The following is a 57671-nucleotide window of genomic DNA, read 5'->3' as shown; positions in this document are numbered from 1 at the left end:
AGCCAGCGCTCGCTGAACGCCTGCTCGGAGAGCGTTTGCAGCAGCGTGTTTTGCGCGTCAGGCAGGAGCTTGTTCTCTTCCAGCAGCGATAGCATCAGCGCGTTATCGCGAAGCGCACTGCCGTAATCCGCCAGCCAGCGCCGCTGATCCTCACGTTTGGTGGTGAGCGAAAGCTGGATAGCCTGTTCGCTGCGCGGTGCATCCCCCATCGCTTTCAGCGCAATACCTAGCTGCATTAGCGGCAGGCCGGAACCCGCCTGAGCACGACGCTCCCACAGTTCACGCAGCGCGCCAAGCGGCGCTTTTTGCTGCCGTGCCAGCACCAGACCTGCATAGGCCTGAATCGCGAAGCGGCTTGCCGCGTTATCGTCGGTATAACGTACGTTCATCAGCCCCGGCTCCTGCAAATAGCGCAGCATACGGTTATTGCCTTTGTTAATCGCCTCTGCCGGTACGCTATAGCCCTGCTCACCCGCGCGCACCAGGAAGTCCATCGCGTAGGCGGTCAGCCAGTACTCTTCCGGGCCGTCTTTATCCCACAGCGCGAAGCCGCCGTTATCTTTCTGCATTTGCAGCAGACGCGAAATCCCGATATCCACCGCCGCGCGACGTTTGTCGTCGCTATCACCGACAATGCCCAACGTTTTAAGCTGCGCGGCGTTGGTATAAAGCTGCGGGAAGAGGCCGCTGGCGGTCTGCTCCAGGCAGCCGTACGGATAGGCCTTCAGTTCGCGAATATAGCGGGCCAGATTCAGCGGTGGTTTACCGCTTAACAGCAGCTGCCCCTGTAGCGTAGCCGGTGAGAAGTTCAGGTGCTGGTTTTCCGGAACGTTCCAGCTTTCACCCGGTTGTAGCACCGCGCCGCTATTGACGGTTTGTGCCGGATAGGCCGGACGCACGCCGATTTTCCACTGTTTGTGGAAGTCGGCCAGAGTTTCACCCGGTAGCGTCATCCCCGTCACCGTGACATTGACTTCACCATCACCGTAGCCTTCGCCAGCGCTAACTGGGACAAAAAGCGTATGGCGTACACCAGGCTCCAGCGTAACCGGCTCCGGCTGTGCGCCTTTCAGCTGTAGCAGGCCGCTGGCCGCTAATTGAACGTTGAGCGTCTGCGGTTTGTCCGTCAGGTTGGTTACGTCCAGCGTCAGTCGCGCGCTGTCACCACCGGCCATAAAGCGCGGCGTATTCAGCTCAACCACCACCGGCGCGGCGACTACCACTTTAGACTCAGCGCTGCCAAAATCTTCCGCCGTCCAGGCCTGCGCCATCACGCGAAGCTCGCCGTTAAAATCACCAATCGGCATCGTAATGGTGCCTTCGCCGTTTTCATCAAGCGTGACGGGCTGTGCCTGCTGGGCAATAATCGTGACGTGGTTAACCGGCGGTTTACCGCCGCGGTTAAGTTCATCACCATCGCCGCCAAAGCGCAGGCTCGCCAATCGCCCCTGGCCTTCAATCACCTGCCCGTAGATGTCATAGATATCCGCGCCGTAACGTTTCTGGCCGAAGAACGCCTGCCACGGGTCGGGGGTGGTGTAGTCGGTAATGTTCAGCACGCCGCTATCCACGGCGGAAAGCAGCACGTTCACCTGCTTCGGCGTATCGCCCTCTTTGCGGTTCACCTTCACCTTGACGGTCAGCGGCTGGTTTGGCCGCATTTTTTGCGGACTTTCAAGCGTCACACCCAGCCGACGCTGTTCATCGCCAAGCGGTAGATGCAGCACGCCCACCGCCCGTTTCGGCGTGGCGGAGCGGGATTTATCACCCGGGCGCACCACCAGCGCACTGAGGTAAAGATCGTGACGGTTCCAGCTCTTATCCACCGGAATGGAAAGATCCAGCCCTTCCGCCGGAACGTTGATTTCTTGCCACCACAGCGGGCCGTCGCTGGACTCCACCATGGCATAGCCTTTCCCCGCCGCCGGGGCCGCGACGTGCAGTTTAATGGTATCGCCAGGTCGGTAGTTCGGTTTGTCCAGCTTCAGGGTGACGCTGTCCGGACGCGCCGCACCGCTGCCGTCGCTGTTGTCCTGCCAGCTATAACCGGCCCAGAAGCGCACGCTGGTCACCGCGTCGTCAGGCGCTTTAACCTCTAACCGATAAGCGCCCCACTCTACCGGGAAGCTGACCTTGCCGGTTTCATCGGCTTTCAGGCTCAGCGATTCTTCGCCCTCGACCAGATCTTTTTGATCAAAACGGGACTGCCAGCCGTCGCTTTCCGACCAGTTCCAGTAGTAGTCGCGGCGTTCGCGGATTAGCCGAACCTGAAGGTCAGAAACGGCCTTTTTTTCACCCTGCGCATTGGTGTAAACGATATCAAACGACGCCTGGCTGTTTTCATCGACGATCGGTTGATTCACCGTGGTGTCGGTGCGGTAGTCATAGACCGCCTTGCTGGCGAACTGCGGACGAATACCCGGCAGTTCAGGCGCGGGCCAGATGGCCTGAGTGGCACGACGGGTTACCGGGCGACCGCCGGACTCCAGCAAACTTGCCTGCAGGATGACCTGCAGCGGCGAGTGCGTTTCCTGCCACTGGCTGGCGGTGGTGACCTCACCACGACCTTTGCCGTCCAGCGTCAGGTTCATTTCATCGAGGCTGCGGGAGGTATTTTCTTCAGCAATATCACCAAACTGGAAACCCGGTAGCGTGGCCACGGCCTCGCGTAGCGGACGTAAAAAGAGCTTACCCTGCAGGCTGTTACCGCTGGCTGGCGCGCCGTAAAGATAGTAACCCACCACGTCAAACTTCACGTCGTCACCCGGTGCTAGCGGTGTGGACTGCGGCGTCAGGTTCAGCGCCATGCGTTCGGGCATAAAATCTTCAACGTGGAAATCCCACTCGCGCAGTTGGTTATCGCCAGTGTTAGCGCGAATATGCCACATGCCGGTTGCCGCGCTAGCGTCCAGCGGGTAGGTAAACTGATACAGGCCGTTGACCGGCTGGCTCACCACGCTACGAATGACTTGCCCGTCCGGTTTCACCACCTCCAGCTTCACCGGCTGTTCTGGCAGCGGCTTGCCGTCACCGTCGCGCAGCAAACCGTTGAGGATCACCGTTTCACCGGGACGATAAAGATCTCGAGGGCCAAACATAAAGAACTGTTTGCTGTAGCCCGGGTCCCCCGCAATATCGAACTCGGCCAGATCCAGCGCCGGAAGTTTCAGGTCGAGTAAAGTGGTTTGCCCCTCTTTTCGTGCCAGCAGCAGCGCGGCGTCTTTATCGGTTTTGAGGGTGGCATGGCCCTGGCTATCGCTGTTGGCCTGAGCCAGCGTTTGCCCTTTGTCGTTAAGCAGCGTCAGCTCAACCGCCGACTGGGCAGCGCCGTTCTCGAGGCTCTGAGTGAAGACATCCAGCTGATTGTGGTAGCGGTGCAGCGATACGCCAACATCGCTTAAGGTAAAGAGCGTAGCGGCATTGCTGTAGCTGTATTGTCCGGCCGGATTCATCACCGCAATATAAACGCCAGACTGCTGCAGCGGCGCGATATCTTTCAGCGGCAGCAGCAATTTCTCCCGCGTGTTGCGCGCCGGGTTCAGGTCAAAACGTCCGGTATAGACGAGGTCCGCCATTTTCAGCAGTTCATCAGATTCCCAATTGCTGAGCGAACTGCGGTACTCCCACTGGCTGACAAACGCCGCCAGCGACTCCGGCTTCACGCGGAAGAAGTTAACGTCGACGTGTGGCACGTTGAGCACCATCACCGGCAGCCCTTCAACCACTTTACCGGGCAGCAGAGAGCCACGGCTGGCAAAACCAACGCTTGGCGCAATATCTCGGGTGGTCAGCGTTTTTTCAACGCTGGTACCGAAGGTCGCTTTATTCAGCGCCGCCAGTTCAGGGTCGACGGTCACAATAAGGTCGCGCTTAGGCTCAAGATGGCGTAGGCGCAACTCTTTCAGGTTGGGTGCTAGCTCCCAGGCGCCGTCAACCTTGCCGCTTTTCTTATCCACAACGTGGACGGTTTTGCTGAAATCCTGATCGGGGTTAAGCGCAATAGAGAAGGTCAACACCAGCGTGGCGGCACCATCGAGCTGCACTTCAGAGGCATCAAGTAGCGTAAGCGCTTTACCCTGGCTTTGTTGAGCCAGCTTTTCCAACTGTGCAGCATCTGGTTTGGCGGGCGCGGCTTTCTGCGATGCGGAAGCGGCGGGTTTGGCATCCGGCGCTTTCTTGCTATCGTCACATCCGACAAGAAGCGTGGCGGTCAGCATAGCAAGCACGGCTAAACGGAACGGTTTCATCCTTAGAACCTCTGACGTTAAGTCTCTATTTCGTTAATTGACATAGTATTATGCGCAAACGTGACTTTTACCAATAGAACGGTCATTTCCGGACATCCTTTTCAGATTCCCTATCGCCTCAATCACAACCAGGGCGTAGTTAACTTGTCAGCCTAAGGGAAAACGTCGACAATTCCTTTACGTTTGCAAATGGAGGCACCTCATGACCACCTCTTTCTTTGTCGCCGCCGATTGGCTGGCTGAGCACATTAACGACCCGGCAGTTCAAATCATTGATGCCCGGATGGCACCTCCAGGGCAGGAGCACCGGGATATGGCGGGCGAATACCGCGCGGGTCATCTGCCTGGCGCGCTGTTCTTTGATATCGAAGCGCTTTCCGACCATACCACTTCATTGCCGCACATGATGCCGCGTCCTGAAGCCTTCGCTGTTGCCATGCGCGAACTGGGCGTCAACAGCGATAAGCATCTGGTGGTCTATGACGAAGGTAACCTGTTCTCCGCGCCGCGCGCGTGGTGGATGCTGAAAACCTTCGGCGTGGAAAACGTTTCTATTCTGGCAGGCGGCCTCGCGGGTTGGCAGCGCGATGAACTGCTGCTCGAAAAAGGCGATGTTGATGCCGGTGAAGGCGAATTTGAGGTTAAGTTTAACGCCGAGGCCGTTGTACGTCTGACCGATGTGCTGCTGGCAAGCCATGAGCGCTCGGTGCAGATTGTCGATGCACGTCCAGCCGGTCGTTTTAATGCTGAAGTGGATGAACCGCGTCCCGGTCTGCGCCGCGGCCATATTCCCGGTGCGCTGAACGTGCCATGGAACGAGCTTACCTTTAACGGTGAACTGAAAACCACGGACGAGCTGGAAGCGATTTTTGCCCGTCAGGGCGTTGATCTTAGCCAGCCGATTATCACCAGCTGTGGTTCCGGCGTGACGGCGGCGGTAGTGCTGCTGGCGCTGAAAACGCTGGATGCAAAAGAGGTGGTGCTGTATGACGGCGCCTGGAGCGAATGGGGCGCGCGCGACGATTTGCCGATTGAGCCTCAGGTGTAAAGCCATCCCGGGGTCGGCGTAAACGCCTCGCCCGGGCTACAATGGTAGGCCGGATAACGCGTTTACGCCGCCATCCGGCCTGGTTTCAAATGATTCGGTTCTGCTTAAAATCACGCAGGAAGCTGCCCCAGCGTTTTTCATAGAACGGCGTGATATGGGCGAGCATAAAGTGGCTGATGCCCTTCTCGCCTTCTACTACCTGACAGATATCAATCGGCTCGTCACCCGGTAGAGTGTCGGTCGCCACGCTGCCAGCGGCGTGAATAATCTCTTCGATATCCCCTTCCGCTTCAATACCGATCAGCAGATTCGGCTGCTCGTCCGCACGCTCTTTAATGGAACAGATAAACGCACGTTTCACCGTTTTCAGGGTTTTAAACAGCGTAGTCAGCGACTCCACCATCTGAGCCGGTGGCTCTGCCACTTCAGAGAGCAGCAGCGCGCTGCCGCCTTCGAGCACTTCCTGCGTGCTGAGCGGATTACCCTCTTCGCCGATCAGGTGACTGATTTCACGCGGAGTAAACTCTTTGCCGGTCGGCAGCTTTGCGTTCAGGAACAGCGTCTCACCGAGGGTCATTTCAAACAACGTACGTACCGGCATGACCACGAAGGCCTGCTCGGTAGTCACCGCCTCTTTCAGAGCTTCCAGCGAGGTGAAAAACGGGATGACGGAGGTGCCATCGTCTTTTTCCCAGTGTTGTAATTCTAAGGCGCTGTCGTCAACAACCTGCTGGTCGTCAGCCGCGCTGCCGGGAACCCAGACGGTGGATTCCAGCAAGGTGCGGAAAAAGGCCGGACGATGAGCGGGTTCGGTCGCCGCTTGTTCCAGCAGCGTTTCGAGTTCGTTTTTGCTTTCAGACATAAGGCCACAAATTCAATGGTTACTGTAGGGCGGGCAAGCGAAGCGCCCCCGCCAGTATTTTGCCGGATGGCGCTACGCTTATCCGGCCTACGCGGTCAACAGATTCGCGATAGTCCGCACGCCCAGCCCGGTTGCACCCGCCGACCACTGCTCAACGGCCGCTTTACGGTAGGTGGCGGAACAGTCGATGTGCAGCCAACCTTCGTGATAGTTCTCTACGAAGTGGGACAGGAAGCCCGCCGCGGTGCTTGCGCCCGCCGGGTAGGCCGCGCTGCCGGTGTTGTTCAGCTCAGCAAAGTTAGACGGCAGCTGGTTGCGGTGGAACTCCGCCAGCGGCAGACGCCAGAAGGCTTCATTTTCCGCACTGGCGCTCGCCAGCAGGCGGTTAGCCAGCTTGTCGTCAAAGCTGAACAGCGCGTGGTAATCGTTGCCCAGCGCGGTTTTGGCCGCCCCGGTCAGGGTTGCCGCATCGATGATAAGCTCAGGCTTCTGCGCGCTAGCGTCAATCAGGCCGTCGGCCAGCACCAGGCGACCTTCCGCATCCGTGTTCATCACTTCCACATTTTTACCGTTACGGTAGTGGATGATATCGCCAAGCTTGAAGGCATTACCGCTGATCAGGTTGTCCGCGCAGCACAGGTACAGTTTTACGCGCTTGTTCAGGCCACGAGTAATCGCCAGCGCCAGCGCGCCGGTCACCGTCGCCGCACCGCCCATGTCGGACTTCATGGAGTCCATGAACGCACTCTGTTTGATGCTGTAGCCGCCGGAGTCGAAGGTAATCCCTTTACCGACCAGGCAAGCGTAAACCGGTGCTTCTTTATCGCCCGTTGGGTTGTAGTCCAGCGCCAGCAGCACCGGTGGACGTTCGGAACCACGACCCACGGTGTGCAGGCCAGCGTAACCCTGCTCACGCAGATCTTCGCCTTTGGTGATGCGATAAGAGACGTTGTCGCACGCCACACCGCACAGCAGGTCAACCGCACGCTGCGCCAGCTGTTCCGGCCCCAGTTCTTCCGCCGGGGCGTTGATAGTGTCGCGAACCCAATCAATGTAGATAAGACGGTTGTCCAGTTCCTGGCGCTGTGCGTCGTCCAGTTCAGGCCATTCAACCTGACGGGTGCCTTTTGGCCCTTTGTAGCCCGCCCAGAAAGCCCACGCCAGATCAACATTCCAGCCTTCGCCAGCCAGCGCAACATGCTTGATGCCCATGCCGTCGATCTTACGCGCCGCGCGCTGGATAAGACCCGCATCGTCGCGGCCGGTCAGGTGCAGGACAATACCTTCATCATTAATGCTATAGGCCGCTTTTTCACCCCAGCGCGCATCGGCTGGCTGAGTAGAAAGGGTAATTTTCATGGCTTCTGTCATTTTTTTATCCTTATTAGCAAACGGGCCGCCGAATGGCAGCCCGTTATGTGACTTAGTCTGCTTCATCCAACCAGACTAGCAGAATTGCCTCAAGAACTTTTTCATTTGATGCCTGAGGATCGTCATCAAAATCTTCGAGGTCGCAAATCCACTGGTGCATGTCGGTAAAGCGCACCGTTTTCGGATCGGTATCCGGGTAAGCATCGTATAGCGCTTCGCCGATTTCGCGGCTGTCAGTCCACTTAAGTCCCATACTATCCTCTTAGTGCTCGCGCGCGTGGTTAATTGTGTAACGCGGAATTTCGACCACCAGGTCTTCATCCGTTACGCGGGCCTGGCAGCTCAGGCGGCTATCTGGTTCCAGCCCCCAGGCTTTATCCAGCATATCGTCTTCGTCTTCGGTGCTTTCTGGCAGCGAGTCGAAGCCTTCACGCACGATGCAGTGGCAGGTGGTGCAGGCACAGGATTTTTCGCAGGCGTGTTCAATCTCGATACCGCTACGCAGCGCAGCATCCAGAATAGTTTCACCGGTCTCAGCTTCCACAACGATGCCATCCGGACACAGGTCCTGATGTGGCAAAAAAACAATCTTTGGCATATTAAACCTCGTCCACGGATTGGCCTTTCAGCGCGACACGGACGGATTGGTCCATGCGGCGAGCGGCGAATTCCTGGGTTTGTTTGTCAACGTTTTTAATGGCTTGTTCTATGGCGTCAGTGTCATTGCCCTCGGCAACCGCGCTCAGCACGGCGGCAGCCTCGTCAATTTCCTGACGCTCTGCGGCGCTTAACAGCGCGGCATCAGCGGCCAGCGCGCTGTGCAGGCTTTCCAGCACGCGAGCGGCTTCCACTTTCTGCTCTGCCAGCATACGTGCTTTCACGTCCTGCTCGGCATAGCTCATGGAATCCTGAATCATGGTGGCGATTTCGCCATCGGTCAGACCGTAGGACGGCTTCACCTGAATAGACGACTCAACGCCGGTGGATTTTTCCATGGCGGTGACGCTCAGCAGGCCGTCGGCGTCCACCTGGAAGGTCACGCGAATGTGCGCACCGCCAGCCGGTAGCGCCGGGATACCGCGCAGCGCAAAGCGCGCCAGTGAACGGCAGTCCTGCACCAGTTCGCGTTCGCCCTGCATCACGTGGATGGACATCGCGGTCTGGCCGTCTTTAAAGGTGGTGAACTCCTGCGCTCGTGCCACCGGAATGGTAGTGTTACGCGGGATAACCTTCTCAACCAGGCCACCCATGGTTTCGAGGCCGAGAGAGAGCGGGATCACGTCGAGCAGCAGCATTTCGCTGTCCGGCTTGTTGCCGACCAGAATATCAGCCTGAACAGCGGCGCCAATGGCGACCACTTTATCCGGGTCGATAGCGGTCAGCGGCGTGCGGCCAAAGAATTCACCTACGCGCTCACGAACCAGCGGTACGCGGGTAGAACCACCGACCATGACCACTTCCAGCACCTCTTCGGCTTCCACGCCCGCATCTTTCAGCGCGCGGCGGCAGGCCAGCAGCGTGCGCTTCACCAGCGCGGAAATCAGGTCGTTAAACTGTTCGCGGGTCACTTCACCTTTCCAGCCTGCAACCTCAACGGTCACGCGGTCGGCATCGCTCAGGGCGATTTTGGCGGCGATGGCGGCGTCAAGCAGCTCGCGCTGTACGCGGTTGTCGCTGCGATCGGCAATGCCCGCCTGTTCGCGGATATGGTCGGCCAGCAGGTGGTCGAAGTCGTCGCCGCCCAGCGCGGAATCACCGCCGGTGGCCAGCACCTCAAACACGCCGCGGCTCAGGCGCAGAATAGAGATATCGAAGGTGCCGCCGCCCAAATCGTAGACGGCAATCACCCCTTCCTGACCGGAGTCGAGGCCGTAGGCAATCGCCGCGGCGGTCGGTTCGTTCAGCAGACGCAGCACGTGCAGGCCCGCCAGACGCGCGGCGTCTTTGGTGCCCTGACGCTGTGCATCGTCGAAGTAAGCGGGAACGGTAATCACCACGCCATCAAGCTCGCCTTCAAGCGTTTCGGTGGCACGAGCCGCCAGCGCTTTGAGGATATCGGCCGAGACGCGGATCGGGTTCAGTACACCGGCCTTGGTCACCAGCATCGGCAGGCCGTTTTCGCTTGCCTGGAACTGGTACGGCAGGTGTGGGTAACGCGCCTGGATATCCGCCAGCGAGCGGCCCATCATGCGTTTGACGGAGCTAATGGTGTTGGCAGGATCCAGCGCGGCGTTGGTGCGTGCATCGTAGCCGACCACGTGGCCCTGCTCCTGATAGTGCACAACGGAAGGCAGCAGGTGATGCCCCTGATTGTCGGCCAGCGTTTCTGCCTGACCGCTACGCACGGTAGCCACCAGGGAATTGGTGGTGCCTAAGTCAATACCCACCGCCAGACGACGCTGGTGCGGTGCGGCGCTCAGACCCGGCTCACTAATTTGTAATAAGGCCATGTTAAGCTTCCAGAATCAAAAATCGAGCAGCTTTTCTTCGAGTAATTCAGCGCTGCTTTGGAGTTTATCGAGAAAACGCAGTTTGCGTACGGTATCCGCCGCCGCGTCCCACGTCTGCGAATCAAGTTCGGCCACCATCTGCTGCTGACGTTGGCTGTACATCGATTTGATACGCTTGAGAAGCCCTTCCAGACGGTCAGTGTCTTTCGCCTGTTCAATTTCGTCGAGCTCTTCGCGCAGTTCCAGCTGTTCCATCAGGAACGCGGTGTCGCGCACGGTGTGCTGTTCGGAGGCAAGATCAAAGCCGTGAAGGGAGAGCAGATATTCAGCACGCGTCAGCGGATGACGCAGCGTTTGCCATGCCTGGTTGATGTTCGCAGAACGCTGAACCGCCGCGAGCTGTTCAGCGTCGCTGCCGCTAGCAAAACGGTCAGGGTGGTTCTGACGCTGCAGGTCCTGGAAGCGTGCCGCGAGGGCCTGAGTGTCTACGTGATAATCGGCTGGCAATCCAAAGAGAGTGAAGTAATCCATGACGATCTCAGGGTTAACTATTTAAAACAAACCCCACGCACAGCCGTAAAACTATGGTGGGGTTGGCAGGACTCAAAATCAGACGTTAAAGCTTTCGCCGCAACCGCACTCGTCTTTGACGTTCGGGTTAGTAAATTTAAACCCTTCGTTCAGACCTTCTTTCACGAAGTCGAGCTGCGTGCCGTCAAGAAATTGCAGGCTCTTACCGTCGATGACAACCTTCACGCCTTTGTCTTCGAAAACGGTATCTTCTGCCGCCGGCTCGTCAACAAATTCCAGTACATAGGCCATACCTGAACAACCGGACGTTCTCACGCCAAGACGCAGACCAAACCCTTTACCGCGGTTTGACAAGAAGGTATTGACTCGCGCTGCTGCACTGTCGCTTAAGGTAATCGACATAAAAACCTCAACTCTTAATTATTTTGCTTCACGTTTGCTTTTGTAATCCGCAATGGCGGCTTTAATCGCGTCTTCTGCCAGGATAGAACAGTGAATTTTCACTGGTGGCAGTTCAAGCTCGTCTGCGATATCGGTATTTTTAATGGCCTGTGCTTCGTCCAGGGATTTCCCCTTCACCCACTCGGTCACGAGGGAGCTGGAAGCAATGGCGGAACCGCAGCCGTAGGTCTTGAAACGCGCGTCTTCAATGATACCTTCATTGTTGACTTTAATCTGCAACTTCATCACGTCGCCGCAGGCCGGAGCACCGACCATGCCGCTGCCGACGCTCTCGTCGCTGTTGTCGAAAGAACCTACGTTACGTGGGTTCTCGTAGTGATCGATTACTTTTTCGCTGTAAGCCATGATGAATTCTCCTTATCGGTACCGATTAATGATGCGACCATTCAATGCTGTTCAGATCCACGCCCTGCTTGAACATTTCCCACAGTGGAGAAAGGTCGCGCAGACGGCCAATGGAGTTGCGAACCAGATTGATGGTGTAGTCAATCTCTTCTTCGGTAGTGAAACGACCTAAAGAGAAACGAATGGAGCTATGCGCCAGCTCATCGGTCATGCCCAGTGCGCGCAGCACGTAGGATGGCTCAAGGCTTGCGGAAGTACAGGCAGAACCGGAGGAAACCGCCAGGTCTTTCAGCGCCATAATCAGGGATTCACCTTCAACGTAGTTAAAGCTCACGTTGAGGATGTTTGGAGCGCCCTGCTCAAGATCGCCGTTCAGGTAGACTTCTTCCATATCCTTCACGCCGTTCCACAGGCGGTTACGCAGACCGCGCAGACGGGCCATTTCGGTCTCCATCTCTTCTTTCGCGATACGGTAAGCTTCGCCCATGCCGACGATCTGGTGAACAGGCAGAGTACCGGAACGCATGCCGCGCTCGTGACCGCCGCCGTGCATCTGCGCTTCGATACGGATACGTGGTTTACGACGAACGTACAGCGCGCCGATACCTTTTGGACCGTAGATTTTGTGACCGGAGAAGGACATCAGGTCAACTTTCAGCTGGCTCAGGTCGATAGGCAGTTTGCCCACGCTCTGAGTGGCATCCACGTGATAGATAATGCCGCGCGCACGGCACATTTCGCCGATGGTCGCGATATCCTGCACCACGCCGATTTCGTTGTTCACGTGCATGATGGAGACGAGGATGGTGTCGTCACGCATAGCGGCTTCGAGCTCTTTGAGATCGATAATGCCGTTGCGCTGTGGCGCCAGATAGGTGATTTCGAAACCTTCGCGCTCGAGCTGACGACAGGTGTCCAGCACGGCTTTATGCTCGGTTTTGCTGGTGATGATGTGCTTGCCTTTTTTCTGATAAAAGTTGGCTGCACCTTTAATCGCCAGGTTGTCGGATTCAGTCGCACCGGAGGTGAAGACGATTTCACGCGGGTCTGCACCCACGAGGTCGGCAATCTGGTTACGGGCGATATCTACCGCCTCTTCAGCCTGCCAGCCGAAACGGTGTGAACGAGAGGCCGGGTTACCAAAGGTCCCGTCCAGGGTCAGAAACTGCATCATTTTCTCGGCAACACGCGGGTCCACCGGCGTGGTTGCGGAGTAGTCGAGATAAATCGGTAATTTCATTGCTCTTTAACTCCGTACATCACTCAATGCAAGGAGTCAGGCAACCGGCTGGATGTACGACCGTGTTGACGGGACGCTGTCCCGGCCTGACTCTGAAATCTCATTTTTATCTATAACCAGCCCTGCTACGTGCGCCCGATAAGGCACACGGCAGAGCAGGTGGATTATGCACGTAACTTAACGTCGATTGCGTCTTGTACGCGGGTATTGCGGGAGGTGTCGTGCGAATGTTGGCGACCAGACACATCCAGAACTTCCTGGTTATTGACCAGTTCACCGAGGGTGATGTTGTTCAGGAAGCCAGTCAGACGGTCGCTCAGATCGCGCCAGAGTGCGTGGGTCAAACATTTATCGCCGCCCTGGCAACCACCTTTCCCCTGACAGCGGGTTGCGTCAACGGACTCGTCCACTGCGCTAATCACTTCACCCACTGCGATGTGGTTTGCTTCTTTACCCAGCAGATAACCACCGCCAGGTCCGCGTACGCTGGATACTAAGCCATTTTTACGCAGACGGGAGAACAGCTGCTCCAGATAGGAGAGTGAAATTCCCTGACGTTCAGAAATATCAGCCAACGGCACCGGGCCCGCTTCGGAGTTGAGTGCAACGTCCAGCATCGCGGTTACGGCATAACGCCCTTTAGATGTCAGTCTCATGTCTTACTTAACCTCAAACTCGCCCCTGCCCGGGGTTTTTAATAATATTGTGGGTATTGCATAGCAGGGCCAAGTCTGACATTCCTGACTAAAACAGTCAACTATTTACTTGAGTAATTTAGTCAGGTATTTGGCGTTCCGTGCGGTATTGATTTACCGGATGGCGCTTCGCTTATCCGGCCTACGGGCCGCACGATTTGTAGGCCAATAAGCGAAGCGCCATCCGGCATTAACGCGGTTACTTGCCTTTATTCTGCTGCTCGATAGACGCCAGAATCCCACGCAGGATGTTCAGCTCCTGGCTTTCCGGGCGCGCGCGGGTAAACAGACGACGTAAACGGCTCATCACCTGCCCCGGATGGTTTTCACGAATGAAACCGGTAGAGAGCAGCGTCTGCTCCAGGTGACCGTAGAAACGTTCAAGATCGTCCACCAGCGGGTACGGCGTCTCTTCGTGCTCAACCTTCGGTTCATTGCTTTCCTGCGTCGCCAGCCAGGCCATGCGCACTTCATAAGCAATAACCTGCACGGCCATCGCCAGGTTCAGCGAGCTGTATTCCGGGTTAGCGGCAATCGCGACGTGGTAATGACATTTCTGCAGTTCATCGTTGGTCAGGCCAACGCGCTCACGACCGAACACCAGCGCGACCGGCGCATGTTCACCTTCTGAGACGCTTTTCAGACCGCACTCGCGCGGGTCGAGCATCGGCCACGGCAGCGTACGGGAACGCGCGCTGGTGCCAACCACCAGGCTACAACCGGCCAGCGCTTCATCGAGGGTATCGACGATCTGCGCGTTGCCAATGACATCGCTGGCACCGGCGGCCAGAGCGATGGCCTGGGAGTCCGGTTTCACCAGCGGGTTGACCAGCCACAGGTTGGTTAACCCCATGGTTTTCATAGCGCGGGCGACGGAGCCCATATTGCCGGTGTGAGAGGTTTCGACCAGCACGATTCGGATATTTTGCAGCATTGTCATTCTTCGTCTAAAGATTATTCGACCATATTACCATAAACCTGAGACAGAATCCGAATTCGCTGCTATGATATGCGCCGTTTTCCCCGTTCTTTAACATCCAGTGAGAGTAACCTGATGCATCCGATGCTGAACATCGCCGTGCGCGCAGCGCGCAAGGCGGGTAACCTGATTGCCAAAAACTACGAAACACCAGAAGCTGTTGAAGCGAGCCAGAAAGGCAGCAACGATTTCGTGACTAACGTTGATAAAGCCGCTGAAGCGATGATTATCGACACCATTCGCAAATCTTACCCGCAACACACCATCATCACCGAAGAAAGCGGTGAACATGTTGGCGAAGATCTGGATGTTCAATGGGTTATCGATCCACTGGATGGCACCACCAACTTTATCAAACGTCTTCCACACTTCTCCGTTTCCATCGCCGTACGCATCAAAGGCCGTACTGAAGTGGCTGTGGTTTACGATCCAATGCGCAACGAACTGTTCACCGCGACTCGCGGTCAGGGCGCACAGCTTAACGGTTACCGTCTGCGTGGCAGCACTGCCCGCGACCTGGATGGCACCATCATCGCGACCGGTTTCCCGTTCAAAGTGAAACAGCACGCCCCTGCCTACATGAACATCCTCGGCAAAATGTTTACCGAATGCGCGGACTTCCGTCGCTCCGGTTCCGCTGCGCTGGATCTGGCCTACGTTGCCGCTGCGCGTGTTGACGGTTTCTTCGAAATCGGCCTGAAGCCATGGGACTTCGCCGCTGGCGAACTGATCGCTCGTGAGTCTGGTTCCATCGTTTGTGACTTCACCGGTGGCCACAACTACATGATGACCGGCAACATCGTTGCTGGTAACCCACGCATCGTGAAAGCCATGCTGGCGAACATGCGTGACGAGCTGAGCGAAGCGCTGAAGCGCTAAGTCCGGACATTGCGTCATTAAGAAGAAGCCCCGTTGTGGGCTTCTTTTTTTTACCCCTCCCCTGCCCCAGAATTATCGCGCTTCCCGTTACTGCCAAATCCGTCGTCTATACTTAACCTTTTGTTAGCCAAAAGGAGAATGAGAATGACAATTCACAAGCATGGTTCAGCGCACTGGTCAGGCGATATCAAACGCGGAAAAGGGACGGTTTCTACCGAAAGCGGCGTTCTTAACCAACAACCTTACGGCTTTAATACTCGCTTTGAAGGCGCAAAAGGCACCAACCCGGAAGAGCTGATTGGCGCCGCACACGCAGCCTGTTTTTCGATGGCGTTATCACTGATGCTGGGCGAAGCGGGTTATACCGCTGATACCATTGATACCACGGCAGACGTCTCGCTGGACAAAACCGATAGCGGATTTGCCATTACCAAAATCGCCCTGCAAAGTAAGGTGAGAGTGCCCGGTATCGATCCGAGACAGTTTGATGGCATCATCCAGAAAGCCAAAGCGGGCTGCCCGGTTTCCCAGGTGTTGAAGGCTGAAATCACGCTGAATTATACGTTGAACTAACGTTAAAGCTGGCCGAATCCCCTCGTGAAAGCATGCTGGTCACCTTATTGACCAGCATTTCAGCTTTAGAACGGCCTTAACCCTCTACCGACCGGCACTGCGCTCACCCACATGACCACAGCCGCAGCCACCAGAATCACCCCACCTGCCAGCGCTAGCGTCGTCCAGCCTACCTGCCGCCAGAGTACCGGCGTGCGATTGCCGCTGAGTTTCACCGCAAGGGTGCGAAAAGCGTGAACCAGCAGCGCCAGAGAAGAGATGGTGATAGATGTACCCGCCGCCATCGCCAGCGCGGAGGCAACGCCCCAGCCGAACACGCCAATCACTTTACTAAACAGCAGCACCATAATGGCCCCGGAGCAGGGACGCATTCCCATCGACAGCACGATCACCAGCCTGGCACGCCAGTCTTCATCGCGCTCAAGCTGTTTCGGGTCTGGCATATGTTGATGACCGCATCCGCAGTGTTGGTCATGAACGTGGTGCGGCGTAAACGCGGTAAACTTCGGCTTGCGCAGGAGTGCGCGCAGCTTTTTTAGCGCCCGCCAGCACAATAAGAGTCCGAGTACGCCCACGAGCGCATAGCTGCCCTTCTCTAGCCAAAAGCTGCTGAGATGCAGCTGCCTCGCCGGAAGCTGCAACAGCGTCAGGACCACCACCACCAGCCCTATTGCCACCAGCCCCTGTAATAAAGAAGCGGCGAGCGTGAGGCCAATACTGGATTTTAATTTTGAAGGATGGGTTGCCAGCCACGTCGTGATTACCACCTTTCCGTGTCCCGGCCCCAGCGCGTGCAGCACGCCGTAGACAAAGCTAAACAACAGTAGCGCCCCACCCGCCTGAGTCGGATTCTCCGCCACCGCTTTTAATAGGCCACTCATCTGCTGGTTAACATCGCGCTGCCAGATAACGCTTTTTATCATGACCTGCGGCCAGGCGAGCCAAAGCCACAGCAGGCCGAAGGCGGCGACGATGAAGAACAACAGCAGCGGCCAGAGTGGAAGCCAGCGGCGCGACGTACGGCGGTTAAAGGAGATTACTGACATGCGATAGTCACCTTCTGAGCAAACTGTTTTCCAAGGTCCATGTCCTCCGGCGGTGCATCCGCTTTGTCGAGCGACTGCGCGTAGGAGAGCATGTCTTCGTTCGGTTTTGGCGTATGAACGCTGACCTTGCATGCCCCTTTGAAATCAGGGCCGAACGCGACGTCACCGTCCTTTTCATAGCTCATATCGACATAGTACGTTGGGTCAAAAGTGGAAAAGGTATAGGTCTGTCCCGCCAGCGGCTGCGGCGTTGCCAGCGGTAGCGTAAAGGTCAGCACCGCCTGATGCCCCTGACGAGCCAGGCCGTAAGCGGTTGGCAGATTCTCGAACTTCACCTTTTTTCCGTCGTGCCAGAACTCGGTAAAATAGTGCTGTCCCAGCACGTTTGCCATCACTTCCGCCGCCAGTTTTTTCCAGACCTCATCGCCCGGTTTCGCCTTCCCCGCGTCATAGAGCAAATCCGCCGAGGTGAGCTCATCCATCACCCAGCGCATTTTCATGCCGGTCAGCTTGCCATCGGCCACCACCAGTTGGTTGGTGATGGTAATAAAACTATGCGGATGCGCGCCGGCGTTTGCCGATAAAAGCGTAAGAAACGTCAGAACCGCGCATTGTTTCACTCTCTTCATCCGTTCCTCAGTGAAAAATTCTGTGACCGTCACCTGCATTCCTTAGCTAAAGCTCATTAGCTACCGTTATCTTTTGTCTATTCTTAAGCTCATAACCTGCTGCTGGATCCCAACAGATGATGACCGTACTCGAACCGCCATCTGTGCTTTCCAGTCCGCAGCGCCGCTGCCAGGCGCTGCTGATGCTCTATCTCCCTGGTCATTCCATCACGGCGGAATACATTGGCATGGTGAATAATGTCGATGTTTCCACCGCCCGGCAAGATGTCATTGAAGCCGGAGAGGAGGTTGAGCGTTACCATCGTCTGGCGATCGCCACTCAGGCGGATGGCTGCTATCGGATTGAAGGCACCACTCTCGACCTGCGCCTGTGCTTGCTGCACTGGCTTCGCCGCGCATTGCGTTTATGCCCCCAATTTGTTACCCAACATTTTACACCGGCACTTAAAACGCAGCTCAAACGGCTGAAAATTCCTCGTACGCTGTACGATGAAACCAACCTGCAGGCGCTGGTAAACCGCTGTGCCCGCAACCTGCAGCGCGAATTCGAATGTCGCGACGGGCAGTTCCTGCGTCTGTATCTGCAATACTGTCTGCTACAGCACCATCAGGGAGAAAGCCCACGCTTTACTCCGCTACAAAGCGCCTGGACACAGTCGACCGTTGAATACCAGATGGCGGCGGATATTGTCCATCACTGGCAGCGACGCGTTATGCAGACGCCGAATCATAACGAGCAGCACTTCCTCGCGTTGCTGTTTATGCTGCTGAAGGTGCCCAACCCTCTGTTTGATGGGCGTGAGCAGGATAAACAGCTGCATCTGGCAATTGCCAGGCTGGTCGATCGTTTTCAACATGAAGCGCACTGCCATTTCACCGATGAGCGCGGTCTGCACGATCAACTCTACGTGCATCTGTCGCAGGCGCTGAACCGCTGCGTGTTTGAGATCGGTATCGATCATCATCTCCCCGAAGAGATCCACCGCCTCTACCCGCGCTTAATTCGTACCACCCGCGCTGCGCTAAGTGATTTTGAAACCCGCTATAGCCTGAATTTTAGCGACGATGAAGCGGCGCTGATTGCGGTAATTTTTGGAGCAGGACTGATGCAGGAAAGCGATCTACAGGAAAAACAGGTGGTACTGCTGACCGGAAATAACCCGGTGCTTGAGCAAGAAATAGAACAGCAGCTTCGCGAACTGACGCTGCTGCCGCTGACCGTGAAATACCTGGCGGTTAATACGTTCCAGAAAGAAGGCGCGCCGAAAAACAGCACGCTGGTTATCTCGCCTTACGCGATTGCCCTGCCCTTGTTTTCGCCGCCGCTGATCCACGCCGAGCAACCGCTCAGCGAGCACCAGCAGCAGCATATCTGCAAGATTCTGGAGACCTAGCGGGCGACGGTTTTTGGTCGCAGCACCAGTGCCGGTAGTGCCACCAGCGCCATCACCCAGAACAGCCCCTGATGGAGATGCTGATAAAGGAAACCGGAGAACATGGTCATCACCGCAATACTGCCGCCCATCGCCACCGCCGAGTAGACCGCCTGCAGGCGAATGACTTCGCTTCCCTGGCGGGCGGCAATATAGCGCATCGCCGCCAGATGACAGACGGTGAAGGTGCCACAATGCAGGATCTGAATCAGAATCAGCCACGGCAGGCTCGTGGTCCAGCCCATCAGCCCCCAGCGGATAACGCCGCAAACCGCCGACAGCAGCAGCAGATCCCGCGCGCTAAAGCGGCGGAAAACTTTTTTGCTCAGCGCAAAAGTGACCACTTCGGCGACCACGCCCAACGACCACAGATAGCCGATGGCCGATGCCGAATATCCTGCCCCTTCCCAGAAGATGGCGCTGAAACCGTAATAGGCCGCGTGAGCCCCCTGAAGCAGACTGACGCAGGCGAGAAAGCGCCAGTTTTGCGTGATTAAGGAGCGCCAGGCTGGCCAACCAACGCTCTCCTGATGGCGAGTTTCGCCGAGCGGCATCACCGAAGGCTTCAGCAGCATCCCCAACAGCATCGACGCGACGCCAAGGCTCAGCATCAACAAAATCACGTGATAATCGAACAGGCTGACCAGCTTACCGGTGAGCGCAGAGCCAATCACAAAGGCAATCGAGCCCCACAGTCGCACCCGGCCATAGTCCATGGTTATCTGTTTTTGCCAGGTATTCGCCAGCGCATCGGTCAATGGCACCAGCGGCGAGAAGAACAGGTTGAAGCCGATCATCACCACCATCAGCCAGGCGACCTGCGTTCCCGCCCAGAACGCGGCGGCGAACAGCAGCGTCATCAGCGCCAGAATGCGCAGTACGCTGATTAAGCGCGAAGGATCGCTCACGCGCGGCGCAATCAGCAGGCTTCCCAGAAAACGGGCAACCAGCCCCGCGCCAAGCAGCAGACCGATGGTTTCGGGCGATAGCCCTGCGCCTTTGAGCCAGACGCTCCAGAAAGGAAGAAAAATACCGTAGCTAAAAAAGTAGGTGAAGTAACTGAGCGCCAGCCAGCGCGTGGAGTGCAAAACCATGGTTCCTCCCGTTGTGGAGCGCATAGTCTAATGACTGAACCCACATACTGGAGAGAACTAACGCGCACGCTTAGCAAAAAATTGTGACTGCTATCACCTTACTGTCTATCCCCTTACACGCAAACGATGGCATAGCGTCGACAACTATGCCTCCGCCAAAGCAAGCGGTCTCTGCGCCAGTGCGATAAAATCGCGCAGCGCCGGTTTCAGGTCACCTTTTTTCCATGCCATCAGCAGCGCCAGCGTCGGTGTATCGCCCTTTATTGGCCGAAAAACCACCTGCCCGGTATTAAAATTATTCATATAACCGGGTATCAAAGTGACCCCAAGCCCCATGCCAACCAGGTTCATCGTCACCAGAATATTCGTCGCCACCTGCACGATATTCGGCTGGCTGTTCTGTTGCTCAAACCAGGCCTTCACCACCGCAGACAGTTCGCCGGAGTAATCAGGATCGGTGGTCACAAAATCGACGCCGTGAAGCTGTTGCGCTGAAATGCAGTTCTCACTAGCTAGCGGATGGCCTGCTGGCAACACCACCACCAGCGGCTCATGGAAGAGTTCTATGGATTCAATATCCTGACCGTGAATCGGGTGGCGCATCAACCCAACGTCAAGCTCACCGCTGCGCAGCTTATCTTCCTGCTGAGTGGTGATAAGGCTGGCGAGTTCAATATGCGTATCCGGTTGGCGCAGGCGCAGCATCGGCAACACTTTTGGCAGCAAATTGACTTCAGCGGAGGGGACGAAGCCAATCGTCAGACGCTCGTTATTCAACGCCGCCTTGCGGGCACGAAGCTTGGCCTGGTCCGCGCTATCGAGGATGGAAAGCGCATCCTGCAAGAAACATTCACCGGCAGCAGTCAACGTCACCTTACGCTTATCACGTTCCAGCAGCGATACCCCCACACACTGCTCCAGATCGCGAATCTGGCTGCTCAACGAAGGTTGAGAAGTATGCAGTTTTTCCGCCGCACGAGTGAAGTTCAACGCCTGCGCCACCGCGACGAAGTAGCGTAGGTGTCTCAATTCCATGCATTCCTCCTTGTTATCGATAAAACGTCTCAGCTGGTAGAAATTATCTATTTCACATACCGATAACCCACAAGCAACATAAGAATGACACAAAAAAGAAAAGGTCAATACCTCTTACCCCGCAGGATTAAAAAATATGACCATAAAAACTACGCCCGATGTTTACCGTCTCATTGACACTCAAAATGGCCGCGTCATGCCTCGTATTTACAGCGACCCTGAAATCTACCAGCTTGAACTGGAAAGAATTTTTGGTCGCTGCTGGTTGTTTCTCGCCCATGAAAGCCAAATTCCGAAACCCGGCGACTTCTTTAATACCTATATGGGTGAAGATGCCGTGGTGGTGGTGCGCCAGAAAGACGGCAGTATCAAAGCCTTCCTTAACCAGTGCCGCCACCGGGCGATGCGCGTGAGCTACGCCGACTGTGGCAACACCCGCGCCTTTACCTGCCCGTACCACGGCTGGTCTTACGGTATTGACGGCGAGCTGATTGACGTACCACTGGAACCTCGCGCTTTCCCACAGGGGCTGTGTAAGTCACATTGGGGGCTGAATGAAGTGCCGGGCGTCGAGAGCTATAAAGGGCTGATTTTCGGCAACTGGGACATCAGTGCACCGACACTGCGCGACTATCTGGGTGATATCGCCTGGTATCTCGACGGCGTGCTTGACCGCCGCGAAGGCGGTACTGAAATCGTCGGCGGCGTGCAAAAATGGGTCATCGACTGCAACTGGAAGTTCCCAGCAGAACAGTTTGCCAGCGACCAATATCATGCGCTGTTTAGCCACGCCTCCGCCGTGCAGGTTCTGGGCGCAAAAGATGACGGCAGCGATAAGCGTCTGGGTGATGGTCAGACTGCCCGCCCGGTATGGGAAACCGCCAAAGATGCACTGCAGTTCGGCCAGGACGGTCACGGCAGCGGTTTCTTCTTTACCGAAAAGCCGGATGCTAACGTCTGGGTCGACGGCGAAGTCTCCAGCTACTATCGCGACACCTATGCTGAGGCCGAACAGCGGCTGGGCAAAGTTCGAGCCCTGCGCCTTGCCGGCCACAACAACATTTTCCCAACGCTCTCCTGGCTGAACGGCACCGCCACGCTGCGCGTGTGGCACCCACGAGGGCCGGACCAGGTGGAAGTGTGGGCGTTTTGCATTACCGATAAAGCCGCCTCTGATGAAGTGAAAGCGGCGTTCGAAAACAGCGCCACTCGCGCCTTCGGCCCGGCAGGGTTCCTTGAGCAGGATGATTCAGAAAACTGGTGTGAAATCCAGAAACTGCTAAAGGGGTATCGGGCTCGCAATACCACGCTGTGTATGTCGATGGGGTTAGGCCAGGAAAAACGCCGTGAAGACGGCATTCCGGGAATAACTAACTATATCTTCTCGGAAACCGCCGCCCGCGGTATGTACCAGCGCTGGGCCGACCTGCTCAGCAGCGAAAGCTGGCAGGAAGTGCAGGAAAAAACCGCCGCTTATCAGCAGGAGGTGATGAAATGAGCCCATTTGTCTCCCTTGAGCTACATCACCGCATCAGCCAGTTCCTGTATGAAGAAGCGCGTCTGCTAGACGACTGGCAGTTCCGCGACTGGCTGGCGCAGTTGGATGAGGATATTCGCTACACCATGCGCACCACCGTTAACGCCCAAACCCGCGATCGTCGCAAAGGTGTACAGCCGCCAACGACATGGATTTTTAACGATAACAAAGATCAGCTCGAGCGCCGAATTGCACGCCTGGAAACCGGCATGGCGTGGGCGGAAGAGCCTCCTTCCCGTACCCGTCACCTCATCAGCAACCTGCAGGTCAGTGAAACCGACCAGCCGGATGTCTTCAGCGTGCGCCTGAACTATCTGCTGTCTCGCGCGCAGAAAGAACGTGATGAAACCTTTTATGTCGGCACTCGCGTGGATAAAGTCCGCCGTTTGCCTGGCGACGAGTGGCGTCTGCTGGCACGTGAGATCGTGCTCGATCAGGCAGTGATCTCCTCCCATAACCTGAGCGTACTTTTCTGATGAACCGTGTATTCGCCTGCTCCACTGCGGAGCTTGCGGAGGGGGAAGCCCTTCGCCTGGAAACCTCACCCGTTATCGCCCTGTTCCATATTGGCGGCGAGTTTTATGCCATTAATGACCGCTGTAGCCACGGCAACGCCTCGATGTCCGAAGGCTATCTGGAAGACGATGCCACGGTGGAATGCCCGCTGCACGCCGCCAGTTTCTGCCTGAAAACCGGTAAGGCGCTGTGCTTACCCGCCACCGATGCCCTCGCCACTTACGCGGTGCACGTCGAAGGTGGTGAGGTATTTATCGATATGCCCGAGGAGGCCTGATGAGCGATTTACGTGATAACGTCGTTTTTATTACCGGCGGCGGCTCCGGTCTGGGTCTGGCGCTGGTCGAGCGTTTTATTGAAGAAGGTGCAAAAGTTACCACGCTGGAGCTGTCATCCGCAAAAGTCGCCAGCCTGCGTCAGCGCTTTGGCGAGCACGTACTGGCAGTGGAAGGTAACGTCACCTGCTACGCGGACTACCAGCGCGCAATAGAACAGATTTTGACCGTTTTCGGCAAGCTGGACTGTTTTATCGGTAACGCGGGCATCTGGGATCACAACGCCTCATTGGTGAATACCCCTGCCGACGCACTGGAGAGTGGATTCCACGAGTTGTTTAACGTCAATGTGCTGGGCTACCTGCTGGGGGCGAAAGCCTGTGCTCCTGCGCTTATCGAAAGTGAAGGCAGCATCATCTTCACACTGTCTAACGCCGCTTGGTATCCGGGCGGTGGCGGCCCGCTTTACACCGCCAGCAAACATGCGGCCTCCGGGCTGATTCGTCAGTTAGCCTACGAACTCGCGCCCAAAGTTCGAGTCAACGGAGTCGGTCCCTGCGGTATGGCGACTGACCTGCGCGGCCCACAGGCGCTGGGACAAAAGGATACCTCGATCATGCAGTCGCTGACGCCGGAGAAAATTGCCGCCATTTTGCCGCTGCAGTTCTTCCCCGACCCGGCAGATTTTACCGGCCCTTACGTCATGCTGGCCTCCCGTAGAAATAATCGTACATTGAGCGGCGTCATGATCAATGCCGATGCAGGCTTGGGGATCCGTGGGATCCGCCACGTAGCAGCCGGTCTGGATCTCTAAGGAGTCATCATGAATGAACAGAGTATTGCCATCATCGGCGGCGGTCAGGCGGGGGCAATGGCCGCCGCCGCGCTTCGCCAGCAGGGATTTAATGGGGCACTGCATCTTTTCTCGGACGAGATACATCTGCCCTATGAGCGTCCGCCACTATCAAAAGCGATGCTATTAGACGACAACCCGCAGCTCCAGCCGGTGCTGCCGCCCAACTGGTGGCAGGAACACAACGTACAGCTGCACCTCGGCGTCACGCTGCGTCAGATTGACCGCGCGGCGCGCACGCTGACGCTCGCCGATGGGCAAACCTACCGCTGGTCCCAATTACTGCTGGCAACCGGTGCCGCCGCCAGGCCGCTATCGCTGCTGGATGCCCTCGGCGATCGCTGCTTTAGGCTGCGTCATGCCGGAGATGCCGAACGTCTGCGCAGTGCGTTACAGCCGGGACATTCCATCGTTATCGTCGGCGCAGGCACCATTGGTCTGGAATTAGCGGCCAGCGCAACCCAGCGAGGCTGCCGGGTCACGGTGGTCGAGCTTGCCCCGACCGTCATGGGTCGCAACGCGCCGGCACCGGTACGCGAGTACTTATTAGCCCGTCATCGGCTGGCAGGCGTTCGGGTGCTGCTCAACAGCGCTATCGAGCATGCCGAGGCGGGGGAATGTCTCACACTCACGCTGCAAAACGGCGAGACGCTACAGGCCGATGCGTTGATTTACGGTATCGGTATCGTGGCGAACGATGCGCTGGCCCGCGATGCGGGGCTGGAGACGGCTAACGGCATTATTGTCGACGCCACCTGCGCCACCGCAGACCCGGCCATTTTCGCCGCTGGCGATGTGGCGATAACCCGCCTGGCAGACGGTTCGCTACGCCGGATTGAGAGCTGGGAAAATGCTAATTTCCAGGCGCAGGTTGCCGCCGCTTCGATGCTCGACTTACCCCTGCCCGACGCCACGCCAGGTTGGTTCTGGACTGACCAATACAGCGATAACATCCAATTTGTCGGTGAGATGCAGGGCAAAAACTGGCTTTGTCGCGGTAATCCAGATGACAGAAAAGCCATCTGGTTTCAGCTATATGAAGGCTCTCTGGTGGGAGCTGTCGCGCTGAATAATGGGCGGGAAGTGCGCGTGCTGCGCAAGCTGATACAGTCGGGACGGTCAGTGAGTAAAGAATCACTTTGTGATGAACAGGTGCCGTTGAAGTCACTATAAACCTGTGTGATGCACTCCCTCGCCCTAATAGGGTGAGGGGATCGCTCGTAAAAACACCATCCAGAATACTGATTTCACGATCCTGTGTGGCAGGTCACAAAATTGTGTATTACGTTTAAATCAGACGTACTTACACAAAGGAACTGCCATGAACTCGCTTCGCTATCTCGACTTCGGCGCTTCGCGCGATCTGCTACTGCTGATCGCCCGTATCGCCATCGTGCTGCTGTTTATTCTTTTCGGCTATCCCAAAATGCTTCACTTCGACGGGACGGTACAATATATGGCGGCGTCGGGCGCACCGATGCCTTCCCTCGCCGCCATTATTGCGATTGTGATGGAGGTGCCTGCCGTTATCCTGGTGATTCTGGGCTTCTTTACCCGTCCGCTGGCGGTGCTTTTTATCTTCTACACTCTGGGGACGGCGGTGATTGGCCACCACTTCTGGAACATGACCGGTGATGCGGTGATGCCAAACATGATTAACTTCTACAAGAATGTCAGTATTTCAGGCGCGTTCCTGTTGCTGGCGATTGTCGGGCCGGGGAAAATTTCGTTAGATAGACGCTGAAAATTGCCGATGGCGCTACGTTTATCGGGCATAAAAAAAGGCCGCATACGCGGCCTTTTTTGCATCTTACGGTTAGCGATTACGCGTAAACCGGGAAGCGAGCGCAGATATCCAGCACTTTTGCTTTGACGCTTTCGATGACAGATTCATCGTTGATGTTGTCCAGCACATCACACATCCAGCCAGCCAGCTCTTTCACTTCAGCTTCTTTGAAGCCGCGGCGAGTTACCGCTGGGGAACCGATACGGATACCGGAAGTCACGAACGGGCTCTTAGGATCGTTCGGTACGCTGTTTTTGTTAACGGTGATGTTAGCGCGGCCCAGCGCGGCATCAGCTTCTTTACCGGTCAGGTTTTTATCCACCAGGTCCAGCAGGAACAGGTGGTTTTCAGTACCGCCAGAAACCACTTTGTAGCCGCGGTTCAGGAACACTTCCACCATCGCTTTAGCGTTTTTAGCAACCTGCTGCTGGTAAACTTTGAACTCTGGCTCCATCGCTTCTTTCAACGCAACCGCTTTACCGGCGATAACGTGCATCAGTGGGCCACCCTGCGCGCTTGGGAACACGGCGGAGTTCAGTTTTTTGTACAGCTCTTCGCTACCGTCTTTCGCCAGGATCAGGCCACCGCGTGGACCCGCCAGGGTTTTGTGAGTGGTCGTGGTCACAACGTGTGCGTGTGGAACCGGGTTAGGGTAAACGCCTGCGGCAATCAGACCGGCAACGTGTGCCATGTCGACGAACAGGTAAGCACCGATGCTGTCTGCGATTTCACGCATTTTTGCCCAGTCTACAACGCCTGAGTAAGCAGAGAAGCCACCGATGATCATTTTCGGTTTGTGGGTCTGAGCCAGCTTAGCCATCTCGTCGTAGTCAATTTTACCGGACTCATCAATACCGTAAGGGATGATGTTGTACAGTTTGCCGGAGAAGTTAACCGGGGAGCCGTGAGTCAGGTGGCCGCCCTGCGCCAGGTTCATACCCAGCACGGTATCGCCCGGCTGCAGCAGCGCGGTGTAGACAGCGAAGTTAGCCTGAGAGCCGGAGTGCGGCTGCACGTTAGCGTAGTCTGCGCCAAACAGTTCTTTCGCACGGTCGATCGCCAGCTGTTCAACGATATCAACGTATTCGCAACCGCCGTAGTAGCGTTTGCCTGGGTAACCTTCAGCGTATTTGTTGGTCAGCTGAGAACCCTGCGCCTGCATAACGCGCGGGCTGGTGTAGTTTTCGGAGGCGATCAGTTCGATGTGCTCTTCCTGACGTACTTTTTCCTGCTCCATAGCCTGCCACAGTTCGGCATCATAATCGGCAATGTTCATTTCACGCTTTAACATCCGCATCTCCTGACTCAGCTAACAATTAAATTTTGGCCTGAAAAGGCAGTCCAATTGGACAACGGCCAACAGTATAACTGATTAGTTCTGCGATAACAGGTCTTGACAAACGAAATTACGCAAACGTTTACCTCCACGCCACACAAGGGGTTGAGGAATAAAGGGCTACGACAGGGACACGGATTTCTTTTCAGGATTGTGATGTGAATAATTCAAGTTGTAACCGCAATAGCGCATTACTTCAAAGAACCATTTACAAAGCAGGGGTATTTTTATAAGATGCATTTAACATGCAACATTAGATAACATTGAAAGGAAGACCTGCCATGCTAGACGCTCAAACCATCGCCACCGTAAAAGCCACTATTCCCTTGCTGGTTGAAACCGGACCGAAGCTCACCGCCCACTTTTATGATCGGATGTTCACCCACAATCCGGAGCTGAAAGAGATTTTCAATATGAGCAACCAGCGTAACGGCGACCAGCGTGAAGCGCTGTTTAACGCCATTGCCGCCTACGCCAGCAATATTGAAAATCTGCCTGCACTGCTGCCAGCGGTAGAGAAAATTGCCCAGAAGCACACCAGCTTCCAGATTAAGCCGGAGCAGTACAACATCGTTGGTGCGCATCTGCTGGCGACGCTGGATGAGATGTTTAGCCCGGGCCAGGAAGTGCTGGACGCCTGGGGCAAAGCCTACGGTGTGCTGGCGGGCGTGTTTATCAACCGCGAAGCCGAGATTTATCAGGATAACGCCAGCAAAACCGGCGGTTGGGAAGGCACCCGCGCCTTCCGCATCGTGAAAAAGACGCCGCGCAGTGCACTTATCACCAGCTTCGAGATGGAACCGGTGGACGGTCAGCCGGTTGCGGATTATCAGCCGGGCCAGTATCTGGCGGTATGGCTGAAGCCGGAAGGCTTCGAGTATCAGGAAATTCGTCAGTACTCTCTGACCCGTAAACCAGACGGTAAAGGCTACCGCATTGCCGTGAAACGTGAAAACGGCGGTCAGGTATCGAACTGGCTGCATAACGCAGCAAAAGAAGGTGATGTGGTTTATCTGGCTGCACCTGCTGGCGACTTCTTCCTGAACGTCACCCCGCAGACGCCGGTCACGCTGATTTCCGGCGGCGTGGGGCAAACGCCGATGCTGGCGATGCTGGATACGCTGTCTAAAAACCACCACCCAGCACAGGTTAACTGGTTCCATGCAGCCGAAAATGGCGACGTTCACGCCTTTGCCGATGAGGTGAAAACGCTGGGTAGCGCGCTGCCTGACTTCACGTCGCACCTGTGGTATCGCACCCCGACCGACGCAGACCGCCAGTCCAACGCATTCGACAGCGAAGGGCTGATGACGCTCTCAACGCTTGCCGATAAGCTTCGTGACCCGCAGATGCAATTCTATCTGTGCGGCCCGGTTGCTTTTATGCAGCACGCGGCAAAACAGCTGGTTGCCTTAGGCGTCAACGCCGAGCGTATTCATTACGAATGCTTCGGCCCGCATAAAGTCCTGTAATCTTTTCTTTCCGAGCGGGTAGTTTTCTACCCGCTCACCGCACCAGACTCTCTTCATTAACGCTCTCCCGAGTCAAAAAATAGGGTATTCAACTGTGTTATCATTAATAACTTCTCCCATTATTTTTCCTTTGGTGACTTATTGTTATGCAACAGCCCGTTGTGCGCGTTGGAGAATGGCTGGTCACGCCTTCAGTTAATCAAATCAGCCGGCCCGGACGCCAGCTCACCCTCGAACCTCGGTTAATCGATCTATTAATGTATTTCGCCCGTCACCCGGGGGAAGTACTGAGTCGTGACGAACTCATTGATAACATCTGGATGCGTAATATCGTCACCAGTCACGTGGTCACTCAGAGTATTTCAGAGCTGCGTAAGTCGCTGCGCGACGGCGGGGACAGCAACGCTGAATACATTATTACCGTACCCAAACGCGGTTATCAGTTAACGGCAGCGGTCACCTGGCTTGATGAGTCCGACATAAAAGATGAAACGCAGGTACCTCTGGATGCGACCGCCCCCGAGATAGCGCCGGTCGTCCCGACGCAAAAACCGTCTGTACAAGCGCCAGCCACGCAGAAAAATCGCCGCTGGTTTGCCAACTTCTGGACCCAGTGCGCCTTTTTACTGTCGCTAGGCGTGCTGATTGCTATGGTCCTGTTGACCATAGTCCGCCCGCACCCACAGGTGACGCGTTCGCATCTGCTGCTTAACCCGCGTGATATTGACGTCCGCTTTGAGCCAGGAGCCTCCTGTAATAACTGGGTTTCTCAGCAGTCTTATGCCATCGGCCTCGGGACGTTGATTACCACCTCGCTGAACACTTACTCAACCTTTATGGTTCATGACAAAACCAACTATAACGTCAATGAACCCAGCAGTTCGGGTAAGACGCTGACCATCAGCTTCGTTAACCAGCGCCACTATCGCGCCCAGCAATGCTTTATGTCCGTCCTTCTGGTCGACAACGCCGATGCTTCCACGATGCTCGATAAACGCTACTTCGTGACCGACAGTAACCTGGTTTCCATCCAGAGCGATCTCTTCGATAGCCTCTCCAGCGTCCTGGCACAGCCGTGGCCTGAAGAGATGCAGAAGCAGCTGACGCGGCTTAAGCTGCCCGAAGCACAGTCGTTGGCGCAGTTTTACCAGGCGTTGCAGCTGGTGTCGATTGGCGATGCGCCGTCGTTAAACAAGGCTAGCACCCTGCTCGACAGCATTATTAAATCTTCACCTGGTTTCTCGTACGCCTCCGCACAAAAAACAATGGTGGATGTATTACGCCAATCTCAGCAGCCTTTTGATAACCAGCAGTTGGCAGCGTTGAATGAAGAATTAACGCGCGTGGAGCAGATGCCGGAAATTCAAAACAGCGCCGTACTTTATCGCATTAAAGCTATCGATTATTTAAGTAAAGGCCACGTTGATAATGCTTATGACGCCATCAATAAAAGCATTGCGCTGGAGATGTCATGGCTAAACTACGTGCTGCTCGGTAAGGCTTATGAAATGAAAGGCGAGAGTCGACTGGCGGCAGATGCGTATATTACGGCATTCAATTTACGTCCTGGCGAGAACACGCTGTATTGGATTCAAAACGGCGTATTCCAGACGTCGATAGAAAAAATAGTCCCTTATTTGCAGACATTTTTAATCAATGAGTAATCGTTAGCCAGACTATTCGATTATTCTGGTTAAATAATCAATTTCTTAATGTAATATTGATGTTGCCGCAAGGTATTAATTGTTACTTTGCAGCAACATCAACCTCCGCAAGATACCACCACCTAACCATTTGTAATTAGTCTTCATTTACCTTTTCCTGATATAAAGTTTTTATCCTGATGTGTTACGCGAAAAAGGTAAAGACCTCATCTTTTCTGTGTTTGTTTTAATTTCACTTTTACTTTAGGACTTCTCTTAGCCTGCTCAGTAATAATTGCCGTCAGTTGGTCGGGTCACTTGGTATTACTCATTCTGCGATCCGGTCCTAAAAATACTGTTCAGGAGAAACGAACATGAGTTCTGCCAAGAAGATCGGGCTATTTGCCTGTACCGGCGTTGTTGCCGGGAATATGATGGGGAGCGGTATTGCACTATTACCTGCGAACCTCGCCAGCATCGGTGGTATTGCTATTTGGGGCTGGGTTATTTCTATTATTGGTGCCATGTCACTGGCTTACGTTTACGCCCGACTGGCGACAAAAAACCCGCAGCAGGGTGGTCCAATTGCGTACGCTGGCGAATTATCTCCGGCTTTCGGTTTCCAGACCGGCGTACTTTATTACCACGCCAACTGGATCGGTAACCTGGCCATCGGTATTACTGCGGTCTCCTATTTATCTACCTACTTCCCAGTTCTCAATAACCCGATTCCTGCCGGTATCGCGTGTATCGCCATCGTGTGGCTGTTCACCTTTATCAACATGCTGGGTGGTACCTGGGTAAGCCGTCTGACCACTATCGGCCTGTTCCTGGTGTTGATTCCGGTTGTATTGACCGCCGTTGTCGGCTGGCACTGGTTTGATATGGCGACCTACCACGCAAACTGGAACACCTCAACCACCACCGATCCACATGCGGTTATCAAAAGTATTCTGCTGTGCCTGTGGGCGTTCGTCGGCGTGGAATCTGCCGCTGTCAGCACCGGCATGGTGAAAAACCCGAAACGTACCGTACCGATGGCAACCATGCTGGGTACCGCGCTGGCAGGTATCGTTTATATCGCCGCCACTCAGGTTATTTCCGGTATGTACCCGGCTTCCGTGATGGCCTCTTCCGGTGCACCGTTTGCCGTCAGCGCCTCTACCATTCTGGGCGGTTGGGCAGCACCGCTGGTTTCCGCCTTTACCGCCTTCGCGTGCCTGACTTCTCTGGGCTCCTGGATGATGCTGGTTGGTCAGGCAGGCGTGCGTGCCGCCGACGACGGCAACTTCCCGAAAGTGTATGGCGAGCTTGATAAAAACGGCATTCCTAAGAAAGGCCTGCTGCTGGCGGCCCTGAAAATGACCGGTCTGATGATTATCATCACTGTGATGAACTCCAGCGGCGGTAAAGCCTCTGACCTGTTCGGCGAACTGACCGGTATTGCCGTACTGCTGACCATGCTGCCTTACTTCTACTCCTGCGTTGACCTGATTCGCTTCGAAGGCATCAACGTGCGCAACTTCGTGAGCCTTATCTGTTCGGTTCTGGGCTGTGCGTTCTGCTTCATCGCGCTGATGGGCGCAAGCTCCTTCGAACTGTCCGGCACCTTTATCGTCAGCCTGGTCATCCTGATGTTCTATGGTCGCAAAATGCACCAGCGTCAGCATAGCGACGACGAAAACAAAACGGCTGAAGCGCTTTAATCGCTCCCCCTCATTTCTCTAAGGCTCCTTCCTTCACCTGCAACATCATTGCGGGAGGGGCCTTCTTTATCCGGAAACATGACTATGACTATGAACGTTATTGCTATCATGAACCACATGGGCGTCTACTTTAAAGAAGAGCCTATTCGTGAACTTCATCGTGCACTGGAAGGCCTGAACTTCCGCATCGTTTACCCAAATGACCGTGAAGACCTGCTGAAGCTGATTGAAAATAATGCCAATCTTTGCGGCGTGATTTTCGACTGGGATAAGTACAACCTTGAGCTGTGCGAAGAGATTAGCGCGCTGAACGAGTACATGCCGGTTTACGCTTTTGCCAACAGCTACTCCACGCTGGACGTTAGCCTCAACGATCTGCGCATGCAGGTTCGCTTCTTCGAGTATGCGCTGGGCGCAGCGGCAGACATCGCGGCGAAAATCCGCCAGAGCACCGACGAATACATCGATACCATTCTGCCACCGCTGACCAAAGCGCTGTTCAAATACGTGCGTGAGGGCAAATACACCTTCTGTACGCCAGGCCACATGGGCGGCACCGCCTTCCAGAAAAGCCCGGTAGGCAGCATCTTCCATGATTTCTTCGGCCCTAACGCCATGAAATCTGACATCTCTATCTCCGTTTCCGAGCTGGGTTCTCTGCTGGACCATTCCGGCCCGCACAAAGAAGCCGAAGAGTATATCGCGCGCGTCTTTAACGCCGAACGTAGCTATATGGTGACTAACGGTACGTCAACCGCGAACAAAATCGTCGGGATGTACTCCGCACCGGCGGGCAGCACGGTGCTTATCGACCGTAACTGCCATAAATCGCTGACGCATCTGATGATGATGAGCAACATCACACCGATCTACTTCCGCCCGACCCGTAACGCTTACGGTATTCTCGGCGGCATCCCGCAGAGCGAATTCCAGCGCGCTACCATTGAAAAACGCGTGAAAGCTACGCCAAACGCCACCTGGCCGGTGCACGCGGTGATCACCAACTCCACCTATGATGGCCTGCTGTACAACACCGACTACATCAAGAAGACGCTGGATGTGAAATCCATCCACTTCGACTCAGCCTGGGTGCCTTACACCAACTTCTCGCCAATCTATGCGGGTAAATGCGGGATGAGCGGCGACCGTGTTGAAGGCAAAGTGATTTATGAGACCCAATCCACGCATAAACTGCTGGCAGCGTTCTCTCAGGCATCGATGATCCACGTGAAGGGCGACATCAACGAAGAGACCTTCAACGAAGCCTACATGATGCACACCACCACCTCTCCGCATTACGGTATCGTGGCATCCACTGAAACCGCCGCGGCGATGATGAAAGGCAATGCCGGTAAGCGTCTGATTAACGGTTCTATCGAACGCGCTATCAAGTTCCGTAAAGAGATCAAACGTCTGAAAGGCGAGTCCGAAGGCTGGTTCTTCGACGTCTGGCAGCCTGAGCACATCGACGGCCCTGACTGCTGGCCGCTGCGTTCTGACAGCGCATGGCACGGCTTCAAAAATATCGACAATGAACACATGTACCTCGACCCGATCAAAGTCACTATCCTGACTCCGGGCATGAAGAAAGACGGTACCATGGACGACTTCGGTATTCCGGCGAGCCTGGTGGCTAAGTACCTCGACGAACGCGGCATCATCGTTGAGAAAACGGGCCCATACAACCTGCTGTTCCTGTTCAGCATCGGCATCGATAAAACCAAAGCGCTGAGCCTGCTGCGCGCGCTGACCGAGTTCAAACGCGCCTTTGACCTGAACCTGCGAGTGAAAAACATTCTGCCTTCGCTGTACCAGGAAGCGCCTGAATTCTATGAAAACATGCGTATCCAGGAGCTGGCGCAGAGCATCCATAAACTGGTTGAGCACCACAACCTGCCGGATCTGATGTTCCGCGCGTTCGAAGTGCTGCCAGCCATGGAAATCACGCCGTTCGAAGCGTTCCAGAAAGAGCTGCACGGCGAAACGGAAGAGGTGTACCTGGATGAAGTGGTTGGCCGCATCAACGCCAACATGATCCTGCCGTATCCTCCAGGCGTACCGCTGGTGATGCCAGGTGAGATGATCACCGAAGAGAGCCGTCCGGTGCTGGAGTTCCTGCAGATGCTGTGCGAAATCGGCGCGCATTACCCAGGCTTTGAAACCGACATCCACGGCGCGTATCGTCAAGCCGATGGTCGTTACACGGTTAAAGTGCTGAAAGACGCTAAAAAATAATTAGAAAGACCAAAGGGAAGTGGCTTGCCACTTCCCTTTTTCATGCATTCACACAGCAAGGAGTCGAGATGAAAACACCCTCACAACCGCGCGCGATCTACTACATCGTGGCGATTCAAATCTGGGAATATTTCAGTTTTTACGGCATGCGTGCCCTGCTCATCCTTTATCTTACCCACCAGCTTGGCTTCAACGATAGCCACGCTATCGACCTCTTCAGCGCCTACGCCTCTTTGGTCTATGTGACCCCTATTCTGGGCGGCTGGCTCGCCGACCGCCTGCTCGGCAACCGCACCGCCGTCATTGCAGGCGCGCTACTGATGACGCTCGGGCATATCGTGCTCGGCGTGGAATCGGACTCCACGTGGAGCCTTTATCTCGCACTGGCGATTATTATCTGCGGCTACGGGCTGTTTAAATCCAACATCAGCTGCCTGCTGGGTGAAATGTACGAACCAGACGACCATCGCCGTGACGGTGGTTTCTCGCTGCTCTACGCCGCTGGCAATATCGGCTCTATCGCCGCGCCTATCGCCTGCGGGCTGGCAGCGCAGTGGTACGGCTGGCACGTCGGCTTCGCGCTGGCGGGCATCGGCATGTTCATTGGCCTTATCGTGTTCTTAAGCGGCCATCGCCACTTCCGTCATACGCAGGGGGTTAACCAACCGGCGCTACGGGCGGTGAAGTTCGTCCTGCCGACCTGGGGCTGGCTGGTGCTGATGCTGTGCGCCGCACCGCTGTTTTTCACCCTGCTGCTGCAAAATGACTGGTCAGGCTATCTGCTGGCGCTGGTCTGCGCGGTCGCGACGGTTATCGTCGCGCGCATTATGCTGCGTTTCCCGGAACATCGCCGCGCGCTATGGCAAATCATTCTGTTGATGCTGACCGGGACGCTGTTCTGGGTACTGGCCCAGCAGGGCGGTAGTTCTATTAGCCTGTTCATCGACCATTTTGTTAACCGTCACTGGCTGAGTTTCGAGGTGCCTACCGCCCTCTTCCAGTCGGTCAACGCCGTGGCAGTGATGACGGCGGGCGTGGTGCTGGCCTGGCTTGCGCGTCCGGAAAGCAGCATCAGTTCCGCCCTGCGGGTATGGCTGAAGTTCGCGTTCGGGCTGGTGCTAATGGGCGCGGGCTTTATGCTGCTGGCATTGAACGCGCACGGTGCTCAACTGCACGGTCAGGCATCGATGGGCATGATGGTCGCCGGACTGGCGCTGATGGGCTTCGCCGAACTGTTTATTGACCCGGTGGCGATGGCGCAGATTACGCGACTGAACCTGCCCGGCGTAACCGGCGTGCTGACCGGCATCTACATGCTGGCAACCGGCTCGGTGGCCAACTGGCTGGCGGGCGTGGTGGCGCAGAAAACCACCGAATCACAAATTAGCGATACGGCTATCGATGCCTATGGGCACTTTTTCTCGCAGATGGGGGAATGGACGCTGGGCGTGGTGGCGTTGATTGTGGTGCTGGTAGCGTTGAAACGTCTGCTGGGTTCGTCCAGCGTACCGCTGGCGCAGGCCGACGAGTAAAGCAGTGGGCCGGATAAGGCGTTAACGCCATCATCCGGCCCACCTCGATTAGATTGCTGCGTCGTCTTCTTCGCCGGTACGGATACGAATCACGCGCGCCACGTCGAAGACAAAGATTTTGCCGTCGCCGATTTTACCGGTCTGCGCGGTACGAATAATGGTATCCACACAGGTATCGACGATATCGTCGGTCACCACGATCTCAATTTTTACCTTCGGCAGAAAGTCCACCATGTACTCCGCACCGCGGTACAGTTCGGTGTGTCCCTTCTGACGGCCAAAACCTTTCACTTCCGTTACCGTCATCCCGGTGATGCCAACTTCCGCCAGCGCTTCACGTACGTCATCCAGTTTGAAGGGTTTAATAATCGCATCAATCTTTTTCATGGTGTTCCTGTCGTTTTTATCGCGTAACCGGTTGCTCACCGTATCATAAATCAGACGTATTTCGGGTGCTACTCTTTAAAGTCGTTCGCATCCAGTTCATGTCGGGAGAGCAATTTGTAGAACTCCGTACGGTTTCGTCCGGCCATACGTGCCGCATGAGTGACGTTACCTTTGGTAATTTGCAACAGCTTGCGCAGGTAGTTGAGTTCAAACTGATTGCGCGCTTCCACGAAGGTGGGCAGCGCGGTGTTCTCCCCTTCCAGCGCCTGTTCGACCAACGCGTCGCTGATAACCGGCGATGAGGTCAGCGCCACGCACTGCTCAATCACGTTGACCAACTGGCGCACGTTGCCAGGCCAGTTGGCTGCCATCAGACGCTTCATCGCGTCGGTGGAAAAGGCGCGAACGAACGGCTTATGGCGATCCGCCGCCTGACGCAGCAGGTAGTTTGCCAGCAGCGGAATATCTTCGGTACGTTCGGCAAGGGTTGGGATCTTGAGATTTACCACGTTCAGGCGGTAGAAGAGATCTTCACGGAACTCGCCGCGGGCCATCGCCTTCGGCAGATCCCGGTGGGTGGCGGAGACAATGCGCACGTTGATATCGAGGTCGCGGTTGCTGCCGAGCGGGCGCACCTTGCGCTCCTGCAATACGCGCAGCAGTTTCACCTGCAGCGGCGCGGGCATATCGCCAATTTCATCAAGAAACAGCGTGCCGCCTTCCGCCGCCTGGAACAGGCCTTCCCGGTGGCTGACCGCACCGGTAAACGCGCCGCGCGCATGACCGAACAGTTCAGACTCCAGAAGCTGCTCCGGCAGCGCGCCGCAGTTAATAGCCACAAACGGCTTGGCGTGGCGCGGGCTGGCGTTATGAATGGCCTGCGCCAGAATCTCTTTACCGGTGCCGCTCTGGCCGTTAATCAGCACGCTGACGTCCGACTGTGCCACCATCTGCGCCTGTTCAAGCAGGCGTAGCATCAGCGGGCTGCGGGTGACAATCGCTTCGCGCCACCGTTCATCGTTAGCCGGTGACGTGCGCTCCAGCGCTTCATCGATAGCTTTATACAGCGCGTCTTTGTCCACCGGTTTGGTTAAGAAGCTGAACACGCCCTGCTGGGTCGCTGAGACCGCTTCAGGAATTGAACCGTGAGCGGTCAGGATAATCACCGGCATCCCCGGCTGCACTTTCTGAATTTCACTGAACAGCTGCAGGCCGTCCATCTCGTCCATGCGCAGGTCGCTAATCACCAGGTCGATACGCTCTTTCGCCAGCACACGCAGCCCCTGCTGGCCGCTTTCTGCCGTAACGACCCGATAGCCTTCGCTGGTCAGACGCATCCCGAGAAGTTTCAGCAGGCCGGGGTCATCATCCACCAGCAGCAGGTGCGCAGGTTTACGGTTAGTCATGTTTATCCTCGTCAGCTGCCGCGCCATGAGACATATCTGCGCCCGGTTTACGGGTGGAGAGTTGGCGTTCGATATCCGTCAGGTTTTGCAGTTTGCGGGTGGTTAAATCCAGTTCGCCCTGTAGCTGCTGCTGTTGCAGGCGTAGCGCATCCAACTGCCCGTCGCTGGTCTCCTGTAGTTTGCTGTATCGCTGACGTTCATCAGACAGCGAGAGCTGTAATACCTGTCCATCGCGCCAGAGCTGGTACAGCGGGCGAATGCGGACCGGTATTTGCGGGCTGAGGTTATCAATAGCCGTGACCACCTGCCGACGCTCGGTCGGGGTGATTTTAGCATTAGCCAGCAGGATGCCGCGCTTCAACGCGCCCTGCCAGGTGTCCGTTGTCAGCGGGCTGGCTTCGGCACGTGCGCGCGCCGCCGACAAACGGTTGGCGCAGTCTACGCCGCGCAGCCAGTAAAGGGGGTTGTTCTCGGCGGTGTCGCCGTCCAGCGACCAGATATCGTCACAGTTGGTCGACAGATAATCCGCGACCTGCTGGCGCGGTTCGCCGCTTTCGGCGCTGCTGCCAAGGCTGTGCGGCGTCAGCGTGCTATTACACCCGGAAAGCATCAGGCAGGCGAGTCCAATTAACCCGCCGCACCACCGCCGTGGTATCCGACTTGTCCGTGCTAAAAATTGGGGCATAGTGACTCGATTTTGATTCATGTGATTGTTTTTTCAAGCCCTGGTACGGGAAGCTCAATGCGAAAACAGACGTTGCCGTCCGGGGTGTCGAGAAGCTGAAGCTCTCCATGCATTTTCCGAACGGAGTCACGCGCAAGGCTTAACCCCAGGCCGCTTCCTTTCACCGCACCTTTGCGCTGATGGCTGCCCTGATAGAAAGGCTCGAAAATCATTAATTTTTCGCCGTCCGGGATCGGCGTACCGGTATTGATAACGTCTATGCCTATCCGCGCGCCATCCCGATGGCTACGAAGATAAATGTTACCGGATTCAGTGCCATAGTGCACCGCATTCGAGTAGAGATTATCCAACGCATTCATCAGAAGCGTCGGTTCAGCCAGGCAAGCTGGCGCCTGTAGGTCAACCTGCGTGTGCATCAGTTTAGCCCGTGCCGGGAGACTGTGCGCGGAAACCACCATTTCCACTAGCGGTGCCAGCGCCACGTACTCCATGCGTACGGTGGTTTCACTGAGTTTACGGTTGTAGTCCAGCAGTTGTTCAATCAGGGTCTGCAGATTACGGCTGCTGCTGTCGAGAATATCCACCACCTCTTTTTGCTCCGCCGTCAGCGGGCCGACAACCTGATCGGCTAACAGTTCGGTGCCCTCGCGCATGCTGGCCAGCGGCGTTTTCAGTTCGTGGGAGAGGTGACGCAGGAACTGGTGACGCTGCGACTCCAGCCAGGAGAGGCGGTCGCTGAGCCAGATAATACGCTGCCCAACGGAGCGCAATTCGCGCGGGCCGCGGAACATCACTTCGCCGTCCAGCGATTGCCCTTCGCCCAGCCGGTTAATCATGCTCTCAATGCCCTTCACCGGGCCGATTATCATACGGGTAAACAACAGCACCATCGCCAGACTGACCAGGAACAGCACCAGCGCCTGCCAGCCAAAGAACTGGCCGCGTTCAGCAATCGCTTGCTGTAGCTGTTGTCCACGAGAGAAGACCACGGTTCGCGTCGCCTGCACCAGCTCGCCGTTGGCGCTGGAGAAGGCTTCAAGCTTCGCCACCGCCTGCTTTTCCGGGCCGCTGTTAGTGCACTGAAGCGTCGTCAGGTCATGAAGATTCTGCCGCAGCCGCTGATAAAGCGTGTCGTCCGGCAGCACGCCTGCGTGCGCCTCCAGCATGTCGCTATAGCGCTTACGCTGGCTCTGATACACCTTCGCCAGCGTCGGGTCATCCAGCACACAGTACTGGCGGTAGCTGCGCTCCATATCCAGCGCGACGTTCGCCATCGCTTCGCTGCGTCGGGCATCCATCAGCGTGGTGCGGTTGGTTTGTTCGGCCTGCGCGCTGAGCATATTGAGGCTCTGCCATGCCTGCCAGGCAAGCACCAGCAGCGGCAGCAGAATCAGCAGGAAAGCCAGCGTCACCAGTTGGCGAAGCGATCGTGGGGAAAGCGAGAGGCGTTTCAAAAGAGATGTCTCAGTCAATCAACGTAACGGAATGCTAACTGAGGTTATCGATGAGGGAAAGGCCAGAAATAACAAAGCCGGGCAGAAGCCCGGCTTTGTTATGGAATAAGGCGGTGCCTAACTCAACGTTTCGCCCGATGGTTGATAAAGCAGCGCTATTATCAGTTGCTGGACGGCAGGCACCTTGTTGTGCGTCATTCGAAGTTTATGTAGCACGTCCCGAAGGGGCTGACATAAGAAGGTGAATGAGCCACTGGTTAATATTATGCACGATGCGTGCCACAATACAAAACAATAAATTAACATAATGATAAATATAGAAAATATACCAATAACCATATTGGTCACTGCTGAGCGGCTTTTAGGCTTTCTGTCGCTAATTAGCAACACCAAAAATCGATTATTAAAAACTATATATAAATCATTAAATTAAATGTCTCCATTTGGCGACACCGCAATACCCTCAATGTCGGGGTTTCCCGACACCCTCGCATCGCCTCGAATGTAGCCCGGCCGAGAAACGCGATGCCGGGAAAGCGCAGAAACAAAAAAGCCCCTCACCATGAGGGGCTTGATACGTTAAGCGTTAGTCTTAGCCAAGCTGCTTACGCGCATTGCGGAAGATACGCATCCACGGGCTGTCCTCGCCCCAGTTTTCCGGGTGCCAGGAGTTGGAGACCGTACGGAACACGCGCTCCGGGTGCGGCATCATAATGGTGACGCGACCGCTTTCGTTGGTCACGGCGGTGATCCCGTTTGGCGAGCCGTTCGGGTTCGCCGGATAAGCTTCGGTAACTTTGCCGAAGTTATCTACGAAGCGCAGTGCCACCAGCCCTTTGCTTTCAAGCTGTGCCAGATGCGCACCGTCGCGAACTTCTACATGGCCTTCACCGTGAGAAACAGCGATTGGCATGCGGGAACCTTCCATACCAGCGAGCAGCAGCGATGGGCTGCTGGCCACTTCCACCAGGCTGAAGCGCGCTTCAAAACGGTCGGACTGGTTACGCACAAAGCGCGGCCACAGGTCGCTGCCTGGGATCAGCTCATGCAGGTTAGACATCATCTGACAGCCGTTACACACGCCCAACGCCAGCGTCTGAGGGCGATGGAAGAAGGTCGCAAACTCATCGCGTACGCGGTTGTTGAACAGGATGGATTTCGCCCAGCCCTCGCCAGCACCGAGTACGTCACCGTAGGAGAAGCCACCGCAGGCCACCAGCGCCTGGAAGTCTGCCAGACCGGTACGTCCTGCCAGCAGGTCGCTCATGTGTACGTCGATGGCATCAAAGCCCGCACGGTGGAAAGCAGCCGCCATCTCAACGTGGGAGTTAACGCCCTGCTCGCGCAGCACCGCCACTTTCGGACGCGCGCCGGTCGCAATGTAAGGCGCCGCCACGTCAGCGTCGATATCAAAGGTGAGCTTCACGTTGAGGCCCGGGTCGTTATCGTTCGCTTTCGCATCGTGTTCCTGGTCGGCACACTCTGGGTTATCACGCAGACGCTGCATCTGCCAGGTGGTTTCAGCCCACCACATACGAAGCGTAGTGCGGCTTTCGCTGAATACCGGCTGACCGTTGGCGGTCAGGGTGAAGCGGTCGCCTTCAACGGCTTTACCGAGGAAGTGTACGCAGTCAGCCAGGCCGTTGGCCGCCAGAATCGCTTCTACCGCTTCACGGTCAACGGCACGAACCTGAATCACCGCGCCCAACTCTTCGTTGAACAGCGCCGCCAGACGATCGTCGCCAAGAGTTGCCACGTCGGCTTCCACGCCGCAATGACCGGCAAAGGCCATCTCGGCAAGCGTCACCAGCAGGCCGCCGTCGGAACGGTCGTGATAGGCCAGCAGCTTACGCTGCGCGACCAGCGACTGAATCGCCTCGTAGAAGCCTTTCAGCTGCGCGACGTCACGCACGTCGGCCGGTTTATCGCCCAGTTGACGGTAAACCTGCGCCAGCGCGGTCGCACCCAGCGCGTTATGACCCTTACCAAGGTCAATCAGCAGCAAGGCGTTGTCTTCGGTGACCAACTGCGGCGTGATGGTGTGACGCACATCTTCAACGCGGGCAAAGGCGGAAATCACCAGCGACAGCGGCGAGGTCATTTCGCGCTGCTCGTTGCCTTCCTGCCAGCGGGTTTTCATCGACATGGAGTCTTTCCCCACCGGAATGGTCAGCCCCAGCTGTGGGCACATCTCTTCGCCGATCGCTTTCACCGCTTCGTACAGACCGGCGTCTTCGCCAGGGTGACCTGCCGCCGACATCCAGTTTGCCGAGAGTTTAATGTGTTTGATGTTGCCAATCTGGGTCGCGGCGATGTTAGTCAGCGCTTCGCCTACCGCCAGACGGGCGGAAGCCGCGAAGTCCAACAGCGCAACGGGCGCACGCTCACCGATAGACATCGCTTCGCCGTAGTAGCTGTCGAGGCTGGCGGTGGTCACCGCGCAGTTGGCTACCGGGATCTGCCACGGGCCGACCATCTGGTCGCGCGCAACCATGCCGGTGACGGTACGGTCGCCGATGGTCACGAGGAAGGTTTTCTCCGCCACGGTTGGCAGGTGCAGCACGCGGTTCACCGCATCGGCAAGCGTAATGTGTTCACGCGCAAGCGCTTCGCCTTTCGCTTTCAGCGTCTGCACGTCGCGGGTCATTTTCGGCGTTTTACCGAGCAGTACGTCGAGCGGCATGTCGATTGGCTGATTGTCGAAGTGGCTGTCACTGAGCGTCAGGTGCTTCTCTTCGGTGGCTTCACCGATGACCGCGTACGGCGCGCGTTCACGCTTACACAGCTCATCGAACAGCGGAAGCTGGTCAGCGGCTACCGCCAGCACGTAGCGTTCCTGGGATTCGTTACACCAGATTTCCAGCGGGCTCATGCCCGGCTCATCGCTCAGGATGTCGCGCAGCTGGAATTTACCGCCGCGTCCGCCGTCGCTCACCAGTTCCGGCATAGCGTTAGACAGGCCGCCCGCGCCCACGTCGTGGATAAACAGAATCGGGTTGGCATCGCCCAGCTGCCAGCAGCGATCGATAACTTCCTGGCAGCGGCGTTCCATTTCCGGGTTGTCGCGCTGTACGGAAGCGAAGTCGAGATCGGCGTCAGACTGGCCGGAAGCCATTGAAGAGGCTGCACCGCCGCCCAAGCCGATGTTCATCGCCGGGCCACCGAGCACGATCAGCTTCGCGCCTACCACGATCTCACCTTTCTGTACGTGATCGGCGCGGATGTTGCCGATCCCACCCGCCAGCATGATCGGCTTGTGATAACCGCGCAGCTCTTCGCCGTTGTGGCTGTTCACTTTTTCTTCGTAGGTACGGAAGTAGCCGGTCAGCGCCGGACGACCAAATTCGTTGTTAAACGCTGCGCCGCCCAGCGGGCCGTCGGTCATGATATCCAGCGCGGTAACAATACGATCCGGTTTGCCGAAATCTTCTTCCCACGGCTGTTCAAAACCAGGAATACGCAGGTTGGAAACGGAGAAGCCCACCAGCCCCGCTTTTGGCTTCGCGCCGCGACCGGTTGCACCTTCATCACGGATTTCCCCGCCAGAGCCGGTTGCCGCGCCCGGCCATGGAGAGATAGCCGTCGGGTGGTTATGGGTTTCTACCTTCATCAGGATATGCGCAGGCTCCTGATGGAAATCGTAGCGTCCGGTTTTGTGGTCGGCAAAGTAGCGGCCGACTTCAGAGCCTTCCATCACCGCGGCGTTGTCTTTATAGGCAGACAGCACGTGATCCGGCGTGGTTTCAAAGGTGTTTTTGATCATCTTAAACAGCGACTTCGGCTGCTGTTTACCGTCGATAATCCAATCGGCGTTAAAAATCTTGTGACGACAATGCTCTGAGTTCGCCTGGGCGAACATGTAGAGCTCGATGTCGTTCGGGTTGCGACCCAGCTTGGTGAACGCATCCTGCAGGTAGTCAATTTCGTCGTCTGCCAGCGCCAGGCCCAGACGAATGTTGGCATCAATCAGCGCCTGACGACCCTGCCCCAGCAGATCCACGCTGGCAACCGGTGCCGGCTGGTGATGGGCAAACAGTTTTTCGGCGTCCTGCAGCGAGTCAAATACGCTCTCCATCATGCGGTCGTGCAGTTCGGCCGCCACCGCGCTCACCTGCTCAACGGTCAGGCTGGCAGCGTCAATGTAGTACGCCACGCCGCGTTCCAGACGCAGAACCTGCGCTAAGCCGCAGTTGTGGGCGATATCGGTAGCTTTTGAAGACCAGGGGGAGATGGTGCCAGGGCGAGGGGTGACGAGCAGCAGTTTACCGGTTGGGTTATGGCTATTGAGGCTTGGGCCATACTGCAACAGTCGCTCAAGTCGCGCTCGCTCTTCTTTATTAAGCGGCGCGTCCAGGTCAGCAAAATGGACATACTCGGCGTAAATATTGCTTACCGGGAGGTTGGCTGCCTGAAACCGCGTCAGCAGTTTGTTAATACGAAATGCAGACAGTGCAGGCGAACCACGCAGAATTTCCATCATAAGTCTCTCGTCTTCTCAGCTTTCAGTGTGCGCAATGGGGGAGAACGGGCGCTATTATAGAGAATCCTGCGCCCCGACGAAACCGTTTGCGTCGAAATAAACGCATCTCTTTTCTTTATCAATAGATGTGACGTATCTCTCGAATAAGTTGCCAACTGGCGCAATGTTAAGCAAAATGCCGCTCATTCTGGAACAACACTTTAGATTATCAGGTTACTTTTCTGGCAACGCAGTGAATTAACTATTTGAAAAAGTTAAAGATTAATTACCTGCTCATTGGCCTGGTTACGCTGCTGCTCGCGGCGGCGCTTTGGCCCTCTATTCCCTGGTTTGGCAAACCAGAGAATCGTATCGCCGCGATTAAAGAGCGGGGGGAGCTGCGCGTCAGTACCGTGCAGTCCCCGCTGACCTACACCACCGTCAATGATAAAGACTACGGGCTTGATTATGAGCTTGCCCAGCAGTTTGCCGACTACCTGGGCGTGAAGCTGAAAGTCACGGTGCGACAAAACATCAGCCAGCTATTTGACGACCTGGACCATGGCGATGCCGATATGCTGGCCGCCGGTCTGGTCTATAACAGCGAGCGCATCAAAAGCTACCAGGCGGGGCCGACATACTATTCGGTTTCCCAGCAGCTGGTTTACCGCGTTGGCAGCACGCGGCCGAAAAATCTTAGCAACGTAACCGCCGACCAGTTGACCATTGCCCCAGGTCAGGTGGTCATCAGCGACCTGCAAAATTTGCAGGCACAGAAATATCCGGACCTCTCCTGGACCGTTGATGAAAAACGCAGTTCAGCCGATCTGATGCAGGCGGTTATCGACGGTAAGCTCGACTACACCATCGCCGACTCCGTGGCTATCGGCCTGTTCCAGCGCGTACATCCGGAGCTCGCGGTGGCCCTTGACGTCACCGACGAACAGCCAGTCACCTGGTTTAGCCTGCAAGATGACGACAACACGCTCTCCGCGGCGATGCTCGACTTCTTCAACAATATTAATGAAGACGGCACCCTTGCCCGCCTGGAAGAGAAGTACCTCGGCCACGGCGACGATTTCGACTATGTCGATACCCGCTCGTTCCTGCGCGCGGTCGATAGCGTACTGCCAGACCTGCAGCCGCTATTTGAGAAGTACGCGAGCGAAATCGACTGGAAGCTGCTCGCCGCCATCTCCTACCAGGAATCACATTGGGACCCGCTTGCCACCTCTCCTACCGGCGTGCGCGGCCTGATGATGCTGACCAAAAATACCGCGCAGAGTCTTGGACTGAGCGACCGTACCGATGCCGAGCAGAGCATCAGCGGCGGGATGCGCTATCTACAGGATATGATGAGCAAAGTGCCGGACAGCGTGCCGCAGGATGAAAAAATCTGGTTTGCGCTGGCGGCTTATAACATGGGCTATGCGCATATGCTCGATGCCCGCGCGCTGACGGCGAAGCAGAAAGGCAATCCGGATAGCTGGGCCGACGTCAAACAGCGGCTTCCGCTGCTCAGCCAGAAACCCTGGTACAGCAAGCTCACCTACGGCTACGCCCGCGGGCACGAGGCCTATGCCTATGTGGAAAACATCCGTAAGTACCAGATAAGCCTGGTGGGCTATTTGCAGGAAAAAGAGAAGAAAGCGACGGAAGAGATGGCGATAGCGGAAGCCTATCCGGCGGTATCGCCACATGAGTTACAGCACAGCGAAAACGACACGGGCATTTTTTCGTTCCTGCGCCGGGGCGATCGCAATAACAGCGATTCACCGCTGCTACGCTTCACCTCGAAAAACTAGCTGCCCTTCTCCGCCTGCCTGAGCGCCTTTTGCTGTTGGCGACGATGGCGGAAGAAGTCGCTAAGCATCGCTGAGCATTCCTCAGCCAGCACCCCTTCGGTTATCTCTACCCGGTGGTTCATTCCCGGATGATGCAGCACGTCGATTAACGACCCTGCCGCGCCGGTTTTGGCATCACGCGCGCCGAAGACCAGATTACCGATACGCCCATGCACCATCGCACCGGCACACATCACGCAGGGTTCCAGCGTCACATACAGCGTAGTATCAATCAGACGGTAGTTTTGCAGCACCAGTCCTCCCTGGCGCAGCGCCATGATTTCCGCATGCGCAGTAGGATCATGACGGCCAATCGGGCGGTTCCACCCTTCACCTATCACCTGATTGTTATGCACCAGCACAGCCCCCACCGGTACTTCCCCCTCGTCCCAGGCTCGTTGGGCAAGCACAAGCGCATGGCGCATCCAGTATTCATGATTCAGTTCAATGTCGGACAACGTGGGGACTCCAGATGATAAAACGCGGCGCATTATACACAAATTCCGCCAAAGCGCAGCGCTGACTATTCCAGTTGCTCCAGCTCGCCGTGAGAAGTCACCCGCCAGCGATGCTCGCAGAAAAAGAGTAGCGGGTTATCCTGCTTGCTGTCGCTGTAGCCGCTGTATAAACGCAGCGGCGCGCCGAGGCGCTGTTCAAGCTGCACCACTTTTTCATGCCCCAGACAGCGTACCGATAACACTCGGCCGCCGAAGGCCCGACGCATCTGGCTGCCAATCAGGTTCACCTGCGTCATCCAACGCGCATCCACATATGCGCGCTCTACCAGCGTTTGGGGGGAGCCGGTGATAAGCCAGACGTCGACATCCTGATGCTGGAGGTAGCTATCCAGCCGCTGCTGAACCGCGGGAAAAGGCGTGACGGCAGCGCGAAACCTGACGATAAAGCTGGCCTCCAGCGCCTTTAGCGTGGTCTCACGACGGCCGAAAGTGCATGCCCACAGCAACACGCTCACCGGCCAGCGCGCCGCGCGGCCTTTCACCAGCATCGCCGCGCCAATAATCGGCAGCAAAGGGAGCACCAGCAGCGTATTCAGCGGTAATCGGCGCAGCAGATATCGTAAAAAAGCACCGAACAGATCCTGCTGGTGCAGCGTGCCATCAAGGTCAAAAAACACCACGCGGCGAACGTGATTAGCCAAATGCAACTCCTGTCAGTTCCTGACGTTCCAGATTACAGACTATCAGAGAACCCTCTGACTTTCGCCACCGGGCGCGTTTGATAAAAATAGCGACGTTTTTACAAACACATAGCACATTTAATTCGATATATTCCGTTATAATAGAATACAAAATTCTTGCAAACGAGCAGAATGGTGGCCTGGCACGTCGTGCTCATTGTGCCCGTGAGGTTATTATGAATTGTTTACTCAGTATTCGTCAGCGTTATCCCCAGCTGGCGCAAAGCGATAGAAAGCTCGCCGATTTTATTCTGGCGCAGCCTGATTTAGCGCGGCATTTAAGCTCGCAGCAGCTCGCCAGCCAGTCTGGCGTCAGCCAATCTAGCGTGGTGAAGTTCGCCCAGAAGCTCGGCTTTAAAGGCTTTCCCGCGCTTAAACTCGCACTGAGCGAAGCCCTCGCCAGCAACGCGAATCCGCATTCCGTGCCGGTTCATAACCAGATCTGCGGTGATGACCCCCTGCGTCTCGTCGGTGAGAAACTGATTAAAGACAACGTGGCGGCGATGCACGCTTCGCTCGATGTCAACACTGAAGACAAGCTGCTGGAGACAGTCAATCTGCTGCGCAACGCGCGTCGCATTGTCCTGACGGGGATCGGCGCCTCCGGCCTGGTTGCGCGTAACTTTAGCTGGAAGCTGATGAAAATCGGTCTGAACGCCGTTTCCGAGCAGGATATGCACGCCCTGCTGGCTACCGTTCAGGCGATGACTCAGGATGATTTGCTGCTGGCTATCTCTTACTCCGGTGCGCGTCGTGAAATTAATCTCGCCGCCGATGAGATGCTGCGTGTCGGTGGCAAGGTGGTGGCTATCACCGGCTTTTCGCCCAATGCCCTTCAGCAGCGTGCGACACACTGTCTGTATACCATTGCCGAAGAGCAAGCCACCCGCAGCGCGGCTATCTCTTCGACCAGCGCGCAGATGATGCTGACCGACCTGCTGTTTATGGGACTGGTACAGCAGGACCTGGAAAACGCGCCGGAGCGTATTCGCCATAGCGAAGCGCTGGTGAAAAAGCTGGTTTGATCGCCGGTGCTATTACCACAGAAAAGGTATGGCCTAGGCGGAAAATGAGCGTATAATGCGCGCCCTGTTTATTTCGTTTCTGAGAATGTCCTGATGGCGCTGTTAATCACCAAAAAATGTATCAACTGCGATATGTGCGAACCGGAATGCCCGAACGAGGCGATTTCGATGGGTGATAGCATCTATGAGATCAACAGCGATCGCTGCACCGAGTGCATTGGCCATTACGACACGCCAACCTGTCAGAAAGTGTGCCCGATCCCAAATACCATTCTCAAGGATCCGGCACATGCAGAAAGCGAAGAGCAGCTGTGGGATAAATTCGTCCAGATGCATCACGCGGACAAGATCTAGCTTTCGATAATCACCGTTGCGCAGGCGTAGTGACGCTCATCGGCGAGCGTCACATGCATATGCGCCACGCCCATTCGCTCTGCCAGCAGCTTTGCCTCACCCCATAACCGCAGCTTCGGTTTACCCATCTCATCGTTGTAAACTTCAAACTGGTTAAACGCCAGGCCGTTACGAATACCGGTACCCAGCGCTTTTGAGGCCGCTTCTTTGACTGCAAAGCGCTTCGCCAGAAAACGCACCGGCTGCTGGTGCGTCTCCCAGATGGCCCATTCGTTATCGCTGAGCACGCGGCGTGCAAGGCGATCGCCGCTACGGGCAATGACCCCTTCAATACGGGCGATTTCGACGATATCGGTACCGAGCCCCAGAATCGCCATTACGCGCGCGCTTCCAGCATCAGGCGTTTCATCTCGGCAACCGCCTCTTTCAGGCCGGTCATTACCGCACGACCAATAATCGCATGGCCGATATTCAGTTCGTGCATTTCCGGCAGCGCAGCAACGGCTTTAACGTTGTGGTAGGTCAGGCCGTGACCCGCATTCACCTTCAGCCCCAGGCTGGCTGCATAGGTCGCCGCTTTCGCAATGCGCTCAAGCTCTTTAGCCTGTTCCGCATCGGTGGTGGCATCGGCATAGCAGCCGGTATGGATTTCGATATACGGCGCGCCAACGTCGGCAGCGGCTTTAATTTGTGCGTTATCGGCATCGATAAACAGCGACACCAGAATACCGGCGTCGGCCAGGCGTTTGCAGGCATCGCGCATTTTGTCGAGCTGACCGGCAACGTCCAGACCGCCTTCGGTGGTCACTTCCTGACGTTTTTCCGGCACCAGGCAGCAGAAATGCGGTTTGGTTTCGCAGGCGATGGTCAGCATCTCTTCGGTAACGGCCATCTCCAGGTTCATGCGGGTGTCCAGCGTCTGACGCAGAATGCGCACGTCGCGGTCGGTGATGTGGCGACGATCTTCACGTAAATGCACGGTGATGCCATCTGCACCGGCCTGCTCGGCGATAAATGCCGCCTGAACCGGATCGGGATAGGCGGTGCCGCGCGCGTTACGCAGGGTGGCAATGTGGTCAATATTGACGCCTAACAGTAATTCAGCCATGACAATCCTCGTGTCTTTATTTTTAACGTTCATTTCCCCTCACCCCAGCAACCCGCCCACAGGGCGAGGGAAAAACGGGATGAGTGCAATCAGGGTTACCGCTTGGGGACAAACTGGCGAAATAGCTCGCGGCTCTTAAGCGGTTTGCCACCAAGATACGGCTTCAGTGCCATACGGGTAAAGCGTTTCGCGGCGCGCAGCGAGTCCACATCAGGAAATTCGCGGCTCTCCAGCGCCTTCAAATGGCGCCCGGTAAAGGTGTTGTTGTCGATAACCACGCTCGCGATAAAACCTTTTTCTTCACGGTAGCGGTAGGTCATGGTGTCATCGACCTCATCGCCGCTCCCGGCACAGTGCAGAAAATCGACGCCATAGCCCAGATGCCCCAGCAGCGCTAACTCAAAGCGGCGCAGCGCGGGTTCTGGCGAGCCCGTCGCACCGGCCAGCGCCTGGATGCAATACAGGTAATCGAAGAAGAGTTCAGAGAAGCGGGTTTCGTGCTCCAGCACGCGGGAGAGCAGCTCGTTGACGTACAGGCCGCTGTAAAGCGTGATGCCGCTTAAGGGAAGTGCAAGAGAGACGGCTTCCGCGCTACGCAGCGTTTTGACTTCGCCGCGCCCGCCAAAGCGAACTAATAAGGGGGTAAAGGGCTGAAGCGCACCTTTAAGGTTGGAACGTTTGGAACGTGCGCCTTTAGCCACAAGGCGCACGCGACCCGACTCTTCCGTGAAGACGTCCAGTATTAGACTGGTTTCGCTCCAGGGACGACTATGCAGGACAAATGCGCGCTGCCAGCCTTCCATCGGGGGTTATTCTCAGAGATCGTCGGTATAACCGAGACTGCGCAGTGCGCGTTCGTCGTCGGCCCAGCCAGATTTCACTTTCACCCACAGCTCAAGGTGAACAGGCGCTTCGAACATCTCCTGCATGTCCTTACGGGCTTCGATACCGATGGTTTTAATCTTGGAACCTTTGTTACCAATAACCATCTTCTTCTGCCCTTCACGCTCAACCAGAATCAGGCCGTTAACGTCGTATCCGCCGCGCTCGTTAGAGACGAAGCGTTCGATTTCAACGGTGACTGAATAAGGCAGTTCTGCCCCCAGGAAACGCATCAGTTTTTCACGGATGATTTCAGAGGCCATAAAGCGCTGTGAACGGTCAGTGATGTAGTCTTCCGGGAAGTGGTGAATAGCTTCCGGCAGGTGCTTACGCACGATACCAGCGATGGTGTCCACATTCAGACCGGTCTCTGCAGACATCGGTACGATATCGAGGAAGTCCATCTGGCTGCCGAGGAACTGCAGGTGCGGCAGCAGATCCGCTTTCTCCTGCACGTTATCGACTTTGTTCACTGCCAGAATCACCGGCGCTTTACCGCCGCGCAGTTTGTTCAGCACCATCTCGTCGTCAGGCGTCCAGCGGGTACCTTCAACCACGAAAATGATCAGCTCAACGTCACCGATAGAGCTGCTCGCCGCTTTGTTCATCAGACGGTTGATTGCACGCTTCTCTTCCATGTGCAGACCCGGGGTATCAACGTAGATAGCCTGGTACGCACCTTCGGTATGAATACCGACAATACGGTGACGCGTGGTTTGCGCTTTACGAGACGTGATGGAGATCTTCTGCCCCAGCAGTTCGTTCAGCAGCGTGGATTTGCCAACGTTCGGACGACCGACGATGGCAACAAATCCGCAGTAAGTTTTTTCTTCGCTCATTCCAGCTCCAGCTTTTTCAACGCCTGTTCGGCGGCAGCCTGTTCCGCCTTGCGACGACTGGAACCTGTGCCGACCACCGGTTCACTCAGGCCGCTAACCTGGCAGTGGATAGTAAATTCTTGATCGTGTGCTTCCCCGCGCACCTGAACCACCAGATAAGACGGCAGCGGCAGGTGACGGCCTTGCAGATACTCCTGCAAGCGTGTTTTTGGATCTTTTTGTTTATCACCTGGGCTGATTTCGTCCAGACGTGTCTGGTACCAGGAGAGGATCAGTTGTTCAACGGTTTGAATATCACTGTCGAGGAACACCCCGCCAATTAACGCTTCAACCGTATCCGCCAGAATAGATTCCCGACGGAAGCCGCCGCTTTTCAGCTCACCCGGCCCTAAGCGCAGGCATTCGCCCAGCTCAAATTCACGAGCGATTTCCGCCAGCGTATTGCCGCGAACCAGCGTCGCACGCATACGACTCATATCGCCTTCATCCACGCGTGGGAAGCGGTGATAGAGCGCGTTCGCGATCACATAGCTTAAAATTGAATCGCCCAAAAACTCTAAGCGTTCGTTGTGCTTGCTGCTGGCACTGCGGTGCGTTAATGCCTGTTGCAACAGTTCCTGATGAACAAAAGTGTAGCCCAGCTTTCGTTGAAGCCGATTAATTACGATGGGGTTCATGCGATACCAAATAAATAAATGCGTCAAAAATGCAGCACACGAAACAGACCTGAAGGAAACCAATGCGGTTTCGTGTGCCGTGTCCCTGATAAGAGACATCCGAAACTTCGGGGGGATATTCTATACGCAACGACAAGGGATGTCGTTAGTTTGAATGGATTAAAACACGAAATAATTCACGCGGCGACTATTCAGCCACCGCGTGAAGTCAGGCTAAGAATTAATGGATCCCACCGATGCGGCTTAAACGCACGCCGGTTGGCCATTGACCCTCTTGTTTTTCAAAGCTCATCCAGATGGCGGTCGCTTTACCCACCAGGTTCGCTTCCGGCACAAAGCCCCAGTAACGGCTGTCCGCGCTGTTATCGCGGTTGTCACCCATCATGAAGTAGTGGCCCGGTGGCACTATCCAGGTTGCCAGCGGCAAACCGGACTGGCGGTAATACATGCCGACCTGATCCTGCGCGATTGGCACGGTCAGGATACGGTGATTCACATCGCCCAGCGTTTCCTGGCGCTGCGTCAGGCGTACGCCATCCGCTTTGCTTTCGCCCTGCGGCATCTCAAAGAAGCCGCTGGTCGCTTCGCCGCCGTTGCTGCGGGAGAAGGTCTGGACGAAATCGCTCGGTTCAACGTTGGAGTAGGTCACCGGCAGCGCGCTGCCGCACGCCTGACCGGAGCTGCATCCTGGCTGAATGGTGACCTGCTTGGCGATCGGATCGTAGGTGACTTTATCCCCAGGCAGACCCACGGCACGCTTGATGTAATCAAGGCGCGGATCTTCCGGGTATTTGAACACCACAATGTCGCCACGTTTCGGATGACCGGTTTCAATCAGCGTCTTCTGGTAGATAGGATCTTTAATCCCGTAGGCGAATTTCTCCACCAGGATAAAGTCACCAATCAGCAGCGTTGGCATCATCGAACCAGACGGGATCTGGAACGGTTCATAGATAAATGAACGCACGATCAACACGATGGCCAGCACCGGGAAGACCGACGCGCCGGTTTCCAGCCAGCCCGGTTTCGGGCCAACTTTCTTCAGCGTCTTTTTATCCAGCGCTTCGCCAGTGGCAACCTGTGCTGCTGCCTGACGTTCCCGACGCTTGGGCGCGAAGATAAACTTATCAACGCACCACAAAAGGCCCGTTACCAGTGTGGCAATCACCAGAATCAGGGCAAACATGTTCGCCATGCCAACTCCTTAGAGATTATTTATTGTCTTTACCGACATGCAGAATGGCGAGGAAGGCTTCCTGCGGCAGTTCGACGTTACCGATCTGCTTCATTCGCTTTTTACCCTCTTTCTGTTTTTGCAGCAGCTTTTTCTTACGGCTGATATCGCCACCGTAGCATTTCGCCAGAACGTTTTTACGCAGCTGCTTAACGGTTGAACGCGCGATAATGTGCGTGCCGATGGCCGCCTGAATCGCGATATCAAACTGCTGACGCGGGATCAGATCTTTCATCTTCTCAACCAGTTCACGGCCACGGCTCTGAGAGTTATCGCGGTGCGTGATCAGCGCCAGTGCATCGACGCGCTCGTTGTTGATAAGAACATCAACGCGAACCATGTCAGACGCCTGGAAGCGTTTGAAGTTGTAGTCCAGCGACGCATAGCCACGGGAGGTAGACTTCAGACGGTCGAAGAAGTCGAGTACCACTTCCGCCATTGGGATTTCATAGGTCAGCGCGACCTGGTTACCGTGGTAAACCATGTTGGTCTGCACGCCACGCTTCTCAATACACAGCGTAATCACGTTGCCGAGGTAAGCCTGCGGCAGCAGCATGTGACATTCCGCGATTGGCTCACGCAGTTCATAGATGTTATTCAGCGGCGGCAGCTTGGAAGGGCTATCAACGTAGATAGTTTCTTTGCCCGTGGTTTCCACTTCATACACTACGGTAGGCGCGGTGGTGATCAGATCCAGATCGTATTCACGTTCCAGACGTTCCTGAATGATTTCCATGTGCAGCAGGCCGAGGAAGCCGCAGCGGAAGCCGAAGCCCAGCGCCGTAGAGCTTTCTGGCTCATAGAACAGGGAAGCATCGTTCAGGCTCAGCTTGCCGAGCGCATCACGGAAGTTTTCGTAATCGTCAGAGCTGACCGGGAACAGGCCGGCGTAAACCTGAGGTTTCACCTTTTTAAAGCCCGGCAGCGCTTTATCCGCTGGGTTACGCGATGTCGTTAAGGTATCCCCTACCGGCGCGCCCAGGATGTCTTTGATTGCACAAACCAGCCAACCTACCTCGCCGCATTTCAGCTCGGTACGGTCAACCTGTTTCGGCGTGAAGATACCCAGACGGTCTGCGTTGTAGACCTGACCGGTACTCATCACCTTAATTTTGTCGCCTTTACGCATGGTGCCGTTTTTAATACGCACCAGCGATACCACGCCCAGGTAGTTATCGAACCAGGAGTCGATAATCAGCGCCTGCAGCGGGCCTTCCGGGTCACCTTCCGGCGGTGGAATATCGCGCACCAGACGCTCCAGCACGTCGGTCACGCCCACGCCGGTTTTCGCCGAGCAGCGTACCGCGTCGGTGGCGTCGATGCCGACGATATCTTCAATCTCTTCCGCTACGCGCTCTGGATCGGCGGCTGGCAGGTCGATTTTATTCAGAACCGGAACCACTTCCAGATCCATTTCCATGGCGGTGTAGCAGTTCGCCAGCGTCTGCGCTTCTACGCCCTGCCCGGCGTCAACCACCAGCAGCGCGCCTTCACAGGCCGCGAGGGAACGGGAAACTTCATAGGAGAAGTCGACGTGGCCTGGGGTGTCGATAAAGTTCAGCTGATAGGTTTCCCCGTCGGCTGATTTAAAGTCCAGCGTCACGCTCTGCGCTTTGATGGTAATGCCACGTTCGCGTTCCAGATCCATTGAATCCAGAACCTGGGCTTCCATTTCGCGGTCGGAAAGGCCACCACAAATCTGAATAATGCGGTCAGACAGCGTCGATTTACCGTGGTCGATATGTGCAATGATTGAAAAGTTACGTATGTTCTTCATAAATAAGGATTTTTTAACCCTGTTGCGTCTCGTTTTTTATTTAATGGACACATCGGTGGACACATTGGAAAACCTACCTGTCCGTGCATTGGCGTGCATCTTACACTGTAGCGCGTCAATCGTCAGCATGCGATCCGATGATTAACAGATGCCGTTACACCTATTACCTTCGTTTACATTGGAGGGGATTTTAAAGCGGATATTCTCAGGCTGTTTGCTGAAATGGATATTTACCCTATACACTCTTTCCAGTGCCATGGCATGAACACCTGGCCCGCAGCAACCTGCGCTTGCATACCACAGGTTGCTGCAACTTACCCCCGAGCACATTTGCTGGTCACTACCACATCCGTAACGCCTTTTGCTGCTACTTTCAACGCCCGGTTAAACGCAATAACGGTTACAGGCTTACCCTGATACTTGACCCTGTTAGAGTGGCTCTGAAAAATATAAATATCATCGGGATATTTTTCTCTGCGTCTCTGTATGAGCTCGCAAATCAGAGGGGGAGCCTCTACCTGAACACTCTTAAATCTCGCCCCCTTTTCGAGATTCAGATATTTTCCGTCAAAGTTTCTATGCTTGAGATTGATAACCTGGCCAACACTAAGTGGCACCAGGCAAAGAAAAACCCATAAATCTGACCATGTATCACTGATATCTTTTAGCTTATGGGATATTAGCGCTATTTCTTTGATGGTGAATTGGCTCATTTTCCAGGCTGCTACTTTTTTGTTCTAAATCCGCAATGACTTATAACATATATTACATCGATTAGTTACATTTCACCCCTATGTCAAATGGTGGGTCGCTTTCAGATATACGTTCCACCATTGCCTCAAAAATTACTTTTCGACTATGACCGATTCAGCATATTGGCGTTTATCAACTCGCGGTGGATATCACCTGGTTTCCCTCAGTGCGAAAGCATGGGGAAAGCCATTATGATGGCGGTTCGGCAGAGTAAAGCGCTGTGGCGTTAATTTTCCGGACGCGGCGGCCACTCAATTTCCGGTGCCGCGTCCAGATCTAGCGCATCAAGTTTCTTCACATACGCCCGCCACAACTTCAGCTTAGCCAGGTCATCATCAGTAATGTCACCCAATTGTAGGTCCAGAACCCATCCGGCCATGATCCGGTTAGCTTCTTCCTTCAACTGCTCACGCAACGCTACAGAATCAGCCACATCATCAGCATGAGTTCTGATATATGGCGCATCAACAACCCACTCACCAGTGAAGCGGTTGTATGTCATTGCCCCCCCGGCAAAACCATCCGCAACGATTGCCGGGTAATTCAGGCCGCCGAACGCCGATGCGCTGGTGCTCCAGTCGCGGTTGTTTTTCTGGCTTACATAGATAGTCTTCATGCTGTGATTTTCCATACAAAAATACGGATTGGGGAAGGTGTTGCATAGGTAACAACCACCGGCGTTGGACCGTTGGTATACCCGCTGACTACTGATGTATCCATGAGTCGATGCTGTGCAATTCGAAAGATTAATCCCTCACCTTCCGAATAAATGCACCTAGCACCTGCAATGTTAGTGCTACTAAAATACTGCCATTGCAGTGTTACCCATTTTTGCGTATCAGCACGGAATGCCTGTACATCACAGAATACCGGCGTGTTATTCCCAAAAGGATTTTCAATTAGTTGCCCTGTATTCATTGCAGGGGTGCCATCAAGAGCGATGACAGCAAAATCGATACGAGAATTGGTGGCGATAATTTTTGCCAACAGTTCGGCATCACCAGCCGCTATCTGCGTAGCCAGTGCAAGAGCGTCAATGCTGCCACCATTTGTTGCTTTAGCGGCGTAGCGAACTGTCCAGCACCCCATGTGGCGGTTAGGACGAACTTCCGTTACACCATCCTTATACATCTCATTGGACAACCCGGCTTCAAACAGTAATGGAACGCCTGTAGTGGCTGCACCAGCGCTTAATACGTTAGCCGGAGGGCTAGTTCCTTCTCTGTCACCGAGTTTAAAAGCACCATCAACCACGCCATCATTTCTGATTGCCGCCGCTGTGCTCATATTTCTGTATACAGTCCCTTTGATATTCGGCAATTCAGAAGTGCCCATCTTTCCGCTGTTTGCCGCATCGCCACTATCACCGACTTTAACCGGAATCTTTAAAGACCCTGGCTGAACGCCGTTATCATCCGGCAGGCGCATTTTCCCCGGCGAGGACTCCAGTACATAACAACCGCGATTAAGCGGATCCGCCTGCCATTCTGCTTCGGTGCATGTAGGCAGCTTACCGGCGACCGCTTTTGCATACAGATCCGCAAAGATACCGGTCTGGTCAACTTCCTGCCCGTCGCGTGGCGCTGTGCCTGGCTCCAGCGCGGTGCGCATTTCCTGCCAGTCAATCTGGCCCAGATAGCCAGGCAGCATGTCAGCGATTTCTTCTCTCGAGAACACATCCAGATTCTGGCGCGCTGCTGGCTTGTCTGTCAGGTCATCCAGGTTGTTGGCATTCTGCAGCAGGTTTTCAGGTTGAACGGTGGCGGCGGCCCGTTCTGC

The 57671-nt window shown here is 55.7% G+C and carries 51 protein-coding genes and 1 pseudogene (1 of these 52 running past the window's edge); 18 read left to right on the top strand and 34 right to left on the bottom strand.

Annotation, left to right across the window (positions count from 1 at the left end):
- A protein-coding gene (locus GKAS_RS00935; protein ID WP_035891382.1) for an alpha-2-macroglobulin family protein crosses the window boundary here: on the bottom strand, window positions 1-4247 show its 5' portion. Its footprint begins 694 nt before the window's first position; 4247 of the gene's 4941 nt are visible here — the first part of the coding sequence; it begins with the start codon at window positions 4245-4247; its stop codon lies off the left edge, out of view.
- Window positions 4248-4449: 202 nt separating this feature from the next.
- Here GKAS_RS00935 and sseA point away from each other — a divergent pair, with 202 nt between their 5' ends.
- On the top strand, window positions 4450-5295 hold the full coding sequence (sseA, locus tag GKAS_RS00930; RefSeq protein WP_035891380.1) for a 3-mercaptopyruvate sulfurtransferase: 846 nt from the start codon (window positions 4450-4452) through the stop codon (window positions 5293-5295).
- 85 nt (window positions 5296-5380) lie between these two features.
- On the opposite strand, the gene sseB is transcribed toward sseA, so the two are convergent.
- From sseB to trmJ, 11 genes are all read right to left on the bottom strand, one after another.
- Window positions 5381-6157, bottom strand: coding sequence for an enhanced serine sensitivity protein SseB (gene sseB / locus GKAS_RS00925; RefSeq protein WP_035891377.1), 777 nt, complete (start codon window positions 6155-6157; stop codon window positions 5381-5383).
- An 87-nt stretch (window positions 6158-6244) separates the two neighbouring features.
- Window positions 6245-7528, bottom strand: a complete 1284-nt coding sequence (gene pepB, locus GKAS_RS00920) for an aminopeptidase PepB (protein WP_035891525.1) — start codon at window positions 7526-7528, stop codon at window positions 6245-6247.
- Between the two features lie 52 nt (window positions 7529-7580).
- Window positions 7581-7781 carry a Fe-S cluster assembly protein IscX gene (iscX, locus tag GKAS_RS00915; RefSeq protein WP_035891375.1) on the bottom strand — a complete coding sequence of 67 codons (201 nt, stop codon included), beginning with the start codon at window positions 7779-7781 and terminating at the stop codon, window positions 7581-7583.
- A 9-nt stretch (window positions 7782-7790) separates the two neighbouring features.
- Window positions 7791-8126 (bottom strand): ISC system 2Fe-2S type ferredoxin, encoded by a 336-nt coding sequence (gene fdx, locus GKAS_RS00910; protein WP_035891374.1) that lies wholly within the window; start codon window positions 8124-8126, stop codon window positions 7791-7793.
- Window position 8127: 1 nt separating this feature from the next.
- A complete protein-coding gene (gene hscA, locus GKAS_RS00905) occupies window positions 8128-9978 on the bottom strand; it encodes a Fe-S protein assembly chaperone HscA (protein WP_035891372.1) in 1851 nt (616 codons plus the stop codon).
- Between the two features lie 15 nt (window positions 9979-9993).
- The gene (gene hscB, locus GKAS_RS00900) at window positions 9994-10509 is read right to left on the bottom strand and encodes a co-chaperone HscB (RefSeq protein WP_035891370.1); all 516 of its coding nucleotides are present in this window, start codon (window positions 10507-10509) and stop codon (window positions 9994-9996) included.
- A gap of 78 nt (window positions 10510-10587) precedes the next feature.
- Window positions 10588-10911, bottom strand: a complete 324-nt coding sequence (gene iscA / locus GKAS_RS00895) for an iron-sulfur cluster assembly protein IscA (protein WP_035891367.1) — start codon at window positions 10909-10911, stop codon at window positions 10588-10590.
- Between the two features lie 18 nt (window positions 10912-10929).
- Window positions 10930-11316 carry a Fe-S cluster assembly scaffold IscU gene (iscU, locus tag GKAS_RS00890; protein WP_005120408.1) on the bottom strand — a complete coding sequence of 129 codons (387 nt, stop codon included), beginning with the start codon at window positions 11314-11316 and terminating at the stop codon, window positions 10930-10932.
- A 25-nt stretch (window positions 11317-11341) separates the two neighbouring features.
- A complete protein-coding gene (iscS, locus tag GKAS_RS00885; RefSeq protein ID WP_035891364.1) occupies window positions 11342-12556 on the bottom strand; it encodes a cysteine desulfurase in 1215 nt (404 codons plus the stop codon).
- A 164-nt stretch (window positions 12557-12720) separates the two neighbouring features.
- Window positions 12721-13212 (bottom strand): Fe-S cluster assembly transcriptional regulator IscR, encoded by a 492-nt coding sequence (gene iscR, locus GKAS_RS00880; RefSeq protein WP_035891361.1) that lies wholly within the window; start codon window positions 13210-13212, stop codon window positions 12721-12723.
- 238 nt (window positions 13213-13450) lie between these two features.
- Window positions 13451-14185: a tRNA (cytosine(32)/uridine(32)-2'-O)-methyltransferase TrmJ gene (gene trmJ / locus GKAS_RS00875; RefSeq protein WP_035891359.1), complete on the bottom strand. Its 735-nt coding sequence runs from the start codon at window positions 14183-14185 to the stop codon at window positions 13451-13453.
- A 120-nt stretch (window positions 14186-14305) separates the two neighbouring features.
- On the opposite strand from trmJ, the gene suhB reads away from it, so the two are divergent.
- Together suhB and GKAS_RS00865 are read left to right on the top strand one after the other, a co-directional pair.
- Entirely contained in the window at window positions 14306-15109 is an 804-nt protein-coding gene (gene suhB, locus GKAS_RS00870; protein ID WP_035891358.1) for an inositol-1-monophosphatase, read from the top strand.
- Window positions 15110-15253: 144 nt separating this feature from the next.
- Complete coding sequence (locus GKAS_RS00865; RefSeq protein WP_035891357.1) at window positions 15254-15682, top strand: OsmC family protein; 429 nt, start codon at window positions 15254-15256, stop codon at window positions 15680-15682.
- Window positions 15683-15747: 65 nt separating this feature from the next.
- Here the strand turns inward: GKAS_RS00865 and GKAS_RS00860 are convergent, their stop codons facing one another.
- Window positions 15748-16728: a nickel/cobalt transporter gene (locus GKAS_RS00860; protein WP_035891356.1), complete on the bottom strand. Its 981-nt coding sequence runs from the start codon at window positions 16726-16728 to the stop codon at window positions 15748-15750.
- Window positions 16719-17357: a DUF1007 family protein gene (locus GKAS_RS00855; RefSeq protein WP_035891523.1), complete on the bottom strand. Its 639-nt coding sequence runs from the start codon at window positions 17355-17357 to the stop codon at window positions 16719-16721. The genes GKAS_RS00860 and GKAS_RS00855 overlap by 10 nt, the downstream gene beginning before the upstream one ends.
- 116 nt (window positions 17358-17473) lie before the next feature.
- Between GKAS_RS00855 and csiE the strand changes: the two genes are divergently transcribed.
- Entirely contained in the window at window positions 17474-18751 is a 1278-nt protein-coding gene (csiE, locus tag GKAS_RS00850) for a stationary phase inducible protein CsiE (protein ID WP_035891355.1), read from the top strand.
- Here csiE and GKAS_RS00845 read toward each other — a convergent pair.
- Complete coding sequence (locus GKAS_RS00845; protein ID WP_035891354.1) at window positions 18748-19884, bottom strand: 3-phenylpropionate MFS transporter; 1137 nt, start codon at window positions 19882-19884, stop codon at window positions 18748-18750. The genes csiE and GKAS_RS00845 overlap by 4 nt on opposite strands.
- A gap of 144 nt (window positions 19885-20028) precedes the next feature.
- Window positions 20029-20919: a DNA-binding transcriptional regulator HcaR gene (hcaR, locus tag GKAS_RS00840; protein WP_035891353.1), complete on the bottom strand. Its 891-nt coding sequence runs from the start codon at window positions 20917-20919 to the stop codon at window positions 20029-20031.
- 136 nt (window positions 20920-21055) lie between these two features.
- Between hcaR and hcaE the strand changes: the two genes are divergently transcribed.
- The 6 genes from hcaE (at window position 21056) to GKAS_RS00810 (ending at window position 25844) form a co-directional block, all read left to right on the top strand.
- The gene (gene hcaE / locus GKAS_RS00835) at window positions 21056-22417 is read left to right on the top strand and encodes a 3-phenylpropionate/cinnamic acid dioxygenase subunit alpha (protein ID WP_035891352.1); all 1362 of its coding nucleotides are present in this window, start codon (window positions 21056-21058) and stop codon (window positions 22415-22417) included.
- Window positions 22414-22932 carry a 3-phenylpropionate/cinnamic acid dioxygenase subunit beta gene (hcaF, locus tag GKAS_RS00830; RefSeq protein ID WP_035891351.1) on the top strand — a complete coding sequence of 173 codons (519 nt, stop codon included), beginning with the start codon at window positions 22414-22416 and terminating at the stop codon, window positions 22930-22932. The genes hcaE and hcaF overlap by 4 nt, the downstream gene beginning before the upstream one ends.
- Window positions 22932-23249 carry a 3-phenylpropionate/cinnamic acid dioxygenase ferredoxin subunit gene (gene hcaC, locus GKAS_RS00825; protein WP_035891350.1) on the top strand — a complete coding sequence of 106 codons (318 nt, stop codon included), beginning with the start codon at window positions 22932-22934 and terminating at the stop codon, window positions 23247-23249. Before hcaF ends, hcaC begins: the two co-directional genes overlap by 1 nt.
- Window positions 23249-24061, top strand: coding sequence for a 3-phenylpropionate-dihydrodiol/cinnamic acid-dihydrodiol dehydrogenase (gene hcaB / locus GKAS_RS00820; protein WP_035891348.1), 813 nt, complete (start codon window positions 23249-23251; stop codon window positions 24059-24061). The genes hcaC and hcaB overlap by 1 nt, the downstream gene beginning before the upstream one ends.
- A 9-nt stretch (window positions 24062-24070) precedes the next feature.
- The gene (hcaD, locus tag GKAS_RS00815) at window positions 24071-25273 is read left to right on the top strand and encodes a phenylpropionate dioxygenase ferredoxin reductase subunit (protein ID WP_035891347.1); all 1203 of its coding nucleotides are present in this window, start codon (window positions 24071-24073) and stop codon (window positions 25271-25273) included.
- Window positions 25274-25421: 148 nt separating this feature from the next.
- Window positions 25422-25844, top strand: a complete 423-nt coding sequence (locus GKAS_RS00810; RefSeq protein ID WP_035891345.1) for a DoxX family protein — start codon at window positions 25422-25424, stop codon at window positions 25842-25844.
- 79 nt (window positions 25845-25923) lie between these two features.
- On the opposite strand, the gene glyA is transcribed toward GKAS_RS00810, so the two are convergent.
- Window positions 25924-27177: a serine hydroxymethyltransferase gene (gene glyA / locus GKAS_RS00805; protein WP_035891344.1), complete on the bottom strand. Its 1254-nt coding sequence runs from the start codon at window positions 27175-27177 to the stop codon at window positions 25924-25926.
- Window positions 27178-27503: 326 nt separating this feature from the next.
- Here glyA and hmpA point away from each other — a divergent pair, with 326 nt between their 5' ends.
- From hmpA to dtpD, 5 genes are all read left to right on the top strand, one after another.
- Entirely contained in the window at window positions 27504-28694 is a 1191-nt protein-coding gene (gene hmpA / locus GKAS_RS00800) for an NO-inducible flavohemoprotein (protein WP_035891342.1), read from the top strand.
- 146 nt (window positions 28695-28840) lie between these two features.
- A complete protein-coding gene (cadC, locus tag GKAS_RS00795) occupies window positions 28841-30358 on the top strand; it encodes a lysine decarboxylation/transport transcriptional activator CadC (protein ID WP_035891340.1) in 1518 nt (505 codons plus the stop codon).
- Between the two features lie 353 nt (window positions 30359-30711).
- Entirely contained in the window at window positions 30712-32043 is a 1332-nt protein-coding gene (cadB, locus tag GKAS_RS00790) for a cadaverine/lysine antiporter (protein WP_035891338.1), read from the top strand.
- 90 nt (window positions 32044-32133) lie between these two features.
- A complete protein-coding gene (cadA, locus tag GKAS_RS00785; protein WP_035891521.1) occupies window positions 32134-34278 on the top strand; it encodes a lysine decarboxylase CadA in 2145 nt (714 codons plus the stop codon).
- A gap of 68 nt (window positions 34279-34346) precedes the next feature.
- Window positions 34347-35810 (top strand): dipeptide permease DtpD, encoded by a 1464-nt coding sequence (gene dtpD, locus GKAS_RS00780; RefSeq protein ID WP_035891331.1) that lies wholly within the window; start codon window positions 34347-34349, stop codon window positions 35808-35810.
- A gap of 48 nt (window positions 35811-35858) precedes the next feature.
- On the opposite strand, the gene glnB is transcribed toward dtpD, so the two are convergent.
- From glnB to purL, 5 genes are all read right to left on the bottom strand, one after another.
- Window positions 35859-36197 carry a nitrogen regulatory protein P-II gene (glnB, locus tag GKAS_RS00775; RefSeq protein ID WP_002914032.1) on the bottom strand — a complete coding sequence of 113 codons (339 nt, stop codon included), beginning with the start codon at window positions 36195-36197 and terminating at the stop codon, window positions 35859-35861.
- A 68-nt stretch (window positions 36198-36265) separates the two neighbouring features.
- Complete coding sequence (gene glrR / locus GKAS_RS00770) at window positions 36266-37603, bottom strand: two-component system response regulator GlrR (RefSeq protein ID WP_035891328.1); 1338 nt, start codon at window positions 37601-37603, stop codon at window positions 36266-36268.
- Window positions 37596-38309, bottom strand: coding sequence for a two-component system QseEF-associated lipoprotein QseG (gene qseG / locus GKAS_RS00765; RefSeq protein WP_072011318.1), 714 nt, complete (start codon window positions 38307-38309; stop codon window positions 37596-37598). The genes glrR and qseG overlap by 8 nt, the downstream gene beginning before the upstream one ends.
- A complete protein-coding gene (gene qseE / locus GKAS_RS00760; protein ID WP_035891327.1) occupies window positions 38306-39742 on the bottom strand; it encodes a two component system sensor histidine kinase QseE/GlrK in 1437 nt (478 codons plus the stop codon). The genes qseG and qseE overlap by 4 nt, the downstream gene beginning before the upstream one ends.
- A gap of 592 nt (window positions 39743-40334) precedes the next feature.
- A complete protein-coding gene (gene purL / locus GKAS_RS00755) occupies window positions 40335-44222 on the bottom strand; it encodes a phosphoribosylformylglycinamidine synthase (protein ID WP_035891325.1) in 3888 nt (1295 codons plus the stop codon).
- 245 nt (window positions 44223-44467) lie between these two features.
- On the opposite strand from purL, the gene mltF reads away from it, so the two are divergent.
- Window positions 44468-46006 carry a membrane-bound lytic murein transglycosylase MltF gene (gene mltF, locus GKAS_RS00750; RefSeq protein ID WP_035891317.1) on the top strand — a complete coding sequence of 513 codons (1539 nt, stop codon included), beginning with the start codon at window positions 44468-44470 and terminating at the stop codon, window positions 46004-46006.
- On the opposite strand, the gene tadA is transcribed toward mltF, so the two are convergent.
- Window positions 46003-46536, bottom strand: a complete 534-nt coding sequence (gene tadA, locus GKAS_RS00745) for a tRNA adenosine(34) deaminase TadA (protein WP_072011316.1) — start codon at window positions 46534-46536, stop codon at window positions 46003-46005. The two genes, mltF and tadA, sit on opposite strands and share 4 nt — an antisense overlap.
- A 32-nt stretch (window positions 46537-46568) precedes the next feature.
- Window positions 46569-47204, bottom strand: coding sequence for a phosphatidylglycerophosphatase C (gene yfhb, locus GKAS_RS00740; protein ID WP_035891313.1), 636 nt, complete (start codon window positions 47202-47204; stop codon window positions 46569-46571).
- Between the two features lie 215 nt (window positions 47205-47419).
- On the opposite strand from yfhb, the gene GKAS_RS00735 reads away from it, so the two are divergent.
- A complete protein-coding gene (locus GKAS_RS00735) occupies window positions 47420-48268 on the top strand; it encodes a MurR/RpiR family transcriptional regulator (protein ID WP_035891310.1) in 849 nt (282 codons plus the stop codon).
- Between the two features lie 93 nt (window positions 48269-48361).
- On the top strand, window positions 48362-48622 hold the full coding sequence (locus GKAS_RS00730) for a YfhL family 4Fe-4S dicluster ferredoxin (protein ID WP_035891308.1): 261 nt from the start codon (window positions 48362-48364) through the stop codon (window positions 48620-48622).
- Here GKAS_RS00730 and acpS read toward each other — a convergent pair.
- The 10 genes and pseudogenes from acpS to GKAS_RS25055 all read right to left on the bottom strand — a co-directional run.
- The gene (gene acpS / locus GKAS_RS00725; RefSeq protein WP_035891303.1) at window positions 48619-48999 is read right to left on the bottom strand and encodes a holo-ACP synthase; all 381 of its coding nucleotides are present in this window, start codon (window positions 48997-48999) and stop codon (window positions 48619-48621) included. The genes GKAS_RS00730 and acpS overlap by 4 nt on opposite strands.
- A complete protein-coding gene (pdxJ, locus tag GKAS_RS00720) occupies window positions 48999-49730 on the bottom strand; it encodes a pyridoxine 5'-phosphate synthase (RefSeq protein ID WP_035891302.1) in 732 nt (243 codons plus the stop codon). The genes acpS and pdxJ overlap by 1 nt, the downstream gene beginning before the upstream one ends.
- A 95-nt stretch (window positions 49731-49825) precedes the next feature.
- Window positions 49826-50533 carry a DNA repair protein RecO gene (recO, locus tag GKAS_RS00715; protein WP_035891300.1) on the bottom strand — a complete coding sequence of 236 codons (708 nt, stop codon included), beginning with the start codon at window positions 50531-50533 and terminating at the stop codon, window positions 49826-49828.
- Window positions 50534-50545: 12 nt separating this feature from the next.
- Window positions 50546-51451 (bottom strand): GTPase Era, encoded by a 906-nt coding sequence (era, locus tag GKAS_RS00710; RefSeq protein WP_035891297.1) that lies wholly within the window; start codon window positions 51449-51451, stop codon window positions 50546-50548.
- The gene (gene rnc / locus GKAS_RS00705; RefSeq protein ID WP_035891295.1) at window positions 51448-52128 is read right to left on the bottom strand and encodes a ribonuclease III; all 681 of its coding nucleotides are present in this window, start codon (window positions 52126-52128) and stop codon (window positions 51448-51450) included. The genes era and rnc overlap by 4 nt, the downstream gene beginning before the upstream one ends.
- A gap of 220 nt (window positions 52129-52348) precedes the next feature.
- Complete coding sequence (lepB, locus tag GKAS_RS00700) at window positions 52349-53323, bottom strand: signal peptidase I (protein WP_035891294.1); 975 nt, start codon at window positions 53321-53323, stop codon at window positions 52349-52351.
- Window positions 53324-53339: 16 nt separating this feature from the next.
- Window positions 53340-55139, bottom strand: a complete 1800-nt coding sequence (lepA, locus tag GKAS_RS00695; protein WP_035891292.1) for a translation elongation factor 4 — start codon at window positions 55137-55139, stop codon at window positions 53340-53342.
- Between the two features lie 314 nt (window positions 55140-55453).
- A complete protein-coding gene (locus GKAS_RS00690) occupies window positions 55454-55852 on the bottom strand; it encodes a hypothetical protein (protein ID WP_035891290.1) in 399 nt (132 codons plus the stop codon).
- 266 nt (window positions 55853-56118) lie between these two features.
- Window positions 56119-56508: a tail fiber assembly protein gene (locus tag GKAS_RS00685; protein WP_035891288.1), complete on the bottom strand. Its 390-nt coding sequence runs from the start codon at window positions 56506-56508 to the stop codon at window positions 56119-56121.
- Window positions 56505-57671, bottom strand: a pseudogene (locus GKAS_RS25055) (hypothetical protein); the annotation flags it as partial. The gene GKAS_RS00685 and the pseudogene GKAS_RS25055, both read right to left, overlap by 4 nt.

Source organism: Kluyvera ascorbata ATCC 33433, assembly GCF_000735365.1.
Taxonomy (GTDB): domain Bacteria; phylum Pseudomonadota; class Gammaproteobacteria; order Enterobacterales; family Enterobacteriaceae; genus Kluyvera; species Kluyvera ascorbata.
This window is presented reverse-complemented; position numbering and strand designations above follow the sequence as displayed.

What these genes read in the sequence shown, in the direction of transcription:
- iscX (WP_035891375.1), bottom strand. Translation starts at nt 7,781, where the DNA reads ATGGGACTTAAGTGGACTGACAGCCGCGAAATCGGCGAAGCGCTATAC.
- GKAS_RS00865 (WP_035891357.1), top strand. Translation starts at nt 15,254, where the DNA reads ATGACAATTCACAAGCATGGTTCAGCGCACTGGTCAGGCGATATCAAA.
- GKAS_RS00690 (WP_035891290.1), bottom strand. Translation starts at nt 55,852, where the DNA reads ATGAGCCAATTCACCATCAAAGAAATAGCGCTAATATCCCATAAGCTA.
- cadB (WP_035891338.1), top strand. Translation starts at nt 30,712, where the DNA reads ATGAGTTCTGCCAAGAAGATCGGGCTATTTGCCTGTACCGGCGTTGTT.
- GKAS_RS00860 (WP_035891356.1), bottom strand. Translation starts at nt 16,728, where the DNA reads ATGTCAGTAATCTCCTTTAACCGCCGTACGTCGCGCCGCTGGCTTCCA.
- iscU (WP_005120408.1), bottom strand. Translation starts at nt 11,316, where the DNA reads ATGGCTTACAGCGAAAAAGTAATCGATCACTACGAGAACCCACGTAAC.
- glnB (WP_002914032.1), bottom strand. Translation starts at nt 36,197, where the DNA reads ATGAAAAAGATTGATGCGATTATTAAACCCTTCAAACTGGATGACGTA.
- cadC (WP_035891340.1), top strand. Translation starts at nt 28,841, where the DNA reads ATGCAACAGCCCGTTGTGCGCGTTGGAGAATGGCTGGTCACGCCTTCA.
- pdxJ (WP_035891302.1), bottom strand. Translation starts at nt 49,730, where the DNA reads ATGGCTGAATTACTGTTAGGCGTCAATATTGACCACATTGCCACCCTG.
- purL (WP_035891325.1), bottom strand. Translation starts at nt 44,222, where the DNA reads ATGATGGAAATTCTGCGTGGTTCGCCTGCACTGTCTGCATTTCGTATT.
- fdx (WP_035891374.1), bottom strand. Translation starts at nt 8,126, where the DNA reads ATGCCAAAGATTGTTTTTTTGCCACATCAGGACCTGTGTCCGGATGGC.
- rnc (WP_035891295.1), bottom strand. Translation starts at nt 52,128, where the DNA reads ATGAACCCCATCGTAATTAATCGGCTTCAACGAAAGCTGGGCTACACT.
- tadA (WP_072011316.1), bottom strand. Translation starts at nt 46,536, where the DNA reads ATGCGCCGCGTTTTATCATCTGGAGTCCCCACGTTGTCCGACATTGAA.
- iscA (WP_035891367.1), bottom strand. Translation starts at nt 10,911, where the DNA reads ATGTCGATTACCTTAAGCGACAGTGCAGCAGCGCGAGTCAATACCTTC.
- glrR (WP_035891328.1), bottom strand. Translation starts at nt 37,603, where the DNA reads ATGACTAACCGTAAACCTGCGCACCTGCTGCTGGTGGATGATGACCCC.
- glyA (WP_035891344.1), bottom strand. Translation starts at nt 27,177, where the DNA reads ATGTTAAAGCGTGAAATGAACATTGCCGATTATGATGCCGAACTGTGG.
- hcaB (WP_035891348.1), top strand. Translation starts at nt 23,249, where the DNA reads ATGAGCGATTTACGTGATAACGTCGTTTTTATTACCGGCGGCGGCTCC.
- hcaC (WP_035891350.1), top strand. Translation starts at nt 22,932, where the DNA reads ATGAACCGTGTATTCGCCTGCTCCACTGCGGAGCTTGCGGAGGGGGAA.
- iscS (WP_035891364.1), bottom strand. Translation starts at nt 12,556, where the DNA reads ATGAAATTACCGATTTATCTCGACTACTCCGCAACCACGCCGGTGGAC.
- dtpD (WP_035891331.1), top strand. Translation starts at nt 34,347, where the DNA reads ATGAAAACACCCTCACAACCGCGCGCGATCTACTACATCGTGGCGATT.
- recO (WP_035891300.1), bottom strand. Translation starts at nt 50,533, where the DNA reads ATGGAAGGCTGGCAGCGCGCATTTGTCCTGCATAGTCGTCCCTGGAGC.
- GKAS_RS00855 (WP_035891523.1), bottom strand. Translation starts at nt 17,357, where the DNA reads ATGAAGAGAGTGAAACAATGCGCGGTTCTGACGTTTCTTACGCTTTTA.
- hcaD (WP_035891347.1), top strand. Translation starts at nt 24,071, where the DNA reads ATGAATGAACAGAGTATTGCCATCATCGGCGGCGGTCAGGCGGGGGCA.
- pepB (WP_035891525.1), bottom strand. Translation starts at nt 7,528, where the DNA reads ATGACAGAAGCCATGAAAATTACCCTTTCTACTCAGCCAGCCGATGCG.
- sseB (WP_035891377.1), bottom strand. Translation starts at nt 6,157, where the DNA reads ATGTCTGAAAGCAAAAACGAACTCGAAACGCTGCTGGAACAAGCGGCG.
- sseA (WP_035891380.1), top strand. Translation starts at nt 4,450, where the DNA reads ATGACCACCTCTTTCTTTGTCGCCGCCGATTGGCTGGCTGAGCACATT.
- suhB (WP_035891358.1), top strand. Translation starts at nt 14,306, where the DNA reads ATGCATCCGATGCTGAACATCGCCGTGCGCGCAGCGCGCAAGGCGGGT.
- hcaF (WP_035891351.1), top strand. Translation starts at nt 22,414, where the DNA reads ATGAGCCCATTTGTCTCCCTTGAGCTACATCACCGCATCAGCCAGTTC.
- lepA (WP_035891292.1), bottom strand. Translation starts at nt 55,139, where the DNA reads ATGAAGAACATACGTAACTTTTCAATCATTGCACATATCGACCACGGT.
- era (WP_035891297.1), bottom strand. Translation starts at nt 51,451, where the DNA reads ATGAGCGAAGAAAAAACTTACTGCGGATTTGTTGCCATCGTCGGTCGT.
- GKAS_RS00730 (WP_035891308.1), top strand. Translation starts at nt 48,362, where the DNA reads ATGGCGCTGTTAATCACCAAAAAATGTATCAACTGCGATATGTGCGAA.
- cadA (WP_035891521.1), top strand. Translation starts at nt 32,134, where the DNA reads ATGAACGTTATTGCTATCATGAACCACATGGGCGTCTACTTTAAAGAA.
- hscB (WP_035891370.1), bottom strand. Translation starts at nt 10,509, where the DNA reads ATGGATTACTTCACTCTCTTTGGATTGCCAGCCGATTATCACGTAGAC.
- GKAS_RS00845 (WP_035891354.1), bottom strand. Translation starts at nt 19,884, where the DNA reads ATGGTTTTGCACTCCACGCGCTGGCTGGCGCTCAGTTACTTCACCTAC.
- csiE (WP_035891355.1), top strand. Translation starts at nt 17,474, where the DNA reads ATGATGACCGTACTCGAACCGCCATCTGTGCTTTCCAGTCCGCAGCGC.
- GKAS_RS00810 (WP_035891345.1), top strand. Translation starts at nt 25,422, where the DNA reads ATGAACTCGCTTCGCTATCTCGACTTCGGCGCTTCGCGCGATCTGCTA.
- hscA (WP_035891372.1), bottom strand. Translation starts at nt 9,978, where the DNA reads ATGGCCTTATTACAAATTAGTGAGCCGGGTCTGAGCGCCGCACCGCAC.
- trmJ (WP_035891359.1), bottom strand. Translation starts at nt 14,185, where the DNA reads ATGCTGCAAAATATCCGAATCGTGCTGGTCGAAACCTCTCACACCGGC.
- qseG (WP_072011318.1), bottom strand. Translation starts at nt 38,309, where the DNA reads ATGAATCAAAATCGAGTCACTATGCCCCAATTTTTAGCACGGACAAGT.
- hcaR (WP_035891353.1), bottom strand. Translation starts at nt 20,919, where the DNA reads ATGGAATTGAGACACCTACGCTACTTCGTCGCGGTGGCGCAGGCGTTG.
- lepB (WP_035891294.1), bottom strand. Translation starts at nt 53,323, where the DNA reads ATGGCGAACATGTTTGCCCTGATTCTGGTGATTGCCACACTGGTAACG.
- acpS (WP_035891303.1), bottom strand. Translation starts at nt 48,999, where the DNA reads ATGGCGATTCTGGGGCTCGGTACCGATATCGTCGAAATCGCCCGTATT.
- GKAS_RS00685 (WP_035891288.1), bottom strand. Translation starts at nt 56,508, where the DNA reads ATGAAGACTATCTATGTAAGCCAGAAAAACAACCGCGACTGGAGCACC.
- iscR (WP_035891361.1), bottom strand. Translation starts at nt 13,212, where the DNA reads ATGAGACTGACATCTAAAGGGCGTTATGCCGTAACCGCGATGCTGGAC.
- hmpA (WP_035891342.1), top strand. Translation starts at nt 27,504, where the DNA reads ATGCTAGACGCTCAAACCATCGCCACCGTAAAAGCCACTATTCCCTTG.
- GKAS_RS00735 (WP_035891310.1), top strand. Translation starts at nt 47,420, where the DNA reads ATGAATTGTTTACTCAGTATTCGTCAGCGTTATCCCCAGCTGGCGCAA.
- hcaE (WP_035891352.1), top strand. Translation starts at nt 21,056, where the DNA reads ATGACCATAAAAACTACGCCCGATGTTTACCGTCTCATTGACACTCAA.